General features: G+C 53.2%; 54 protein-coding genes and 1 riboswitch (1 of these 55 cut by a window edge). Of the genes, 48 read left to right on the top strand and 6 right to left on the bottom strand.

Translation table 11 applies throughout. The features are described 5' to 3' along the window. Positions 1–861: the 5' portion of an MFS transporter gene (locus JRJ22_RS27310; RefSeq protein WP_206102323.1), read on the bottom strand. 363 nt of this gene lie to the left of the window's left edge; only the first 861 of its 1224 coding nucleotides appear in the window; its start codon is at positions 859–861; its stop codon lies beyond the left edge, outside the window. A 235-nt stretch (positions 862–1096) separates the two neighbouring features. On the opposite strand from JRJ22_RS27310, the gene mobA reads away from it, so the two are divergent. The 4 genes from mobA (at position 1097) to JRJ22_RS27290 (ending at position 5402) form a co-directional block, all read left to right on the top strand. Continuing rightward, positions 1097–1747: a molybdenum cofactor guanylyltransferase gene (gene mobA / locus JRJ22_RS27305; protein WP_206102322.1), complete on the top strand. Its 651-nt coding sequence runs from the start codon at positions 1097–1099 to the stop codon at positions 1745–1747. 114 nt (positions 1748–1861) lie between these two features. After that, a complete protein-coding gene (locus JRJ22_RS27300; protein WP_206102321.1) occupies positions 1862–3730 on the top strand; it encodes an ABC transporter ATP-binding protein in 1869 nt (622 codons plus the stop codon). Next, a complete protein-coding gene (locus tag JRJ22_RS27295) occupies positions 3660–4337 on the top strand; it encodes a response regulator transcription factor (protein ID WP_206102320.1) in 678 nt (225 codons plus the stop codon). Before JRJ22_RS27300 ends, JRJ22_RS27295 begins: the two co-directional genes overlap by 71 nt. Then, a complete protein-coding gene (locus JRJ22_RS27290; RefSeq protein ID WP_232380971.1) occupies positions 4338–5402 on the top strand; it encodes a sensor histidine kinase in 1065 nt (354 codons plus the stop codon). Positions 5403–5454: 52 nt separating this feature from the next. Here the strand turns inward: JRJ22_RS27290 and JRJ22_RS27285 are convergent, their stop codons facing one another. Next, a complete protein-coding gene (locus JRJ22_RS27285) occupies positions 5455–6966 on the bottom strand; it encodes an aminotransferase-like domain-containing protein (protein ID WP_332461354.1) in 1512 nt (503 codons plus the stop codon). 254 nt (positions 6967–7220) lie between these two features. Between JRJ22_RS27285 and JRJ22_RS27280 the strand changes: the two genes are divergently transcribed. Next, positions 7221–7802: a LysE/ArgO family amino acid transporter gene (locus JRJ22_RS27280; protein ID WP_332461353.1), complete on the top strand. Its 582-nt coding sequence runs from the start codon at positions 7221–7223 to the stop codon at positions 7800–7802. Positions 7803–7896: 94 nt separating this feature from the next. Here the strand turns inward: JRJ22_RS27280 and moaA are convergent, their stop codons facing one another. Continuing rightward, positions 7897–8898: a GTP 3',8-cyclase MoaA gene (moaA, locus tag JRJ22_RS27275; protein ID WP_054942318.1), complete on the bottom strand. Its 1002-nt coding sequence runs from the start codon at positions 8896–8898 to the stop codon at positions 7897–7899. 330 nt (positions 8899–9228) lie between these two features. Between moaA and JRJ22_RS27270 the strand changes: the two genes are divergently transcribed. Further along, entirely contained in the window at positions 9229–9924 is a 696-nt protein-coding gene (locus JRJ22_RS27270; RefSeq protein WP_206102318.1) for a TorD/DmsD family molecular chaperone, read from the top strand. Between the two features lie 106 nt (positions 9925–10030). On the opposite strand, the gene JRJ22_RS27265 is transcribed toward JRJ22_RS27270, so the two are convergent. Together JRJ22_RS27265 and JRJ22_RS27260 are read right to left on the bottom strand one after the other, a co-directional pair. Next, complete coding sequence (locus tag JRJ22_RS27265; protein ID WP_206102317.1) at positions 10031–13195, bottom strand: efflux RND transporter permease subunit; 3165 nt, start codon at positions 13193–13195, stop codon at positions 10031–10033. A 112-nt stretch (positions 13196–13307) separates the two neighbouring features. After that, positions 13308–14222: a TetR/AcrR family transcriptional regulator gene (locus JRJ22_RS27260; RefSeq protein ID WP_206102316.1), complete on the bottom strand. Its 915-nt coding sequence runs from the start codon at positions 14220–14222 to the stop codon at positions 13308–13310. A gap of 227 nt (positions 14223–14449) precedes the next feature. On the opposite strand from JRJ22_RS27260, the gene cls reads away from it, so the two are divergent. Next, positions 14450–15958: a cardiolipin synthase gene (cls, locus tag JRJ22_RS27255; protein ID WP_206102315.1), complete on the top strand. Its 1509-nt coding sequence runs from the start codon at positions 14450–14452 to the stop codon at positions 15956–15958. A 50-nt stretch (positions 15959–16008) separates the two neighbouring features. On the opposite strand, the gene JRJ22_RS27250 is transcribed toward cls, so the two are convergent. Beyond that, positions 16009–17487 carry a phospholipase D family protein gene (locus JRJ22_RS27250; RefSeq protein WP_206105329.1) on the bottom strand — a complete coding sequence of 493 codons (1479 nt, stop codon included), beginning with the start codon at positions 17485–17487 and terminating at the stop codon, positions 16009–16011. A 323-nt stretch (positions 17488–17810) separates the two neighbouring features. On the opposite strand from JRJ22_RS27250, the gene JRJ22_RS27245 reads away from it, so the two are divergent. From JRJ22_RS27245 to JRJ22_RS27045, 41 genes are all read left to right on the top strand, one after another. Then, positions 17811–18728, top strand: coding sequence for a MerR family transcriptional regulator (locus JRJ22_RS27245; protein WP_206102314.1), 918 nt, complete (start codon positions 17811–17813; stop codon positions 18726–18728). 194 nt (positions 18729–18922) lie between these two features. Further along, positions 18923–20470 (top strand): phytoene desaturase family protein, encoded by a 1548-nt coding sequence (locus JRJ22_RS27240; RefSeq protein ID WP_206102313.1) that lies wholly within the window; start codon positions 18923–18925, stop codon positions 20468–20470. After that, positions 20467–21939: a phytoene desaturase family protein gene (locus tag JRJ22_RS27235; protein WP_206102312.1), complete on the top strand. Its 1473-nt coding sequence runs from the start codon at positions 20467–20469 to the stop codon at positions 21937–21939. The genes JRJ22_RS27240 and JRJ22_RS27235 overlap by 4 nt, the downstream gene beginning before the upstream one ends. Continuing rightward, positions 21932–22777 carry a phytoene/squalene synthase family protein gene (locus JRJ22_RS27230; protein WP_206102311.1) on the top strand — a complete coding sequence of 282 codons (846 nt, stop codon included), beginning with the start codon at positions 21932–21934 and terminating at the stop codon, positions 22775–22777. The genes JRJ22_RS27235 and JRJ22_RS27230 overlap by 8 nt, the downstream gene beginning before the upstream one ends. After that, complete coding sequence (locus JRJ22_RS27225) at positions 22777–23562, top strand: carotenoid biosynthesis protein (RefSeq protein WP_206102310.1); 786 nt, start codon at positions 22777–22779, stop codon at positions 23560–23562. Before JRJ22_RS27230 ends, JRJ22_RS27225 begins: the two co-directional genes overlap by 1 nt. Next, complete coding sequence (locus JRJ22_RS27220; RefSeq protein ID WP_206102309.1) at positions 23531–24268, top strand: lysophospholipid acyltransferase family protein; 738 nt, start codon at positions 23531–23533, stop codon at positions 24266–24268. Before JRJ22_RS27225 ends, JRJ22_RS27220 begins: the two co-directional genes overlap by 32 nt. Then, positions 24265–25425, top strand: a complete 1161-nt coding sequence (locus JRJ22_RS27215; protein ID WP_206102308.1) for a glycosyltransferase family 2 protein — start codon at positions 24265–24267, stop codon at positions 25423–25425. The genes JRJ22_RS27220 and JRJ22_RS27215 overlap by 4 nt, the downstream gene beginning before the upstream one ends. After that, positions 25422–26897 (top strand): phytoene desaturase family protein, encoded by a 1476-nt coding sequence (locus tag JRJ22_RS27210; protein WP_206102307.1) that lies wholly within the window; start codon positions 25422–25424, stop codon positions 26895–26897. Before JRJ22_RS27215 ends, JRJ22_RS27210 begins: the two co-directional genes overlap by 4 nt. Positions 26898–27090: 193 nt before the next feature. Further along, entirely contained in the window at positions 27091–28167 is a 1077-nt protein-coding gene (fni, locus tag JRJ22_RS27205; RefSeq protein ID WP_206105328.1) for a type 2 isopentenyl-diphosphate Delta-isomerase, read from the top strand. 40 nt (positions 28168–28207) lie between these two features. Next, positions 28208–28678: a GNAT family N-acetyltransferase gene (locus tag JRJ22_RS27200; protein ID WP_232380970.1), complete on the top strand. Its 471-nt coding sequence runs from the start codon at positions 28208–28210 to the stop codon at positions 28676–28678. Between the two features lie 300 nt (positions 28679–28978). Next, a complete protein-coding gene (ychF, locus tag JRJ22_RS27195) occupies positions 28979–30079 on the top strand; it encodes a redox-regulated ATPase YchF (protein WP_206102306.1) in 1101 nt (366 codons plus the stop codon). A 303-nt stretch (positions 30080–30382) separates the two neighbouring features. Continuing rightward, positions 30383–31450 carry a peptide chain release factor 1 gene (gene prfA / locus JRJ22_RS27190; RefSeq protein ID WP_054942672.1) on the top strand — a complete coding sequence of 356 codons (1068 nt, stop codon included), beginning with the start codon at positions 30383–30385 and terminating at the stop codon, positions 31448–31450. Between the two features lie 4 nt (positions 31451–31454). Further along, positions 31455–32378, top strand: coding sequence for a peptide chain release factor N(5)-glutamine methyltransferase (gene prmC, locus JRJ22_RS27185; protein ID WP_232380969.1), 924 nt, complete (start codon positions 31455–31457; stop codon positions 32376–32378). A 147-nt stretch (positions 32379–32525) separates the two neighbouring features. Next, positions 32526–33710, top strand: a complete 1185-nt coding sequence (locus JRJ22_RS27180) for an FtsW/RodA/SpoVE family cell cycle protein (RefSeq protein WP_206102305.1) — start codon at positions 32526–32528, stop codon at positions 33708–33710. 212 nt (positions 33711–33922) lie between these two features. After that, entirely contained in the window at positions 33923–35089 is a 1167-nt protein-coding gene (locus JRJ22_RS27175; RefSeq protein WP_206102304.1) for an FtsW/RodA/SpoVE family cell cycle protein, read from the top strand. 113 nt (positions 35090–35202) lie between these two features. Then, positions 35203–35943 carry a stage II sporulation protein R gene (spoIIR, locus tag JRJ22_RS27170; RefSeq protein ID WP_206102303.1) on the top strand — a complete coding sequence of 247 codons (741 nt, stop codon included), beginning with the start codon at positions 35203–35205 and terminating at the stop codon, positions 35941–35943. 166 nt (positions 35944–36109) lie between these two features. Then, positions 36110–36673, top strand: coding sequence for a manganese efflux pump MntP (locus JRJ22_RS27165; protein WP_408637857.1), 564 nt, complete (start codon positions 36110–36112; stop codon positions 36671–36673). A 51-nt stretch (positions 36674–36724) separates the two neighbouring features. Then, a complete protein-coding gene (locus JRJ22_RS27160) occupies positions 36725–37312 on the top strand; it encodes a low molecular weight protein arginine phosphatase (protein WP_206102301.1) in 588 nt (195 codons plus the stop codon). Between the two features lie 50 nt (positions 37313–37362). After that, positions 37363–37445, top strand: a riboswitch (ZMP/ZTP riboswitch). Between the two features lie 76 nt (positions 37446–37521). Continuing rightward, positions 37522–38175 carry a TIGR01440 family protein gene (locus tag JRJ22_RS27155; RefSeq protein ID WP_206102300.1) on the top strand — a complete coding sequence of 218 codons (654 nt, stop codon included), beginning with the start codon at positions 37522–37524 and terminating at the stop codon, positions 38173–38175. Positions 38176–38242: 67 nt separating this feature from the next. Beyond that, on the top strand, positions 38243–39493 hold the full coding sequence (locus tag JRJ22_RS27150) for a serine hydroxymethyltransferase (RefSeq protein WP_269751888.1): 1251 nt from the start codon (positions 38243–38245) through the stop codon (positions 39491–39493). Positions 39494–39935: 442 nt separating this feature from the next. Further along, complete coding sequence (gene upp / locus JRJ22_RS27145; protein ID WP_036699222.1) at positions 39936–40565, top strand: uracil phosphoribosyltransferase; 630 nt, start codon at positions 39936–39938, stop codon at positions 40563–40565. A gap of 73 nt (positions 40566–40638) precedes the next feature. Then, positions 40639–41793: a non-hydrolyzing UDP-N-acetylglucosamine 2-epimerase gene (gene wecB, locus JRJ22_RS27140; RefSeq protein ID WP_206102298.1), complete on the top strand. Its 1155-nt coding sequence runs from the start codon at positions 40639–40641 to the stop codon at positions 41791–41793. Positions 41794–41987: 194 nt separating this feature from the next. Beyond that, positions 41988–42242, top strand: coding sequence for an AtpZ/AtpI family protein (locus tag JRJ22_RS27135; protein ID WP_206102297.1), 255 nt, complete (start codon positions 41988–41990; stop codon positions 42240–42242). Next, a complete protein-coding gene (locus tag JRJ22_RS27130; RefSeq protein WP_206102296.1) occupies positions 42235–42612 on the top strand; it encodes an ATP synthase subunit I in 378 nt (125 codons plus the stop codon). The genes JRJ22_RS27135 and JRJ22_RS27130 overlap by 8 nt, the downstream gene beginning before the upstream one ends. 29 nt (positions 42613–42641) lie before the next feature. Then, positions 42642–43469 (top strand): F0F1 ATP synthase subunit A, encoded by an 828-nt coding sequence (gene atpB, locus JRJ22_RS27125; protein ID WP_206102295.1) that lies wholly within the window; start codon positions 42642–42644, stop codon positions 43467–43469. 104 nt (positions 43470–43573) lie between these two features. Next, positions 43574–43798, top strand: coding sequence for a F0F1 ATP synthase subunit C (gene atpE, locus JRJ22_RS27120; RefSeq protein WP_019914999.1), 225 nt, complete (start codon positions 43574–43576; stop codon positions 43796–43798). A 110-nt stretch (positions 43799–43908) separates the two neighbouring features. Continuing rightward, a complete protein-coding gene (atpF, locus tag JRJ22_RS27115) occupies positions 43909–44397 on the top strand; it encodes a F0F1 ATP synthase subunit B (protein WP_206102294.1) in 489 nt (162 codons plus the stop codon). Beyond that, positions 44394–44945 (top strand): F0F1 ATP synthase subunit delta, encoded by a 552-nt coding sequence (locus JRJ22_RS27110; RefSeq protein WP_206102293.1) that lies wholly within the window; start codon positions 44394–44396, stop codon positions 44943–44945. Before atpF ends, JRJ22_RS27110 begins: the two co-directional genes overlap by 4 nt. Before the next feature lie 11 nt (positions 44946–44956). Further along, entirely contained in the window at positions 44957–46468 is a 1512-nt protein-coding gene (atpA, locus tag JRJ22_RS27105; RefSeq protein WP_206102292.1) for a F0F1 ATP synthase subunit alpha, read from the top strand. Positions 46469–46621: 153 nt separating this feature from the next. Beyond that, positions 46622–47491, top strand: a complete 870-nt coding sequence (gene atpG / locus JRJ22_RS27100) for an ATP synthase F1 subunit gamma (RefSeq protein ID WP_206102291.1) — start codon at positions 46622–46624, stop codon at positions 47489–47491. Between the two features lie 62 nt (positions 47492–47553). Beyond that, entirely contained in the window at positions 47554–48951 is a 1398-nt protein-coding gene (gene atpD, locus JRJ22_RS27095) for a F0F1 ATP synthase subunit beta (protein ID WP_206102290.1), read from the top strand. A gap of 104 nt (positions 48952–49055) precedes the next feature. Beyond that, positions 49056–49472: a F0F1 ATP synthase subunit epsilon gene (locus JRJ22_RS27090; protein ID WP_206102289.1), complete on the top strand. Its 417-nt coding sequence runs from the start codon at positions 49056–49058 to the stop codon at positions 49470–49472. A gap of 294 nt (positions 49473–49766) precedes the next feature. Next, entirely contained in the window at positions 49767–50024 is a 258-nt protein-coding gene (locus tag JRJ22_RS27085; RefSeq protein ID WP_206102288.1) for a DUF1146 family protein, read from the top strand. Positions 50025–50223: 199 nt separating this feature from the next. Next, the gene (gene murA / locus JRJ22_RS27080; protein WP_206102287.1) at positions 50224–51585 is read left to right on the top strand and encodes a UDP-N-acetylglucosamine 1-carboxyvinyltransferase; all 1362 of its coding nucleotides are present in this window, start codon (positions 50224–50226) and stop codon (positions 51583–51585) included. Positions 51586–51742: 157 nt separating this feature from the next. Then, positions 51743–52894 (top strand): stage II sporulation protein D, encoded by a 1152-nt coding sequence (gene spoIID, locus JRJ22_RS27075; RefSeq protein ID WP_206102286.1) that lies wholly within the window; start codon positions 51743–51745, stop codon positions 52892–52894. Between the two features lie 60 nt (positions 52895–52954). After that, positions 52955–53695, top strand: coding sequence for a stage II sporulation protein SpoIIQ (locus JRJ22_RS27070; RefSeq protein WP_206102285.1), 741 nt, complete (start codon positions 52955–52957; stop codon positions 53693–53695). 239 nt (positions 53696–53934) lie between these two features. Further along, on the top strand, positions 53935–54222 hold the full coding sequence (gene spoIIID, locus JRJ22_RS27065) for a sporulation transcriptional regulator SpoIIID (RefSeq protein ID WP_019915029.1): 288 nt from the start codon (positions 53935–53937) through the stop codon (positions 54220–54222). Positions 54223–54350: 128 nt separating this feature from the next. Further along, the gene (gene mreB / locus JRJ22_RS27060; RefSeq protein ID WP_206102284.1) at positions 54351–55349 is read left to right on the top strand and encodes a rod shape-determining protein; all 999 of its coding nucleotides are present in this window, start codon (positions 54351–54353) and stop codon (positions 55347–55349) included. Between the two features lie 49 nt (positions 55350–55398). Then, complete coding sequence (locus JRJ22_RS27055; protein WP_206102283.1) at positions 55399–56274, top strand: flagellar hook-basal body protein; 876 nt, start codon at positions 55399–55401, stop codon at positions 56272–56274. Between the two features lie 43 nt (positions 56275–56317). Continuing rightward, positions 56318–57139 carry a flagellar hook-basal body protein gene (locus JRJ22_RS27050; protein ID WP_206102282.1) on the top strand — a complete coding sequence of 274 codons (822 nt, stop codon included), beginning with the start codon at positions 56318–56320 and terminating at the stop codon, positions 57137–57139. An 8-nt stretch (positions 57140–57147) separates the two neighbouring features. Beyond that, positions 57148–57378: a DNA-directed RNA polymerase subunit beta gene (locus JRJ22_RS27045; protein WP_206102281.1), complete on the top strand. Its 231-nt coding sequence runs from the start codon at positions 57148–57150 to the stop codon at positions 57376–57378. Positions 57379–57671: the final 293 nt, after the last annotated feature.

Genomic DNA, 57671 nt, shown 5'->3' with positions numbered 1-57671 from the left:
CCAGCGTACAAGGAACAAGGCGCTCACTGCGGCCAGTAAGCCGAGCAGCACAGAAATTTGGCGTTTCAGGAAACGGTCGCACAGTACGAGAACTCCTATTTCGAGAATGGCGGAGAGGAATACGGCGAGTCCGATCATGGTTTTGCTTCCGCCCAGCTCGGTGATGTACAGCGACACAAAGGTATTGTTCATCGTATTCGGGATGGACACCAGGATGCCGAAGAAGATAAAGCACAGAAAGAACGGATTATAAAAAATTTGCCGGAAGCCCTTGAACGGCAGCGGGGCAATCCCGATAGAGTGGTTCAGCTTCGGCAGCGTAACCAGTGCGAGCATCGCCAAACAGAGCAGTGCCGCGAACAGATAGGAGAGCACGGAAACACCTGCCCATTCGATAACCGGACCGGCCAGAATCGCGGTCAGCGCCCAGCCGAGCGATCCCCACAGCCGGAAGGAGCTGAAACGGTGATGGGTGCCTTCGATATAGCTGAGAATCATCGTGTTGCTCTGAGCGAACAGCGGGCCCTGAAAGAAGTAAAAGAAAAGAATGGAGATATAGATCATCTCATATGTATGCGCCTGAAACACAAGCTGCGATAAAACCAGCGTTCCTGTCAGCATGACGAGGACAATCCGCCGGATATTCTGATATTTGTCACTCCAAATGCCCCAGAACGGGTTGGCCACAATGGAAACCAGCGCGCCTACAGACATCAGGCTTCCGATCTCAACCTTGTTCATTCCGACATCCTGCAGGTAGAGCGGAAAGAAGCTGGTAAATAGCACAACAGTCCCGTACACAAAGAAGTTAAACCATTTCAGAGAGGTGAACGATTGCTGCTTATTAAAATTCTCCCGCAAATTTGGCACTCCTTTCCCGCCAGATGCCTTACATTTATTAGCAGCACCATAGAATAGGCCGCTTCTATCACTGTAACACTTGTTGAAAAGGGATACAAACCAAGATTTTGGACGAGGGCGGATAGACAACGATCTGTCTTCACACAGCAAAGTCTGATACGATAACCCTAAATGGGATTACTAAAGATAGGACCGTTTCAGAATATAAAAAATTCCAGCAGGAGGACAGGACAGGATGCCACAGTATACGGGAATTCTATTGACAGGGGGGGCCTCGAGGCGAATGGGCCGTGACAAAGCGCTGCTTGAGCTTGCCGGAAGACCCGTGATTGCCAGGCTGGCAGACGAGCTGTCAAGCCTGGCCGGCAGCACGGTCATTGCCTGCGGCCCACGGGAGCGGCGGGAGTACAGCTTCCTCGGGCTGCCGCAGATTGCCGACGAATATCAGGGCTGCGGCCCCCTGGCCGGACTGCATGCAGCACTTACCCATTCCCGGAATGAATGGAATCTGGTCGCCGCCTGTGATCTGCCGTTTGCTTCTGCGGAGTTCCTGCAGTATATACTCCGCTATCATGCACAGGCTTATCCGCAGGGCAGCGGAACATCGGGTCGCCATGGGGCAGATGCTGCAGTGGCTGTATCCTGCCAAGGCCGGGTACAGCCCCTGCTTGGGCTGTATCATAAGAGGGTGCTTCCGGCACTCGAAGCCGCGCTTAGCGCCGGGAATTTCAAGGTGACGGATTTTCTTGAAAAGCTGGATGTTCTCTATGTGCCGGAAACCGGCTTTTCGTCAGCCCCGCTGACTCCTTCCCCTTTGTACAACATGAACACACCGGAGGATTATGCCGCTGCCGTGCTGCTGGCACATCGTCCCGCAAACGGGTAGTATTTTCGGATATCCGTTTAACTTCAGTTTAAATTGCAAGCCTATTATAGTGGCCAGGCGGAGAAGCATGAATATGGCTCCCAAAGATTAATCCGCCAGAAAAGAGGAATTCCGATGGACAACACTAAATCCCCGCAGAAACGGCAGGGTGCGGCGATGAAGCCGTTCCTGAAGCTGCTGCATCAGACGAAACCTTCCTACGGCTTGCTCACGCTCGCTGTGCTGCTCAGTATGATCTCAACCCTGGTTGGTCTTGTTATCCCTATGTTCACTAAGAATCTGGTTGACGGCTTCTCCCTTTCTTCGATCAGCAAGCTGCAGATTGCCGGAATCGCCGGAGCCTTTATCGCCCAGACGATTGCCGGGGGTGTTTCGATCTATTTGCTGAACTATGTGGGGCAGAAGACCGTAGCTGCGCTGCGCGACAGGCTGTGGAGCAAGTTCCTCGTCCTGCCGGTGTCCTATTTCAACGATAATCGCACAGGCGAAAGCGTCAGCCGGATGACGAATGATACCGGGATTCTCAAAACACTTATCTCTGAGCATCTGGCCAGCCTGTTCACCGGCGTCATTTCGATTGTCGGCTCGATTTCCGTGCTGCTGTACCTGAATTGGAAAATGACGCTGGTGCTGTTTACGGTGCTCCCGTTATCCGCACTCATTCTTGTCCCGCTGGGCCGGCAGATGTACAAAATTTCCAAAGGAACGCAGGACGAAACGGCCTCTTTTACCGCTACGCTTAGCGGGGTACTCTCGGAAATCCGGCTGGTGAAATCCTCCGGGGCGGAACAGCGGGAATATGAGGCCGGACGGACCGGAATTATGAATTTGCTCTCTTTTGGCATCCGGGAGGGGAAAATCAGCGCGATGATCAGTCCGCTCGTCTCCTTCGTGTTCATGATGCTGCTGGTGGTGATTATCGGCTACGGGGGGATGCAGGTATCTTCGGGCGCTTTAACTGCAGGGGAACTGGTTGCTTTTATCCTGTATCTGATCCAGATTGTAATGCCGCTAACCCAGCTGACCCAGTTCTTTACCCAAATCCAGAAGGCCAAAGGCGCTTCGGAACGGATTATTGAAACGCTGGCGGCGGAAGAGGAGGTATACGAAGGGGCAGAGGAAGCTGCTCAAGTGGATGCTCCTATCGTAATAGAAGACTTGAGCTTTGGATATAAGACGGGAGAGCAGGTGCTGAATAAGGTCAGCTTCACGATGCAGCCCGGCCAGGTAACAGCGATTGTCGGCCCGAGCGGCGGCGGGAAAACCACTTTATTTTCACTGCTGGAGCGGTTCTATCAACCGGAGCATGGTGGTATTAAACTGGGCGGTAAGCCTGTATCCACGTTCTCACTGCGCTCCTGGCGGAGGCTGATCGGGTACGTCTCCCAGGAAAGCCCGCTGCTCGCCGGCACGATTGCCGATAATCTAGGCTACGGGCTGGACCGGGAGGTTAGTGAGACGGAAATGCGCCGCGCGGCGGTGATGGCTTATGCCGACAAGTTCATTGAGGAGCTGCCGGACGGATACCAGACCGATGTCGGCGAACGCGGCGTGAAGCTGTCCGGGGGTCAACGCCAGCGGATTGCCATTGCACGGGCGCTGCTGCGCGATCCGCAGATTCTGATGCTGGATGAGGCGACCTCTAGTCTGGACAGCCAGTCCGAGGCAGTGGTACAGAAGGCCCTATCGAATCTGATGAAAGGCCGGACGACGATTGTCATTGCCCACCGGCTGGCAACAGTTGTGAACGCGGATCAGATTGTTTTTATGGAAAAAGGCCGGATTACCGGCAGAGGCACTCATGAAGAACTGCTGCGCAGTCATGAGCTGTACCGTGAATTCGCGGCGCAGCAGCTGCAAATGAACACACCGGAGCCGGAGAACGGCCAGGCAGAGGAGGGATCAGCTGATCATGCCCAAAATACTGGTGGTAGACGACGATCCGCATATCCGCGAATTGGTGGAAGTCTTTCTGAGAGCTGAGGGAATGGGCGACGTATACAGTGCTTCTGATGGTGTGGAGGCTATGAGGCTGCTAGAGGACAAGAGTGCAGACCTGGCCATTATTGATGTAATGATGCCGAGGATGGACGGCTGGGAGCTGTGCCGCGAGCTGCGCAGACGCTATGATTTTCCGATTCTGATGCTGACGGCCAAAGGGGAGACCTCGCAGATCGTCAGAGGCTTTGAGCTGGGCACGGATGATTATCTGGTTAAGCCGTTTGAGCCGCTGGTGCTGATTGCCAGAGTAAGGGCGCTGCTGAAGCGGTATCAGATTTCCGCGGCACAGAGCGTCATGGTCGGGCGCTTACGGATGAACCGCAAAACCTATGAGGTGTCTTCGGAGTTAGGCGAACTCACCCTGCCGCTTAAGGAATTCGAACTGCTGTTTAAATTGGCCAGCTATCCCGGCCAGACGCTGACACGCGACCGGCTGATCGAAGAAATCTGGGGCTATGATTTTGAGGGTAATGAACGGACGCTGGATGTGCATGTGGGGCGGCTGCGCGAGCGGTTCCCCCGGGAAACCTGCGGATTCACCATCCGCACGCTCCGCGGGCTGGGCTACCGCCTGGAGGTGGATAAATAGATGAGGGAAAGCAGAGCCGGGGAGATTGTAAAAGCGGTTATGGGAATCCTCGTGATGCTCACAGGCTTCTATCTTTCCTGGAACGGCGGGTATTTCGGGGTGAAGCTGCTGGAGAAGCATTGGAACTGGTCCCTTACGCCCTATAAGTCCCAGCTGCTGACAATGGTGCTGCAGCTTCTCATTCTGTTCCTGCTGGCCGGAACCGCAGCGCTGGTCGGACGCCTGAGAGGGGACGAAAGAGCCTTTTATATCCCGATCATTACCGCGATGCGGCAAATCGCCAAGGGGAATTTCAAGGTGGAGCTGGAGAACAGCAAACGCTACGGGCAGTTCGGCAGCATCGTGGAGGGGATTAATGAGATGGCCAGCGAACTGAGCCGGATGGAGATCATGCGCCAGGATTTCATCTCCAATGTCTCGCATGAGATCCAGTCACCGCTAACCTCCATCCGGGGCTTCGCCCGCGCGCTCCAGAATGAGGGGCTGAGTGCAGAGAGCAGGCGGCATTATCTGGACATTATCGAAGCGGAGGCCAGCCGTCTGTCGGGACTCAGCGACAATCTGCTGAAGCTGTCTCTACTTGAGGCGGGCAGCTTTCCGTTCGAAGCCAAGCCCTACCGGCTGGATAAGCAGCTGCGTGAGATGATTCTCGCTTCCGAGCCGCAGTGGCTGGACAAGGATATCGAAGTGGAGGCTGAGCTTGAGGAGACGGCGGTCTATGCCGTTCAGGATCTCATGAGCCAGGTGTGGACCAATCTGCTGCATAACAGCATCAAATTCACTCCGCAGGGCGGACAGATTGCTGTCCGGCTCCAGACGCTGGAGCAAGGGGTCGAGGTGGAGATCCGGGACAGCGGAATCGGCATCACCGAGGAGGAGCTGCCGCGGATTTTTGAGCGTTTCTATAAAGTAGATAAAGCCAGGAGCGCAAGCGGAGGCGGAAGCGGGCTGGGACTGTCACTGGTGAAGAAAATTGTCGATCTCCACGAAGGCAGCATAAGCGTAACAAGCCGCCCCGGTGAGGGGACGGCTTTTGTAGTCCGGCTGCCGCAGCAGCTTAAATAGTACGTCACAAGACATCGAACGACCCATAGGGTGCATTGCCAACCTATGAGTGTCAGTTGATGTTTTGTTTGATAATGCCAGCTAAAGCAGGTAAGCCGCGGCTTAGCTCTTCAGGCGATGCATAGGCGTAAGACAGCCGGAGATGCCGGCTGTCCCCGCGGTCGTATAAATCCCCGGTATTCAGCAGCAGTCCGGCCTGAAGCGCTGCGGTAAAGAGCCGGCGAAGCGGCACCGGCTTATGCAGCGAGAGCCAGATATAGAAGCCTCCGGCCGGAATGCTCCATGTGGCCAGCTCTGTGAAATGGGCCTGCAGCAGCTGCCGCATGAATTCACGCCGCTCGCGCAGCTTACCGCGCAGCACCGTCAGATGCTCCTCGTGATAGCCCCCGTCCAGCCACCGCGCTGCGGCGAGCTGAGACAGGGAGCTGGCACCGTAGTCGGTCTGCATCTTAATGTCGGCGAGCCGGCGGATGACCGGCTCAGGGCCGACGATCCAGCCGATGCGCAGGCCCGGACTGGCTGCTTTGGAGAGTGTGCCCAGATGCAGCACTCTTCCTGCACGGTCGAGTGCCTTCAGCGGCGGTGGCGGCGGGGAATCAAGCCACAGCTCCTGATAAGCTCCGTCTTCGAGAATGGGCAGACCAAGCTCGCCTGTTATCTCCATGACCGCCTGCCGCCGCTCGCGATCCATGACAATCCCCGTAGGATTATGAAAGCTTGGAATGGTATAGAGCATTGCCGCCTTAGTACGCAAGGCTTCCGCAGCTATGCGCCCGGTAAGCAAACCACCCTGATCCATAGGCAGGCCGCTGAATTTCACGCCTGCAGACTGAAAGGCATGAATGGAATACAAGTAGGACGGCTTCTCCAGCAGGATGGTTGAGCCGCGGGGCAGCAGGCCCAGCGCGATCAGCTGCAGGCCCTGGAGCGCGCCGGAGGTAATCAGAATGGAGGCGGGGTCTGCCGCAATTCCGCTTTTGAGCAGCTGGCGGCTTACGGCGCGGCGGAGGGAGGGGCTGCCTAGCGGCTCCTCATAGGACAGCGGCGGCAGCGGCCGGGCGGCCAGCTCGGCCAGCACCCGGGTCATGGCTGCCCCGGGCAGCAGCCCGGGCGCAGGCTCACCGGTGCCGAGCCGGATCAGGCCCGGCTCATACTCCAGCCGGTTGATAGCCTGTACTGCAGGCAGATTAGGGTAGTGGGTGCCCTCCTCCAAGTAGTCATTCCAATTGCCGAAAGGCTTAGCGCCTTCAGCCTTCCCGTCAGCCTGCACAGCGGTGACCCGGGTTCCGCCGCCGCGTCTGCCTTCAATGAGCCCCCGCTCAGCCAGTACCCCCAGCGCAGTTACTAAAGTACTGCGGTTGACACCAAGCTGGCGGCAGAGCTCACGCTGCGGGGCCAGCCTCATGCCTGGAGGCCAGGCCCGGCTGCTGATTTTGGCCATGAGGAAGGCGGAAATTTGCCTGTGCAGCGGCAGGGGCGAAGCCGGATCGGGTGCCCACTCGCCCCCTGTATCCGCAAACGGAGAATATGAAGCTGGATAGTCTGACGGGTGCTCAGATTTCAACGGACAGGCTCCTTTTTTGCAAAATGAATAACGGGTTCACTACCGGACTCTTATAACCGGAGTATATCATGTATTGGAGGCTTTTCAGAGTTTGGTCGGGTGTGTCATTGGAGTTTGGATGGTTACCGGAATGTAAGCGCGGGTGTAAGATCAGTACTGCCGCGGAAGGCTGAAGCTGACCGTGCACTAGTTAAACACAGCGCAGATGGAAGGAAGCCGGAAGGATGACACATGCTATTTTACACGGAATAATCTTGGCCTTTGGACTGATTTTACCACTGGGTGTACAGAATATATTTGTCTTCAACCAGGGAGTATTGCATCCCCGGTTTCGCAGTGTTCTGCCAGTGGTTATAACCGCGGCTCTGTGTGATACGCTGCTCATCGGTGCTGCTGTCGGAGGGGTCTCACTGCTGCTTCTGACACTGGAATGGCTGGCACCTGTTGTTTATGGAGCGGGGGTTCTTTTCCTGATGTTCATGGGCTGGCAGATATGGTCGGCTGCTCCAGCTGCAGGGAACATGAAACAGCTCTCCCCTAAAGGGCAGATTGGCTATGCCTTGTCCGTATCTCTGTTGAACCCGCATGCCCTGCTGGACACAGTGGGTGTCATCGGTGCGGGCTCCCTCGGCTATGAAGGCGTGGAGCGCTGGGGGTTCGCTGCAGCAACCGCCGGAGTGTCATGGGTATGGTTCCTGGGCTTAGCGGCAGCGGGAAGGATGCTTGGACGGGCGGATACTTCAGGCAGACTGATCCGGCTGATGAATCAGGGGTCGGCCTTGCTAATTTGGGCCATTGCGATCTATATGAGTCTTCAGTTATGGAGAACATTGTAGGCGTGGATGCCACTGGAGCAATGAAATAACCATTCACAAATAGATCCCCTCCTGATGCAGGAGGGGGTCTATTTGTTCTGCGTATATACCAGCGCTATCCGCCGATCTGCGACATGCGCCGCGCGGTCGGGGTATGGCTTTGCGCCTTTTTCTCCAGCGCCAGCGCCATCTCGTGATTATGGGGCTTGTTGCCGAGCGCCTGGCGGAATAATGCCTGCACAGCGGCAGGATCCTGAACGAGTGGACGGACATTGTATTCATCCGCCCAGTACAAGCAGGCCTTGATATGGCCGTCAGCCGTCAGCCGCAGCCGGTTGCAGTTGTCGCAGAAATGCTCGCTGACCGGATGGATCAGCCCGAAGGTACCGCGTGCCCCGACGACACGCCGGTTCTGCGAAGGGCCGTTCCCGGAAGGCATATCTGCTTCCTCGGTCTCCCAGCCTGCAGCGGTGCATGCCTCAACGACCGTCTCCAGCGGCAGATAAGTCTGCCGCCAGGAGTCGCTTGCGCTGCCGATCGGCATGTACTCGATGAAGCGCACGTTCAGCGGGCTGTTCAGGGTGAGGGAGATGAAATCTTTGATTTCATCATCATTAATACCCTTCATCAGCACGACATTCAGCTTGATCGGAGAGAGTCCGGCAGCCTCGGCGGCCTCGATGCCCTTCAGCACCTTGGCGACATCGCCGCCGCGTGTAATCATCGAGAAGCGGTCCTGCTTCAGGGAGTCCAGGCTGATGTTCACCCGTGACAGACCTGCCTGCTTCAGGAGTAGGGCTTTGGCGGGAAGCATCAGGCCGTTGGTGGTCAGCGATATATCATCAATGCCCGGGATGGCGGCAATCATGGCTACAAGCTGCTCAAGATCCTTGCGGACCAGCGGTTCTCCGCCGGTGAGCCGCACCTTGCTCAGCCCGAGCGGCGCCAGCGCTTTCACCACAGCGGTAATTTCCTCATAACTCATAATCTCGTCCTGCGGCTGGAATTGCATTCCCTCCGCCGGCATACAATAAATGCAGCGCAGGTTGCAGCGGTCGGTAACCGAAATGCGGATATAGTCATGTAAACGTCCAAAAGGGTCCGTCAGCGGTTCCATAGGCCTCTCCCTTCAGTTGTTGCATTTTTATTTAAATTTTAAAGATTACTATGGCTTCCGTCAATCTAATAACCCATCTAAATAATAGGGGACAGAAACAGAAAGGCACAGTCTAATTTTGACAGAAGTACGACAATTTAAGTTTTTGGTCATAGAATGCTCACTGAAAGCGCTTAACATTTTCGATATAATAAAGGTGCCCAAGAAAAAGGGCTTGGCGATGATGTTGACCTTATGCGGAAAGAATACAGCTATGATACCGGAAGCGCGGCAGTTATTAAGCTCCTTAAAGGCTTGCGCCTCGGTCAAACCAATAGGGAGGTTTTACAAATGACGATACCAACTGTTCCAGCGCTTGTCGTTCCGGAGGTTTTTAGCCGCTGGCTGGAGAGCCGGGGATTAATATATCAGATCTTAGTTGATTTTTACGGTCGTAAACCATCGCTTTCACTCGTTGCTCGGTGGAGCACCAACCGGCAAATGGCCATGGCTGCTGAAATGACGGAGGGTGGACGGGAATTGAAACGCTACCTGTGCAGCCAGGACCCGTCAGAGCTGCTGATGATCTGCGAGAAGGAGACCCTTGAGTACACCAGACTGATGAATGAGCGTCCGGTAAGCCTTTTTGTTGCACGCGAAGCAGCGGAGCTCGGCCGTGAGCAGGAGTTCTGTAATGTACTCTCCGATGTCTATGCCTCGGCGGGGATTGTCTTCAAGAAATGCAGCGGGGAAGCGGATGACCATATTGCGATTGAGCTTGAATTCATGGCCGTGATGCATGAGCGGATGCTGTTTAACAGCTTCTCCATCCGCAGCGCCATGGAGCTGCTGGACATTCAGGAACGGTTCCTTGAAGAGCATTTGCTGAAATGGACACCGCAGTTCTGCAGCCGTTTTAACGCGGCGACGGACAGCCCGCTCTACCTGGGCCTCAGCCATATGCTTGAAGAATTCCTGCCGCAGGATCTGCAGATGCTGCGGGCCTGGAGAGCTTCACTGGAGAGCAGCGCGGCAACGATGGCCTAAGCCCGAGGAGATAAATAAGCTGGCAAGCACAGTTCTGCTAGAATTCAAAAGGCGCCTTTCCATTTATGGAAAGGCGCCTTTTTTGAAAATATAAAAATTCTAAATGCTATTCCTCAACCCGCTTGCTGCGGAATTTCATCAGGAATTCATAGACCACCGGCACCACAACAAGTGTCAGCAGGGTGGAGCTGACCAGACCGCCGATAACGGTCACGCCCAGACCCTTGGAGATAATCCCGGCGCTGTTCTCCAGCCCGGTTACCAGCGGAAGCAGAGCCCCGATGGTCGCGAGTGCGGTCATCAGAATCGGACGAAGGCGGGTACCGCCGGCCTCAAGCAGCGCTTGGCGGGTAGACAGGCCTTCTTTTTCCTTGTGAATAACCCGGTCGATCAGAACGATCGCGTTGGTGACGACGATACCGATCAGCATCAGTGCGCCCATCAGTGCAGAGACGTTCAGCGTTTCTCCGGCCAGGAGCAGAGCAACAAGGGCTCCGATTACGGTGAACGGCAGGGAGAACAGGATCGCGAACGGTGCGAGACCGCCGCCGAATGTCACGACAAGCACGAAGTATACAATGGCAATTGCGGCTGCCATGGCGATTCCGAGCTGGCCGAAGGTTTCATTGATCTGCTCAGTCACACCGCCGAAGGAAACCGTTACTCCATCCGGCAGATCCAGTGCTTCAACCTTCTCCTTCACGCTGTTCGAAGCGCTGTTTACATCGCTGGCGATAATATCCGCTGTTACATCAACGCTCATCTTGCCGTCTATGCGGGTAATGGTATCGGGCGATGTGCCTTTTTCAATGGTGGCCACCTGGCTGACCGGCACCGTAAATCCGAGGGGAGAGGTCAGTGTGGCAGCTTCCATTTCCTGAATACTGCTGTATTTAGTAGTATCGGCTTCAATGTAAACATTGTAGTTCTTGCCGTCAACAGCCACCTCTGTCAGTACCGGACGGGTATTGACCGGACTCAGCTTCATGGCAATTTGTCCTGCGGTCAGACCAAGCGAGCTAAGCTTCGCCTGATCGGCAACAACGGTGTATTGCTCATACGATTCGGAGAGGCTGGTCTCTCCATCCTTGAAGTTTTTGGTGTCGGCATTCACGATGCCCGCAATCTCATCGGCTACCGGCTTCAGCTGATCCAATGTATCGCCAAAAATGTTCACAGTCAGCGTATTGCCGCCAAGCCCGCCGCCCGCCATGCCGGACATATCGCCCCACACGCCATCCGGCACTTCCTTCGTCAGATTTTCAATCAGCTTTTCCTTGACGGTTTCGAAATCAGGCGTATCGCTGTCATAGGTGATATAGAAAAGGCCGGAGTTGTTCGAGCCCATTCCCATGAACCCGCTGCCCCCGATGGAATACTGCATGTTCACTACATGCTCTTGGGCCAGAATGAATTTTTCTGCCTTCAGGCCTTGCTGCTGCACATCCTCAGCCGTCTGTCCGGCTTTTGGCGAGAAGGTCATAATTACACTCTTATCTTCCTGGGATGGCATAAAGCTCACGCCGATCGGTTTGATCAGGAACAGGCTGCCCACCAGTAAAAGAACAGCAACCCCAAACGTAATCAGTTTGTGGGAAAGACACCAGTTCAGGATCTTCTGGTAGCCTACAGCCATTTTGCCCGGCTTCTCCACATGATTCTTCTTGCCCTTCTTCAGGCCATTACGGAATAGCGAGTGTGCCAGTGCAGGCACCAGGGTAATGGCTACGACCAGTGATGCGATGAGCGAGAAGACCATGGTCAGTGCGAACGGCAGGAACAGCTCGCCTACCATACCGCTGACGAAGGCGAGCGGCAGGAACACGGCGATTGTAACAATGGTGGAGGACATAATCGGTACGAACATTTCACGCGTAGCTGCGCTGATCAGTTCTCTGCCGCGCAGCTTCTCTCCCGACAGTGTCATACGCCGGTAAATGTTCTCGATAACCACGATGGAGTCATCGACGACGCGGCCGATGGCGACGGTCATGGCCCCGAGGGTCATCATGTTAAGGGTAATATCCATCTGGCGCAGGCACAAAACGGCGATGAGCAGCGACAACGGGATGGAGATGATGGAAATAATGGTTGAACGGATGTTACGCAGGAACAGCAGGATGATGAGCACTGCGAACAAGGCACCGAAGGCGGCCTTGGACAGCATGGTGTTCACGGAATCCTCAATCGGCTTGCCTTGATCGAGCAGAACCGTCAGTTCCAGATCCTTATATTGCTGCTTCAATTCTTCGGTTTTGTCCTTAACGCCATTTACAACTTCAACAGTATTGGCGTCATTGGCCTTTACAATCTGAATTCCGATCGACTCTTTGCCGTTTGTACGGGAGATCGATTCTGATTTGCCTGTAACTTCAATGGCTGCAAGTTCTCCCAGCTTCACAGTCGGCAGTCCTGCAGCAGCTGCGGCGCCGGCCGGACCGGCACCAGCTGCACCGGCACCGGCTGCATCTGCAGCACCTGCTGCTCCGGCTGCACCCGTTCCGGGAGCTGTACCGCCGGCTGATGGCACCAGTGGAATTGCCAGGTTCTTAAGATCATCTACGGTGGTGATATTGCCATCCACTACAACGGCCTTCTGGGATTTTTCCATTTCGAACAAGCCGAGCGGCACCCGGAGGGAGGAGGCCTGCACAATACCCTTGATCGTATCTTCAGTCAGGCCGTATTGTTTCAGCTTGGCCTGATCAAACTTAAGGGAGACTTCCTTCACATATTGCCCGGCGATGGATACGGAAGCTACGCCTTCAATATCTTCAAGGGCAGGACGGATGTCGTTCTCGGCAATGCGTGTCATCTCCTCCAAATCAGCCGAGCCGTTATCCGTCAAACTTAGCGAGATGACCGGAAGTGAGCTGAGACTGAACCGGGAGATGGTCGGCTTCTGGGCCTCGTCCGGCAGTGTTACGTCATTAAGAGCCTCGCGTACCGCTGCTGTAGCATTGTCCAGATTCGTGCCGTAATCAAACTCGATTTGAATGCTGGAAGCATTCTCGAGTGAGGAGGAGGTGATCATTTTGACGCCGTCTACATTGCGCAGCTTTTGTTCCAGCGGTTTGCTGACGTCATTTACGACACCTTCAGGCGCTGCACCAGGATAAATTGTAGTCACGCTAAGGTAAGGGATGCTGATATTTGGCAGTGTCTCCTGCTTCATGGTAAGTCCGCTGTAAAGACCCGCGAACACGATAATGATCGTCAGAAGCCAAATCGCGAATTTGTTTCTTAGAGAAAAATTAATCAAGCTTTTCATAAGTATGATTCTGCTCCTCTCGGACTTTCCTGATGGAAAACCCTAAATTAATGTTGTGCTGCCTGCCTATCCGTTACTTCTCTCTCTGCTTCCACTTCCATTTGCGCGAGGATTAGTGAAACCCGCATGAATTCGGCATATAAGGCGATATCAATTTTTGCAGGGCGGCCAGCTCCCCGTGTAGGACAGGATGTTCCTGAAGGTTGGCCAGCATCCCGCGGATGATAACTTTGCGGGGATTCGGCATGAGAAATTCACTCTCCAGAACAGCCAGTGATTCCAGGCCGTCTTCTACACTCTGCTGCTCTGCTGCCGGAATACTCGTGAGCAGCGCCTTCATCTCTTTGATTAGCTGCAGCGGATTTCTGCGCTGGCTGTCCTCCTGCACGTTCATCCAATTCTCCAGAATGGCGGAGGGAATCAGCGGCTCCTTATGGCCGGTGAGCAGGCCGGCTGCGACGATGTCGAGCAGGTCTACCAGATGATCGGCCAGCCGGGCAATGGCAACCGTAGACTCCTGATTGAAGATAAGCCGGATGAAGGCGTGAATCATTCCGTCTGCGAACAGGAATAAGTCTCCGGTGTACGGGAGAATCTCCCGGCCATAGAGAATCTCCAGCTTGTTCTGGAACCAGAGCAGCAGGGGAGCATTGGACTTGCGGATCCATTCCGGGACCTCCGTTCCGCCCTTTCCGGCGATTTCCTGGAATTGACGCTGCAAAAATTCACGCAGCTCGTATACATGGGTGAGCAGGATTTCAACCTGGTTGCGCAGCTTTTCCTTTGGGGTACTGCGGCTCTGCTGCTCCTCACGCTGCAACGGATCACGGATCATGCGGAAGCAATATATATAAATGCTGCGCTCCAGCTCTTCCTTGGACTTGAACACCAGGTATAGACTGCCCTTCGATATTCCGCAAAGCTCGGCAATCTCCTGCATGGACGTGGAGGACGAACCTTTCACAGCGAATAGCTGCATTGCTGTCTTGATAATCTGCTCTTTTTTATTTGCATTTTTATCAGCCACGAAACAGTTAGACTCCTTTCTGACTTGTTGGTTCTATTATTGACTGCAAGGTCAAAGTGATTATAGTATATATTTCGGAACAATACAAATCCCGTTGCAGCAGAGGTTACAGTATTGTTGTAATTTCATTTTTGCAGTGGTTTACAGTAGGAAGAAACGTATTCTTCAGGTAATATATAAATGTGACATTTTAGTGATCGAAGGTAGAAAGAGAAGGTAGGTTACCCATGAGAAGAGGACTGCAGGCTATAGTCATTATTGCTGCATTACTGGCATTTTATTATTTTGGTTTCGGCATTTTCGGAAGTACAGCCGGGACAATCATCAGTATTTTCTCCACGCTGACCGTCATCTCCATCGGTCTTGGCATTTTCATGGAAAACCGCAATCCCTCCACAACCATGGCCTGGATTCTGCTGCTTGCGCTGATTCCGGTACTCGGGCTTGTCTTTTATTTCCTCTTTGGACAAAACGTGTTCAAGCGGCGCAAATATGATAAGAAGGCCCAGCGCGATCTGATGGCTTACGAGCGGATTGAGAACGATGCACTGCGTACGCATCAGGACTGGTCTATTTTTGAACCTTCCCGCCAAAAGCTGCTGGGTCTGTCGCAAAGGCTGGCCCGGACACCGATATCCTTCAGTTCGGAAACGCGGATTCTGACCAACGGCGAAGAGACATTCGGCACCTTGCTGCTGGAGCTGCGGCAGGCACAGCATCATATTCATATGGAATATTATATTTTTCGGGCTGACCACATCGGAACACGCATTCAGCAGATTCTGATTGAAAAGGCACGGGCAGGCGTCACGGTCAGATTTATGTATGACGCCGTTGGCAGCATTCAGCTTTCCAAAGCCTTCCTCAAGGAATTGACCGATGCAGGGGTACAGGTGGCGGCTTACGGCAATTCTACTTCCTTTTTCTCCAGCCGGGTGAATTACCGTAATCACCGCAAGATTGTAGTCATAGACGGGGATGTCGGCTTTATGGGCGGACTTAACGTTGGGGACGAATATCTCAGCCGCAGCAAGACGTACGGGTTCTGGCGCGATACGCATATGCTGCTCCGCGGTGAGGCCGTGCGGACGATGCAGATTATTTTCCTGCAGGACTGGATGCATACGACCGGGGAGAAAATACTGGAGCAGGATTATCTCTCCCCGCAGCTGCGTTTTACAAACGGGGACGGGGCAGTACAGATTATTGCCAGCGGACCGGACAATGAGCGCCGGGCACTCAAGAACATCTTTTTCTCCATGATTACTTCTGCGGAAAAATCGGTATGGATTGCCAGCCCCTACTTTATCCCGGATGAGGATATCCTGACCGCACTGCGGGTTGCCGCGATGTCCGGCCTGGATGTGCGTCTTCTGTTTCCGGCCAAACCGGATAAATGGCTGCCGTTTCTGGCTTCGCATTCCTATTTTCCGGCGCTGCTGGAATCAGGCGTGAAGATTTACGAATACGAGAAGGGCTTTATCCACTCGAAGCTGCTGATTACAGACGGGGAGATCGCCACCATCGGCACGGCGAATATGGATATGCGCAGCTTCCATCTTAATTTTGAAGTAAACGCTCTGCTGCTGCAGACGGAGAGCGTGTCACGTATTGTAGCTGATTTTGAGCGCGATCTGCTGTCGACACGCCTGATTGTGCATGAGACCTTCATGAACAAAAGGCTGCTCGAGCGGCTGCTGGAATCAGCGGCACGGCTGATGTCACCGCTGCTGTAAGACGAGAAAACCGCCGGAAGCTATGGAGCTTCCGGCGGTTCTTTGCTGTTTTAAAATGTGGTGAATCCCAGGCTTACCTGTATCCGGAAGATGACATATTTCAGCCAAGTCACATCGCTCTGATATTCCTCCAGCGGCAGACTGTATTCTGCGCCTTCGTTAGTCCACAGCCGGTTGAAATAGCCGGATATCTCCGTGTATAGCGGCTGATCGTGCGGGACAGCCACCCAGAGATCATTCTCCAGATTGTAATCGTCAAGGTTGCGGGCTGTGAAATTGGTTGAACCACCAAGGACAACTGATTTGCCTGAGGCCTTGTCGATAAACATCAGCTTGGTATGATACTGCTCTTTGCCGGTATTGTACCAGCGGATACCGATTTTTCCGTCTGAACGCCGGTTCAGGTCCATGGCGACTGGACGGTTCGGGATCCCAATCTTGTCCCGGCCGAAGGCATTCTGATTCGGGTCCAGCAGGAGGCGTACCTCCGCGCCGCGCTCTGATGCCTCCAGCAGGGCGTTGATTATGGCATCATCGGCAAGATAGAACATACCCATCCAGATCATATCGCCCTGCTCCGCCCCGCGGATCCCTTCAAGTGCATACTTATATACTTTGCCCTCCGTTAAATAACGCACCTCCAGCGGACCGCCGGCAGCTTCAGCCGTCTGCGTGAATTCAGGCGTCTTGCCCAGCAGCGGGCCGGCATCCGAGAGGTCGGCCGCAGCCTGCTCAGACCGCAGGATGTCGGCAATAACCGGGCCTTGTACCTCCAGCGCTATATTGGAATGATAGGCACTGGCATCATGCACGTTGCCGGAGGAGATGAGTGCGGTATTCTCACTGACCACAACTTTGCGGTGATTGGCTTTTACATTGAGCAGCTTTAAATAAGAACGGGCTGTAATATCCGGCCCTTCGCTGGCCATTAGATTCGGAATCCAGCCGTTTCCGGACTGGCCGAACCACTGGATGAAGGTGCGCCATACGGCGGAGTAGGCAGGCGTCGAATCGCGGAGTGCATCTACATCGGTTATCACTACCTTGATGCCTGCCGATTTCAGCTCATCCAGCAGATGATTGGAGGCGGAGCCGTAATTGGTGTTAACCTCATCGGTTATGAAGACGATATCCATGGCAGGATAAGCGGCTTTGTGAGCGATAAGCTTATCAGCAAGCTTCCGGCTGACTGCGGGGTACTGCTGGTCTTTATGAGTGTAGTCATTGAACAGGAACAGATCGATCACCAGAAATTGCCGGGACTCATCGACAATTTGCAGTATCCTCGGTAATATTTCCTCCTCCCACTCCTCGTCCCCGCTACCCGCCTGATAGGTCAGATCGTGTAAGAAGCTGACGTTGTCAGCATGATATACAGGGCTCTCATAGGAGATACCTGGCGGCAGCGGTTTATGGGTCTGATAGATCATGACGGCGACCAGCCACAGTATGAGCAGGACAGCGGCAGCCAGCCATAGACGCCGCCGCGGGAATTTCCGTTTTTGGGAGTCAAGGGATGAACCGGTCATGGAGTTGCTGGATTGATACAGCCGTTCCTGCGGGCTGGGTTGTTTGCTTGAATTCATAGGGCGATCCTCCTGGGTATGCTCCGGCTTTGTAACAACCTATTACCGCTCTGGAGGGAGAAGTGAAGCAGACAGATGGCAAATATCTGATTCTATAGTGTTGCTGAATGAGTATAAGGTTATTCCTGTCTCTCTTATGTTGGGATAGCCTATAACCTTTAATGACATAATACTTATGCATATGTATAATGGGTGTAGATAATTTGTATAAGGTTTAAAGATTCAAAACCATGCAGCGGGTATAGGGAAAGAGAGTGGGATGCTACGTGTACTCTATCAAACAGGTCGTCGAAATGCTGGATATTCCGTCTGTCACGCTGAGGGCCTGGGAAAACAGATATCAGGCAGTTACTCCTGAACGGACCGAATCCGGCTACAGGCTGTATAGCCAGGAGAACATCGAAGATCTTCGCTGGCTGAAGGAGCAGACCGAGAAGCAGGGCATCAGCATTTCGCATGCAGTCCGGCTGCTGAGAGCCCGCAAAGAAAAGCCTATAGAGGATCTGCATGCAGGAGCGGGCGGAACGCCCCAGGAAGCTTTTGAGAAGATGAAGCAGCAGATTTACACGGCTCTGCTCGAATTCCAGGGAGAACGGGCGAATGCGCTAATCGACTTTGGCTTCTCGATGTACGGGTATGAGGCGATGTTTCATCAGGTGCTCGTACCCGTACTGGTCAAGGTGGGTGATGCCTGGGAAGAGGGTACGGCAACAGTAGCCCAGGAGCATTATATGACCCACATGGTCTCAAACCGCTTTTATCAATTCTTCCATGTGTTTCCCGTCCATGCCCATTTACCGAAGGTGCTGGCTTTTTGCCCGGAGGGGGAGCATCATCAGGTAGGACTGCTGCTGTTCTCGCTTTTCCTGCGGAAGAACGGAGCCGAGGTCATTTATCTGGGGGCGAATACGCCGGAAGAAGGGGTCATGGCGATGCTGGAAAATCAGAACCGGATCGGGGCGATTTGCCTGTCGCTTACTTGCAAGGACCTGCTTCCCTACTGCGAGGGTCTCATTAAACGTTTGAGCGTAGCCTGCCCGGGGGTGCGGTTTATTCTGGGAGGCAACGGTTTTGAGGGGGCTGAGTTCTCCTCTACGGAAGCCGTTGCTATTATAAATGAGCCTGCAGAGCGCTGGCAGGACCGGTTTGATTATCTGTTTACAGGAATAAAGAGCAGGCCCTGAACCGGGCAGAAGAGAGAATCCTAAGGTATCACTTTCAGGTGATGTCGGAGGGTTCTTTTTTTACGTTATTTACACAGACCCATAAAGTATGTATGATATCTGTATAAGAAATGTATAGTTTTTGTATAAGGTTTGTAAGGGATGTCCTTATTGTATAGAAATCGTATAGATGCAGAGAAGAGGGAGTGGAGCAGATGATTGGAAAAAGCGCCGCAAAGGTTGCTGTAGTCGGTGCAGGCCCCGGAGGTCTTGCCGCAGCTATGCTTCTGGCTGCCGAGGGCTACGAGGTAGAGGTTTATGAGAAGCAGGAGGTCGTTGGCGGAAGGTCGGGAGAACTTCGGCTGGGGGAATACCGCTTTGACCGCGGGGCCACCTTTCTGATGATGCCGCATCTGCTGGAGGAGCTGTTCGCTTCAGCAGGGCGCTCCCTGCATTGCTATGTATCTCTGCAAGAGCTGGATCCGCTCTACTCCCTGCATTTCGGAGATACCGTATTCCGCCCCTCGACGAACCAGGACCAGACTGCGGAGGAGATTGAGCGGCTGTTCCCGGGGAATGGGGCAGGCTACCGCCGGTTTATGGCTGATGAAGATGATAAGTTCGGCAGAGTGATGCCGCTGCTGCAGCGTCCCTTTCAATCCCACCGAGATTATGTAAAAAAAGATGTGCTGCACGCGCTCCCTAAGCTTCATGCCACGGATACGGTGTATAACCGTTTATCCCGGTATTTTGATGATGAGCGGCTGCGCTATGCCTTTACCTTCCAGGCCAAATACCTCGGCATGTCGCCATGGGAATGCCCCGGAACCTTTACCATATTGTCTTATCTGGAGCACCGCTACGGCCTTTATCATCCGATTGGCGGAATTAACCGGGTGCTTCAGGCTATGGGGGAGGTCACTAAGGAGCATGGGGGCCGTATCCATACTTCCTGCGGAGTAGAGCGCATCTTGGTCAAGAACGGCCATGCAGCGGGGCTGCTGCTGGAGAATGGAGAGAGAGTGGACGCAGATTATATCGTCATCGGAGCAGACTTCGGTTCGGCAATGACCCGGCTGTTTGAGCCGGGTGTACTCAAGAGATACACACCTGCCAAGCTGGAGCGCAAGCGTTACTCCTGCTCGACGGCGATGCTGTATCTGGGGGTAGACGGTGCTGTGGATCTTGGACATCATTCCGTTCATTTCGCAGAGGATTACCGGAGAAATGTAGATGAAATAACACGGCTTGGCACGTTGTCGGAGGATCCTTCGATTTATGTGCATAACCCTTCGGTTATAGATCCTACCTTGGCTCCTGCAGGAAAATCCTCGCTATACGTGCTGATGCCGGTCCCCAATCTTCAGGCCGGGATTGACTGGAACCAGGAGAGCGCCATCGTTGAGGAAGAGATGATGGAACGACTGGAACGTATTCCTCAGCTTAGGGGATTGTCCTCCAGAGTGGAGGAGAGCCAGTTCTTCTCGCCGCTCGACTGGCAGAACAAACTGGGTGTATATAACGGGGCCACCTTTAATCTGGCCCATAACCTCGGGCAGATGATGTATCTGCGCCCGCATAATACCTTCCAGGAGGTCCGCGGCATTTGGCTGGTCGGCGGCGGTACCCATCCGGGCAGCGGGCTGCCAACGATCTTCGAGTCGGCTAAGATCAGTGCTCGCCTGCTGCAGGAGCATGACCGCGCAGCCCGCAGTAAAGCCGTAGTCCAGACAGGCGTTGCCGGCACGGGAGCTGCACTGTGAGCCGGGTGGCCATTGTCGGCGGCGGCATCGGCGGGCTGACGGCCGCATTACTGCTTAGCCGTCAGGGGCAGGAGGTTGTACTGTATGAGCGTGCCCCGCAGGTGGGCGGGCGGGTTGCCTTCGAAGAGAAGGGGCCTTACCGGATCGACCAGGGGCCTACGATCGTACTGCTTCCCGAGATGCTGCTGGGCATTCTGGAGGAAGGCGGGCTGCCGGCTGGGAGCCTGGAACTGCTGCACTGTGATCCGCTCTGCCGGATTCACTTTAAGAGCGGGCGTGTCCTGACTAAGTATGCCGATGTTCAGGAGCAGGCTGCAGAGATTGACCGTAATTATCCGGGAGAAGGCGCGGGGTTTATCCGCTTCATGAAGGATATGTCGAGGCTGTATCCGCGGGGCAAGGCTTCTTTTCTGGAACGGGGCTTCCAGCGTAAACGCGATTTCTTCAGTCCGGGCAACCTGTCGCTGATGGCACGGCTGCGCGCCTATAAGAGCCTGCGGTCGGCAGTAGGACAATATTTCAAGAGTGAAGAGCTGAAGGATGCCTTTTCGCTGCAAAGCTTATACATCGGCGGCGCCCCTTTCCGCACACCTGGGATCTACACGATGCTGCCTTACGCCGAGCATGCCTTCGGCATCTGGATGCTGAAGGGCGGATACGGCCGTCTGCCGCAGATTATAGAACGTGAGCTGGTAAGGCGGAGCGTAGAGATTCATACAGATACCGAGGTTGAGGCGTTGACTGTAAGCGGCGGACGCTGCCGCGGCGTTGTTATTCAGGGTGAAGCGATTCCTTACGATGCTGTGCTGTATAACGGAGATTTCCCGCATCTGGAAGAGCTGCTGGGGGGTGCTTCAGAAGGACACGGGAGATCGGGGAACAGCAAATTCAAGCCTTCCTCGGGCTGTCTGCTGATCTATGCGGGAGCGGCCAAAAGATGGCCTGATTCACAGGTGCACCAGTTTTTCCTGCCGGAGAGCCTGAATGACAATCTGCGTGAATTGTTTGATCACGGGAAGATTTCCCATAGCCCTTCTTATTATGTATTTAATCCGGCGGTACTCGATGAACACGCGGCTCCTCCCGGCGAGAGCGTATTATATTTTCTTATCCCTGTTCCGGCAGCCCCGGACCTGGATTGGGCGAACCTGGCCGGACCGCTGGCCGACAGGGTGCTGGCGGATGCGGAAGCCCGCGGATTTCCGGGGCTTCGCGGGAGTATCACGTGGCATAAGCTCCGTACCCCCGCTGACGCACTGGAGGAAGGGCTGTTCGGCGGAGGCAGCTTCGGGATCGCGCCTGTGCTGGGGCAATCGGGCGTCTTCCGGCCACAGCCGAAGCCCTATCCGATACAAGGATTATACGCGGCCGGCGCTTCCGTACATCCCGGAGGCGGAGTGCCGATTGTAATGCAGGGGGCAAGGCTGGCTGTACATGAGATGATGAAGGAGATGAGTATCCATGAATGAAACGATTTTGCTGCAATGCGGGGAACTGATGAGAAGAGGATCTTCTTCCTTCCATAAAGCGTTTGACGGTCTGCCCAGCCCGCGCCGCGAAGCGGTGCATGTTATTTATGCGTTTTGCCGGATCATTGATGACAGTGTGGATGAGCCGGAGAATTCACCGTATACCATTCATGAGCTCCGCAGCATGTTCTTGAAGCTGGAGCAGGCCGAGGGGCATTTCATCTGGCCGGCCTTGCGCTGGCTGTTCAGCAGCTTTCCCCAATTGAGCCAAGAGCCGTTTTTGCTGCAAATGGAAGGTCAGCTGAGGGATCTCACCTTTACGCATTATGAGACGATGGAGCAGCTGGAATCTTATTGTTATCTTGTAGCGGGGACCGTTGGAGAGATGCTGCTTCCTGTACTGCGGGATGACGATAATGAAGAAGCACGGGCTGCGGGGATATCACTTGGAATGGGCATGCAGCTTGTGAACATTATACGTGATGTAGGCGAGGATTTAAGGCGCGGACGCAGGTATCTCCCCCTTGAAGTGCTGCAGAGAAACGGTTACAGCGAGGAAGAGCTGGCTCAGGGCGAAGTTAATGAACGGTTTATTGCTGTACTTCAGGAATTGAAAAGAGATGCATTGACTTATTTTAAGCGGGGTCTGGATAATGTCTGGACGTATCCTCCCCAGAGCGGAATGGCTGTAGAGCTGGCTGCCGCTTTTTATGCCGCAATACTCGATGCAGTGGCTGCTGAAAATTATGATGTGTTCCACAAGCGGGCATACGTCAGCGACGAGGCGAAGGTGCTAATGTTCCGGCGCACGGCTGCGCGGTATGCCATGGTGTACTGATGATCAGGACCCTATTTTGGATATGGTATGCCATTGGCGCATTGCTGCTGATCCTGTTCAGTATTCCCAAGAGCCTGGAGTTTTCCAGTGGTCTGTTTCTGATTCTATATGCGGTTTATGCCGTGGATTTGATGGCCGGGGGTTATATGCGCCCCTTTATGTCCGACCGGTCAGTCATTTTTTCAGCTGATAAAAGCTACCGCCGGCTCTGGCTCCCGGCTGTTCTGATCTGGACCGGCGGAATGGCTGTGGAATGGTTTGGGGTTCACTCCGGGCGTCTGTTTGGCAATTATGAATATTCCTCTGCCCTTGGACCGCTTGTCTACGGCGTGCCGGTCACGCTGGGTTTTGCCTGGATAGCTGTAGTGTGCAATGCTGTGCTGTTAAGTTATGACTTTGGCCAAACCGGGCTCCGATTACGGGGCATAAGGGCAGTTCAGACCGGCTTCTGGAGCGTGCTGCTGGATCTGGTACTTGATCCCGTCGCTCACGCCAGGAATTTCTGGCACTGGGAGGATGGCGGCGGATTATATAGTGTTCCATGGAGCAATTTTGCCGGCTGGTTTGTGGTTGGAGGACTGTTGTCACTGTTCCTGCCCAATGTACAGCTGTCCTTTCGGGCAGCCCGCAGAGGGACCCGCTTATATCAGGCGATTCTGATAATGTTCGGGCTTATAGGACTGCGTGAAGGATTGGTGCTCTGCACGGGTATAGCCGTACTTGGGGCCGTTCTGGCGGAAGGGGGCCTGCGTTATGCTGGAAGCCGCCAAATCCGGAAGCTTTAACCGATGGTTTTACCGTTACAATTCACTGTATTTGCTCCGCCGGCATTTTCATTTCATTGGACTCTCGGGGGAGCTGCAGCCGCCAGCTGCCGCCGGCCGGCCTGTGCTCTACCTGATGAATCACAGCTCGTGGTGGGACGGACTCCTGGCTTACCATGCTGCCGGACGGCTGAGCGGAACCCGGCATTATTTCATGATGGAAGAGGAGCAGCTGCGTAAATACGCCTTCTTCCGCAAGCTCGGAGCGTACTCCATTAACCGCAGCAGCACCGGGGATGTCAGTGCCTCTCTCCGGTATACGGCAAGGCTGCTGCGTGAAGGCGGCAGCGTCTGGATCTACCCCGAAGGGGAGATTCTGCCGCTCGGACACCGCCCGCTGGTTCTGAAGGAAGGGGCTGCGCTGGTGCTGCGCCTGTGTCCGCAGACAGCCGTTGTGCCGGTTACGTTATACCACGGCCTGTTCCGCCATACCAGACCGGAGGCAACTCTTCTGGCCGGGGCACCGCTTCTGCTTCCCTGGGGGGATATGGACCGGCGCAGTATTTCCCGGGAACTTGAGGCAGCGCTTGGAGCACAGCTTGAGGTCCACAGCAGCCAGATTCTTAACCATAAGGGATACATGCCGGAGAGCTTCAGGCCGCTGATGAGAACCGGAAGATCTACGAATGAGTGGCTGGATGCCCTGAAAGGAAGGACTGGACGATGATAAGCCTCCTGCAAGGGATCACCTTTATCCTGCTGTTACAGCTGCTGTTTGCAGTATGGAATGCTGCGCAGCTTCCGAAGCTGGGAAGCCGGCTGAAGGGCAACACTCCTACAAAAATGCTGCCTATGGCTGATATGCCGGTCCGAACGGTATCTGTACTGGTCCCCGCCCGTGATGAGGCAGAGGGGATTGCGGCCTGCCTCTCCTCCGTGCTGGATTGTGATCCCCCGGATGGCTGGCGGGCGGAAATCCTTGTGCTGGACGACCGCTCCAGTGACGGTACGGGAGCGATTGCCGCTGCAGCCGGACAGGGCCGCGTCCGTGTGCTGCCGGGCCGTGAGCTGCCGGCAGGCTGGCTCGGCAAGTCCCATGCCTGCGCGCAGCTGGCGGAAGCTGCCTGCGGAGAATGGCTGCTGTTCCTGGATGCCGATGTCCGGCTGCGTCCGGGAGCCCTGCAAGCAGACCTTGCTGCAGCAGAACAGCAGGGGAGCGGTCTGATTACCGGCTTCCCCTTGCAGATTACCGGCTCCTGGCTGGAGCGGCTGGTTGTTCCGCTAATGGGCTTCACGGTAATCTGCCATCTGCCGGTTATGCTCGTCCGGGGATCGCAGGATCCCCGCTTTGTTGCCGCCCATGGCGGCTTTATGCTGATCCACAGGGACAGCTATGCCCGCTGCGGGGGGCATGCAGCCATCCGGGGCGAGCTTGTGGATGATATGGCTCTGGCCCGGGCGGTTAAGCATGCGGGTGAACCGGTGCTGCTGGCTGACATTACGGAACATGCTGAAATGCGGATGTACCATAATGCAGCGGAGGTGTGGAGTGGTTACCGTAAGAACATCTATGCCGGCCTGGGCCGCAGACCCTCGCTGCTGCTGGGCATATTGCTGCTCTATATGCTGCTATATGTAATGCCTTATGCGGCAGCCGGTTACTTTGGCCTGACTGGACAGGGGCAGGGTCTTTTATGGTCTATTTGCGCCTGTGCGGTGGGCATAGCTGTCAAAAGAACCAGCGATTCCGCAGGCAGACAGCCCCTCTGGTTCTGTTTCTTGATTCCGGCGAGCATCTTAAGTCTGAGCGCAATCGCAGTAAGCTCCTGGCGCGGCAGCTATTCCGGCCGGGGCTATGAATGGAAAGGGAGGAAATACCGATGAAACCGGAGGCAGTCATTATTGGTGCCGGATTCGGCAGCTTATCCTGTGCGGTGACACTGGCTGCAAAAGGCTGGAAAGTGACCGTGCTGGAACGCCAGCCCCAACCCGGAGGCAAGCTGCAGCGTATAACGCAGCAAGGTTATACCTTCGACAGGGGACCGAGTACGATAACGATGCCGCATGTTTTTCGTTCCTTGTATGAGCTGGCCGGCGAAACGATGGAAGACTACGTCCAGCTCTATGAGCTGGAGCCGCGGACACGTAATGTTTTCGCCGACGGCACCGTGGTGGATTTCTCGAAGAATGCCGGGTTTATGCAGGAACAGATTGCAGCTTACAGCCCCGCCGATGCTGCCCGTTATCCGGAGTTTATGAGCGAAGCTGCCGCGTTGTACCGTCTCAGTGAACAGCAGTTTCTGGGCAGACTGCTGCTCTCCTGGAAGGACAAATTATCTCCCGCCCTTATGCGCGGTCTCGTTCGTGTACGTCCCTTTCTTTCACTGCATTCCCTGCTGGGCCGGTACTTTAGCCATCCTCACACCCTGGCCATGCTGGGCCGTTATGCTACCTATGTCGGCTCATCGCCCTTTCAATCACCGGCGATTTTTGCCATGCTGGCACATCTGGAGAGCCAGGAAGGAGTCTACGGAGTTCACGGCGGAACGTATAAGCTGGTGGAGGGGCTGGTTTCCCTGGCTGAGAAGCTGGGCGTTCAGGTGGTAACCGGGACAGAGGTTACAGAAATCTCCGTGAAGAACGGCGAGGTGGAAGGTGTAGAGACAGTCAGCGGTTTCTATCCTGCTAAGACCGTAATTGCCGGCGGGGATGTGCTCAGCATCAACCGGATGCTGCTGCCCCGGCACAGCCGCCCGGGAATGAGTGACCATAAAATAGCTTCCTATGAGCCATCGCTGTCTGGCCTAGTCACTCTGGCAGGTGTGCAGCGTAAGTATGAGGCTTTGCTGCATCATACGGTATTTTTTCCCGAACAATATGAGCCGGAATTCAAGGATATCTTTAGCCGCAGGCGCCCTCCGGCCCAGCCCGCAGTCTACGTATGCTACTCGGGTTATTCAGAGCCGGATATGGCCCCGGAAGGCGCTAGTAATCTGTTCATTCTGGCTAATGCCCCCTATTTAAGCGGTGCCTGTGACTGGAAGGATGAAACTGCAGTTTACGGAAATAAGGTACTGGCGATGCTGGATGCACATGGAATTTCCGGCATAGGTCAGGCAGAAGTGCTGCAGCATTACACGCCGCAGGATATCGCAGATGATACCTTAGCTCACCGCGGAGCGATTTACGGTATCTCCTCCAATTCCGTGCGGCAGACATTTTTCCGGCCGGGAAACCGTTCGAAGGATGTCAAAGGACTGTGGTATGTTGGTGGAACAACACATCCCGGCGGAGGTACGCCGGTTGTATCACTTTCAGGCAGGCTCGTTGGCGAAACCATTGCAAGGAGTCTATAATTCAGGTCTGGTGCAAGGCTGGTAAAATGACGTGCGGTGATATGCTATAATGAAGCAATGCTTGTGAAGATGAGGCCAAAGGGAAGGCTGCCGGGGGCCTTCGCGTGTATATAGAGAGTGTGGAACAGGAGGAACGAGCATGAATCAGATGCCGCCGGGCAAACAGGAATTTAGCGGCTTGAGTCACAGCGCAATGCCGCAGGCTGCAGACAAAGACAATACGCAGTCTGCGCCGCTGCTGCCTGCCTCCGGCACGGGGGAGCGCAAGCTTGAGCATGTGCGCCTCTGCCTGAATGAGGAAGTGGGCGGCAGCGGCATTACCACCGGATTCGAGCAGTACCGGTTCCGTCATAATGCACTGCCGGAGCTGAACTATGAGGACATTTCACTGCGAACCGTTTTCCTGGGGCGTGAGCTGCAGACGCCGCTGCTGATCAGCTCGATGACTGGCGGCAGCAAGGCGACCGGAGCGATTAATGCCCGGCTGGCCAACGCAGCGGGCCGCCGCGGCTGGGCGCTTGGTGTCGGCTCGGTCCGGGCTGCGGTAGAGCGTGCGGAGCTGGCGGAGACCTTCCATGTACGAGACAAAGCTGCGGGAATTCCGGTCATCGCGAATATCGGCGCCGTGCAGCTATCCTACGGCTTCGGCGCGGAGGAATGCCGGAGAGCCGTGGACATCGCGGGTGCGGACTGGCTGGTGCTGCACCTGAACGGGCTGCAGGAGATTTTTCAGCCCGAAGGCAATACCGGTTTTGCCTCCTTGCTGGCACAGATCGAGAAGGTATGCCGGGCGCTGGAAATCCCGGTCGGTGTGAAGGAAGTCGGCTGGGGGATTGACGGCGACACGGCGCTCCGGCTGTATAATGCCGGTGCGGCCTTTATCGATGTTGCCGGTGCAGGCGGCACCTCCTGGAGCCAGGTCGAGAAGTTCCGCAACACCGATCCGGTGCGGCGGGCGGCGGCGGAGGCCTTCGCCGACTGGGGCATCCCAACTGCTGAATGCATCCGGGAGGTACGGGCCGTGTCCCCGCACGGTGCGCTGATTGGCAGCGGCGGGCTGAAGCACGGCGTGGATGCCGCCAAGGCACTGGCGCTCGGTGCGGATCTCGCCGGCTTCGGCCGGAACCTGCTGGGACCGGCTGTAGATTCCGAGGAGGCGCTGGACCGGGCGCTCGCCCAGGTAGAGCTGGAGCTGCGGACGGCAATGTTCGGCATCGGCGTACCGGATTTGGCGGCTTTGCGCGGCAGCCAGCGGCTGATCCGGCGGTAGAAGCAAGACGACATTTTAAGGAAGTAAGAGGGCAAAGCGAATGATTAAACTGGTCCAAATGGACGAACCGACATTTCAGTTTTTTTTACAACAATCTACCCGTGACTATGCGGAGGATAAAATAAGAATCGGTGCATGGGAAAAAGAGACGGCAATGAAGCAGTCACAGGAAGAAATGACCCGTTACCTGCCTCACGGCCTCTACACAGAAGGTGCCTATCTATATTCCATTGTAGAGACAGAGAGCGATGCCCAGGCCGGATACATCTGGTTCAACGTGATTGAAGGACGCCAGGGCAAAGAAGCCTTCATCTATGACTTCTATATCTTTGAGCCCTATCAACGGAATGGATACGGATCTATGGCGCTGACCGCCCTGGATGAAGAAGCCCGCAAAATGAATGTGACGCGGATTGGCCTGCATGTCTTTGGGGACAATGACCGGGCCTTTAAGCTGTATCAAAAAATGGGCTTCCAGATCACCGACATCACCATGTCCAAAAAACTGTAGAATGACCGCCGCACTAATGGCATATAAGACTCCTTCGGGGGTCTTTTTGGCTAATACAAGGCAGAGCCGGAATTACGGCTAACGCTGCGAAGAATAAAGGCTGGCCTAAAGACGAAGCGGTTCAAAAGGCGCTGGAGCTGGCTGACTCGAATTAGCCCGCGGCCTGCGGCCGCCTTTTAATTGGCACACCATCGGGACATCCGCTGTTGCTGGAGGTTTTGTTCTAATATATAATGGTTTAGATCAAGTCGGTAATTATGCGGTGGATCAATACAACCGAAAATAGGAGTTGTCATATAAATGGCTTTGAAAGCTGGTATCGTTGGACTGCCAAACGTGGGTAAATCCACATTATTTAATGCAATTACCCAAGCGGGAGCGGAATCCGCAAACTATCCCTTCTGCACCATTGACCCGAACGTCGGTGTCGTGGAAGTGCCGGACGAACGTCTCGATAAGCTGACCGAGCTGGTGCAGCCGAACAAGACGGTTCCAACCGCCTTTGAATTTGTTGATATTGCCGGACTCGTGCGCGGCGCGAGCAAAGGCGAAGGCCTGGGCAACAAGTTCCTGGCTCATATCCGTGAGGTTGATGCGATTGTTCACGTCGTACGCTGCTTTGTGGACGAGAACGTAACGCATGTAGACGGTAAAGTAAATCCGATCAGCGACATCCAGACGATCAATCTGGAGCTCATTCTGGCTGACCTGGAGAGCGTGGAGAAGCGCATTGAGCGTTCCCGCAAAAATATCAAGGGCGGCGACAAGAAATACGCCCAGGAAGTTGAAGTTCTGGAGCGCGTCAAGGAAGCTCTCTATCAAGACCAGCCTGCGCGCAGCATAGAGCTGTCTGATGACGAGCGCCTGATCGTGCGTGACCTGCACCTGCTGACCCTGAAGCCGGTACTGTATGCGGCTAACGTGGGCGAGGATGAAGTGGCAACTGCCGAAGAGAATCCGTATGTTAAGCAGGTACGCGAGTTCGCAGCTGCCGAGAATGCGGAAGTGGTGCCGATCAGCGCTAAGGTTGAGGCGGAGATCGCTGAACTTGAAGGCGAAGATAAAGAGATGTTCCTGGAAGAGCTGGGACTGCAGGAATCCGGTCTGAACCGCCTGATCAAAGCGGCTTACAAGCTTCTTGGCCTGTACACTTACTTCACTGCAGGTGTGCAGGAAGTGCGTGCCTGGACAATCCGCAAGGGAACCAAGGCGCCGGGCGCTGCCGGTGTGATCCACTCCGACTTCGAACGCGGCTTTATCCGTGCGGAAGTTGTGGCTTATGCGGACCTTTTGGCTGCCGGTTCCATGAACGGTGCTAAGGAACGCGGACAGCTCCGTCTGGAAGGCAAGGAGTATCTGGTTCAGGACGGCGATGTTATGCATTTCCGGTTCAACGTATAGACCAAGCTTTAACGCTTGAAGATAGAGAGGCCATTTCGTGGCGGATTTCCGCTCCGGAATGGCTTCTTTTTTACAGGCTGAATGGAATATCATCGCTAAAGGTACTGCATACTAGAGTACAGGGCTGTACGTTCAGGGGGTTAAGAACCTTTTTATCAAAAGATTTGCTGTCTATGGACTATGCCCTGTAGCCAATAAGCAGAATCGGTGATATAATATAAAGTCGTATATCTATTGTTATTGTAATCCATAATTTTAAGTATTTTATCGAATATATTGAACCAGGAGAGGTGAATTCCCTTGTTGTTGGACCGATTGCAATCATTGGCGGACCGCTATGAGAAACTCAGTGAACTGCTTTGTGACCCGGATGTTGCAAACGACAGTAAGAAACTGAGGGACTATTCCAAAGAACAATCTGATCTGCAGCCTGCCTTTGAGGCCTATGCTGAATATAAAAATGTAATGGAAGAGCTTGAGGCAGCCAAGATGATGCAGGCCGAGAAGCTTGATGATGAAATGAAGGAAATGGTCAAAATGGAAATTGACGACCTTTCCTCACGCCAGGTGGAGCTGGAGGAGAAAATCCGCATCCTGCTGCTGCCGAAAGACCCGAATGACGACAAGAACGTAATCGTCGAAATCCGCGGCGCGGCCGGCGGAGATGAAGCGGCTTTGTTTGCCTCTGACCTGTACCGGATGTACACCCGTTATGCCGATGCCCAAGGCTGGCGCGTCGAGCTGATGGATGTGAATACGAATGACCTGGGCGGATTCAAGGAAGTTATCTTCCTTATTAACGGCCGCGGTGCGTACAGCAAGATGAAATACGAGAGCGGCGCACACCGTGTTCAGCGTATTCCGGCCACCGAATCCGGCGGACGGATTCATACCTCTACTTCAACCGTGGCGGTTATGCCCGAAGCGGAAGAATTCGAGATCGAAATTCACGATAAAGACATCCGTGTAGATACCTTCTGTTCCAGCGGAGCGGGCGGTCAGTCAGTTAATACAACCAAATCTGCAGTCCGTGTAACGCATGTACCTACAGGGATTGTAGCCACTTGTCAGGACGGCAAATCGCAGAACTCCAACAAAGAGAAGGCGCTGCAGGTACTGCGTGCCCGTATCTCCGACCTCAAGCGTCAGGAAGAGGAAGCGAAATATGCCGGCGAACGCAAGAGCAAAGTCGGCACAGGCGACCGCAGTGAGCGGATCCGCACCTATAACTTCCCGCAGAGCCGGGTAACGGATCACCGTATCGGCCTTACCCTGCACCGTCTGGAGCAGGTAATGAACGGGGAGATCACCGATATTATTTCGGCGCTTTCGATTGCGGAACAAGCGGAATTGATGGAAAAAGGAGAATAATGCTTTGAAACACGACTTCTATGTCATGTCGGAATTGCAAAGCATCCGGGAAGCCTTTGCGGAGGCTTCTTCTTTTTTGGACAAAAGCGGGTGCAATGAGCCGCAGCGTAGCAGCCAGCTCCTGCTGGAGCATGTGCTGGGCTTGTCCGGTGCCGCCTATTATATGGCGCTGGCGGATCCTTTTCCCGCTGCGCTAAAGGCGGCCTGGGAGGCCGGAGTGAACCGCCGGGCGGCCGGCGAGCCGGTGCAGTATATCATCGGCGAGCAGGAGTTTTACGGCCGGGCGTTCGAAGTGACGCCGGACGTGCTGATTCCGCGGCCGGAGACGGAGCTGCTCGTCGAGGCCATTCTGAAGTACGGCGCAGAGCTGTGGCCGGACGGGCTTGTTCCCGCCGCCGCAGGTGACACGCGCGGCGCAAGACCGCTGACCGCCGTCGATATCGGCGCCGGCAGCGGTGCGATCTCCGTCACGCTGGCGGCGGAAGCGCCGGCGTGGCGGGTCTGCGCCGGCGACATCTCGCCCGGCGCGCTGGCCGTGGCCGGCCGCAACGCGCAGCGGCACGGCGCGGCGGTGGACCTGCGGCTCGGCGACCTGCTCGAGCCGTTCGCGGGGATGGAGACGGATATTCTCGTCTCCAACCCGCCGTATATTCCCGGCGGCGACATCGCCGGGCTGCAGCGCGAGGTGCGCGACCATGAGCCGCGCACGGCGCTGGACGGCGGCGATGACGGGCTGGACCCGTACCGCCGCATGATGGAGCAGCTGCCGCTGCTGCCGGCAGCCCCGCGCCTGGTCGGCTTTGAGCTCGGCCAGGGCCAGGCCGGGCAGGTGGCCGCGCTGCTGCGCGCGGCGGGCCACTGGAACGAGATCGTCACAATCGACGATCTCGCGGGAATTCCCCGCCATGTGCTGGGCATCGCCCGTTAGCAGGTCCCGGTACGGTCCTCCGCAGTGTTAGACGAACAGACTGCGGTGAAATTGTATTTTTGCTGCCCCTTCCTTTACAATAGAAATGACGGGACTTCTACCCTAAGCGTGAACTGGAAGCTCCAGTACTGAGTAAGGAGACAGAATATGCTTCAGAAGATTAAAAAGATTGACGGTGCTATCGTAATTGTCCTGTTACTGTTGATGGTCATCAGCATTTTCTCCATATACAGTGTGACCCATGGACGAGAAGGCCTGAACGGCATGCACATTAAGATGATTAAGTTCTATATCCTCGGCATGGTTGCCTTTCTCGGACTGACCTTCATCGATTACCGGCTGATCGTCAAATATGCGCTATATATCTATATTACCGGGATCGGGATACTGGTCCTGGTCAGCTTTATCGGTAAAACCCAGAACGGCGCCCAGGGCTGGTTGAAGTTCGGCGGATTCAGCCTTCAGCCGGCGGAACTGTTTAAGCTGATTCTCATCCTGTTTCTGGCGGCTGTGCTGGTCCGCAAGAACAAGAACAGGCTGCTCTTCTGGAAGGATGTCGTGCCGCTGGGTTTGCTTACCCTACTGCCTTTTCTGATCGTAATCAGTCAAAATGACCTTGGTAATGCGCTCTCCTATATCGTAATTCTGGTAGGTCTGCTGTGGATCGGGAATATTAAGTTTTCGCATGCGCTGATTGGTCTGGTGATTATAGCCAGTACGGCGACTGCCGGAATTATGAGCTATATTCACTATCATGATCAGATCAAGACCTTTCTTACAGATATCGGGCGCTCCCACTGGGTGGAACGGTTCGACCCTTGGCTGGTTCCGGAGGAAGCCACCGCTAAGGCCAGCTACCATACCAAAAACGCCAAGCTGGCGATTGCCTCAGGTGGCATGAGCGGAGAAGGCTATATGGAAGGCAGCTCCGTGCAAACGGACCGGGTGCCTTATACGTATTCCGACTCGATCTTTGTGCAGATTGCTGAGGAATTCGGGTTTGTCGGCTCTGCGCTGCTGCTGCTGCTGTATTTTATCCTGATTCATCGGATGATTCTAATCGCCCTGGAAAGCAAAGACCGCGGCGGCCCGTTCCTGATTGTCGGTATCGTGGCGATGATTCTGTATCAGATTTTTGAGAACATTGGTGCGTTTATCGGACTTATGCCGCTCACCGGGATTACGCTGCCGTTCGTCAGCTTTGGGGGGACCTCGCTCCTGATCAACATGGCCAGCATCGGCCTGGTGATGAGTGTGCGGCTCCACGGACGGGAAGTTGAAGAGAATCTGCCGACTCCTGCGGCTTATCCCGCAGCTGCGAAACAAGGCTAAGATAGGAACGTTAATCAACCGCTGGCTCCATCTGGAATGGGGACCGGCGGTTTTTCTTTTGCAGCTTAAGGGAATATATGGGCGATAACAAAAAAATTGTATTGAACCCTCAAGTTGCTTTAGAATGGAAAATAACGGAATTGTCCAGTTTTGTGCGATTGCGATGGATAAGCCGGCAAGGCAAAATTCGAATACAGTCAGGAGTTCTTCCTATGCTGCAGCGAGTCAAAAAGATAGACGGTGTCATTGTTGTCGTGTTGCTTATGCTTATGGCTGTCAGTATCTTATCGATATACAGTGTGACGCACGGGCGGGATGAAGACGGGATGCACCTGCAGATGATCCGATGGTACGGGCTGGGGTTTGTGGCTTTTTTTGGATTGTCTTTGTTTGATTACCGCCTGCTTGTTAAACTTGCGCTTTACATTTATTTAGGAGGCGTAGGGATCCTGGTGCTTGTGAGTCTTTTCGGGACGGTGAAGTACGGGGCCAAGGGCTGGCTTAGTGTGGGATCCTTCAGCTTTCAGCCTGCCGAACTGTTTAAGCTGGTGCTTATTCTGGCGCTAGCCTCTCTGCTGGTCCGTAAAAATAAAAGCCAGCTTCTCTTTTGGCGCGACATTGTGCCGCTGAGTCTGGTGGCCCTGCTGCCATTCGCGGTGGTCATCAGCCAGAATGACCTGGGCAATGCGCTTAGCTATATGGTTATTCTGGTGGGCCTGCTGTGGATCGGCCGGATTAAATGGACACATGCGCTGATTGGCCTGATGATTGCCGGGGTTGCACTCTTGGGCTTCATTTACAGCTATATCCATTATCACGAGCAAGTGACTGATTTTATGAGTACAACCATCGGCCGCGAGCATTTCATCAAACGCTTTGACCCTTGGCTCGTGCCGGAGCTGGCAAGCAGTGATGACAGCTATCAGACACGAAATGCCAAAATAGCGATTGCCTCAGGCGGAATGAGCGGGGAAGGGTATCTGCAGGGCGGATCCGTCCAGTCGAATAAAATTCCCGTGATCTACTCGGATGCGATCTTTGCACAGATTGCCGAAGAGTTCGGGTTCATCGGGGCTTCGCTGCTCCTACTGCTGTTTTTTATTCTGATTCACCGGATGATTCTGATCGCCCTGGAGTGCAAAGACCGGGCAGGCCCGTTTCTGATTATCGGCATTGTGGCCATGCTGCTGTATCAGATCCTTGAGAACATCGGTGCGTACATCGGACTTATGCCGCTGACTGGCATTACACTCCCGTTTATCAGCTACGGAGGCACCTCGGTTGTCATTAATATGGCCAGCATGGGCATTGCCATGAGCGTGCTGCTATACGGACAGGATGTAGAGGATGAGCTGCCGGCACCTGCCTTGCATTTCTGAGCGGCCCTAAGCCACTGGCATTAGTAAACTTTTAATAGATTGCTAGGTTTGCAGTCTCTCTTCTCCGGACATACTGAAGACATAAGATGGTTCAGGGAGAGGGGCTGCTGGAAATGAGATTTATATCGCCGGAGAGACAGGATTCCTTACGAGTAACTTTTAAGTATACTGCTATTTTATTTTCTTTTTTGATGGTGCTTATGATGGTTTGGGAAGGACAAAAGAGTGATGCGGCTGTAGCGGAGGTTACGATTCCGCAGGAATCCATCCGCCTGCGTATTCTGGCGAATTCGGACGGAGCCGCAGACCAGCTGGTCAAACGCCAGATCCGCGACAAAATTGTTGAACAGATGAACCAGTGGGTCTCCGCTCTTGAAGACCCGCAGAGCCTGGAGCAGGCACGGGCCTTGATCAGGCGTCATCTGCCGGAGCTGAATGATCTCGTTGCCGGAGAACTTCAGAAGAGAGGCATCGGGTATGATTATAAAGTTGAACTGGGCGTTGTTCCATTCCCGACCAAGATGTACGGGGGAACCGTATATCCGGCAGGAGATTATGAGGCGGTGCGCGTTACCCTCGGGGCAGGGCAAGGACAGAATTGGTGGTGTGTGCTTTTCCCGCCGCTCTGCTTCATCGATGCAGGATCCGGTGATGCTGCTGCCAAGGGGACGGATACTGCTTCTGCCGCCGCAGCGGAGGGAACAAGCGGGAAGATAGCTGCTTCAGATAAAGGGAAAACCGTTTCTACCGCAGGCCAAGCTGCGGGCGGAGAAGCAGAGGCTCCTAAGGTGCGATTCTTCCTGTGGGAGATGCTGCAGAATCTGTGGAACTGGATTAGCGGGTTGTGGGCTTGAGTCACAGTTATTATAGTTGTGGTGCAGTAGGGATTGGCGGTTCCACCTGGTGGAGCCGTTTTTACGTTGTGCCCTCAGACACCGTATCCTCTCATGTTCAGTCATGATTGTCCCCTTGTCCGCATATCGTTGTTGTACAAGACTTTCGGACTTTGGGGGTATGGGCATGGCGGGGGTTTATGCTGGGTGGGGCCAGATTGTAACAATTGCCATTATGGCAATCGCACTGGGGATGGACGCATTTTCCCTCGGCGTAGGGATCGGGATGAAGGGCATCCGTCTTTTGCATGTGCTGCAGCTCAGCCTGCTGATTGCTTTTTTTCATGTACTGATGCCGCTGCTTGGCTTGTTTACCGGCAGTTATGTAGGCCACTTGCTTGGACAAGTCACAACTTACGCCGCAGGCGGGCTGCTTCTGCTGCTGGGCGGACATATGGTGTTTAACTCTTTTCGGAAAGAGGATAGCAGCCGGACAATAGATCACGGGACGTTCTGGGGAATGCTGCTCATTTCGCTTAGTGTGAGTGTAGATTCCTTTTCTGTGGGTGTGTCCCTTGGAATGTTTGTGAATAGCATAGTTCTAACTGTATTGGCCTTTGGATTATGCGGGGGCATTATGTCCATTACCGGTCTGCTTCTGGGAAGGCGGGTCAGCCGCGGACTGGGCGATTACGGGGAAGCGCTGGGCGGGGCAATTCTTCTGGCGTTTGGCTTGCTGTTCATCTTCTGATACAATAACGGCAAAAGAAATTTAATTCATCCATTCATGGAGGTGGAAAGCATGCTGCATATTTTATTCGTCTGCACCGGAAATACGTGCCGCAGTCCTATGGCCGAGGGGCTTTTGCGGAAGCTCGCGAAGGAGCGGGGAATCGAGCTGGAAGTGCGGTCTGCAGGCGTCTCCGCCATTTCCGGCACTTCCGTATCCAGACATGCCGCAGCCATTCTGCGGGACGAAGGAATCAATGATCATATGAGTTCTACCCAGCTTAGCGCAGAGATCGTGAATTGGGCTGATCTGGTGCTGACGCTGACTGGCGGTCATAAACGGCATCTGCTTCAGTATTTCCCGAGTGCAGTATCTAAGACGCATACGCTCAAAGAATATGTCTATAATGAAGAAGCTGTGAATGGTGATATCAGCGAGCTGGACAGCCTATATGCAGAAGCAGAGCTGAATCTGGCGCTGGGCAAGGAGCCGAAGTCGGCCGATTTGCAGCGGATCATCGAAATCCGGCAGCGAATTCCAAGCTTCGATATTTCGGATCCGTTCGGCGGCTCGCGGGAAGATTATGAGCTTACGGCGGCTGAGATCCGTACTGCATTATATAGTCTGCTCGACAAGCTGGAGTCCTTACGCCGTTTGTAAAGATGGTTGATTTTTCACGGGCTATCCTTTAAGATGTAATAAATATTACCCGGTTCCGGTGTAACTGGCGACAAGTGTGGATGAAACCACGATGGAGCACTGGAATAAACGGCCGGTCGCCTGGGCAAAAGAGCACATCCGCAGTTTGCTGCGGACTGCTCTTTTTTGTTTAAAATGTGAGTGTGTATGCGCTGAGGGAGGCGGAAGTGATGGAAGAAGTCATGAAGCAGGACTCTTGGGAAGAACGTGCAGCCGGCGGAATACCGGAACAAACGGAGGCTCCGGCGGGTGCGGAGCTTTCCTTGGCAGCGGCAACCGCTGCTGTAGTGGCTGAGCTTGCTGAAGCCGGTAAACTCGGACCCGGCAAAATTTTGGTAGTCGGTGCCAGTACCAGTGAGGTTGCGGGTGTCCGCATCGGCACCGGAGGTGCTCTGGAAGTGGCGCAGCAGCTGCTGCAGGGGATACGCCAGATTGCGGAGGAACGGGGATTTCATACGGTGTACCAGTGCTGCGAGCATTTGAACCGTTCGCTCGTTATGGAACGTTCCCTGCTGGAGTCCCTTGGACTGAGAGAGGTATCGGCTGTACCCGTCCCGGGTGCCGGCGGCTCGATGGCCGCTGCCGCCTACAGCTTCATGGCTGATCCGGTTCTGGCTGAGACCATCGAGGCCCATGCCGGGATCGATATCGGCGAGACGCTGATCGGCATGCATCTGCGTCGGGTTGCCGTACCCTTCCGGCCGAGCCTGCGCTACATTGGCTCCGCCAGAGTGAATGCAGCCTTTAGCAGGCCGCCTCTGATCGGCGGAGAACGCGCTGTATACCGGACGCAAGAGACAAGCGGTTCCAGGCAGTGTGATTGAAGAAAATGGCGGAATTCGGATTGTTAAGTATTATTAAAACTAAGAGATACTCAGGGAGGAAATAAGAATAATGGAACAATTGCGCAAGAGTGACCCGGCAGTACTGGAAGCAATGGGACTGGAGCTGAGCCGTCAGCGTGCCAACATTGAGCTTATTGCTTCGGAGAATATCGTCAGCGAAGCTGTAATGGAAGCCATGGGTTCTGTTCTTACGAATAAATATGCTGAAGGCTATCCGGGCAAACGCTACTATGGCGGCTGTGAAGATGTTGACATCGTAGAGAACCTTGCCCGTGACCGTGCCAAGCAGCTGTTCGGCGCCGATCATGCCAATGTTCAGCCGCATTCCGGTGCCCAGGCGAATATGGCCGTTTATCTGGCCGCACTCAATCCCGGTGACACTGTTCTTGGTATGAACCTTGCTCATGGCGGTCATTTAACGCACGGAAGTCCGGTAAATGCCTCCGGTCTGCTGTATAACTTTGTAGCTTATGGCGTGCAAGAAGATACCTTCCTGATTGATTATGATGAAGTGCGCAAAGCGGCCTTTAAACATCGTCCTAAACTGATTGTTGCCGGTGCAAGTGCATACCCGCGGACCATTGATTTTGAAGCGCTGGGTTCGATTGCCAATGATGTTGGTGCTCTGTTTATGGTGGATATGGCCCATATCGCCGGTCTGGTTGCTGCCGGTCTTCATCCGAGTCCGGTGCCTCATGCACATTTCGTGACCACGACGACTCACAAAACCTTGCGCGGACCGCGCGGAGGAATGATTCTGTGCAGACAGCCTTGGGCTGCTGCTATTGACAAAGCGGTATTCCCGGGCTCGCAAGGCGGACCGCTCATGCATGTCATTGCCTCCAAGGCAGTGTCATTTGGCGAAGCGCTGCAGCCTTCCTTTAAGACATATGCCCAAAATGTTGTGAAGAATGCCAAGGTGCTGGCTGAAACATTGATCGGTGAAGGAGTCAACATTGTTTCCGGCGGTACGGATAACCACTTGATGCTGCTTGATACCCGTAATCTGAATATCACAGGGAAAGATGCGGAAAAGGTACTCGATTCCATTGGCATCACTGTGAACAAAAACGCAATCCCATTCGATCCTACAAGCCCGTTTGTAACGAGCGGCATCCGGATTGGAACCCCAGCGGTTACTTCCCGCGGTATGGACGAGCAGGCAATGGTGGCTATTGGCCGGATTATTGCAAATGTCCTGAAGAATCCTAAGGATGAAGCCAAATTGGCTGAAGCTGCCCGTGAGGTTGCAAAGCTGACAGAGCAATATCCGATCTATCCGGGCTTGCAGTACTAAAATTCCGCCTGCGTGATTTAATGAAGTTGAATCTGCCTTCGCAAAGACTGTTTCTGGCAGTCTTTGCGAAGGTTTTTTTGCTTTTCTATGCAGTAAAAGTTGCATAATGTTCACAATTTATGTTCAAGAAATGTCGAGAAATATTTTGAAATATCCATGAAAGTTCATGGAATTTTCATCAGAAACGGTGAAAAAAGTGTGAAAAGTATTAAAAGTTCAAATCAGTACAAACTAAAGGCAGTTTATAACCAGAGGGATGGATGTGTTTCCTGGAATTTACTATGAGGGCATATTCGATTAAAGTTGCTTTTTCCCGGGCGTTACTTTCCCTTCGGAGGTGAAATACGCACCGGGTGATGATATAATAGACAAGATTTAGCCATGGAAGAAGCAAAAGCGCTTTCTACAGCTAACAAGACTCATAATTACCGGAGGGACAAGAATGGGAAAATTGGTGATTTGCGATCATCCTTTGATTCAGCACAAACTGACATTTATCCGCGATGTGCGGACCAACACGAAAGAGTTCAGAGAACATGTGGATGAAGTGGCTACACTCATGGCCTATGAGATTACACGTGATATTCCGCTGGAGACAATTACTGTACAGACGCCAGTAGCTGAAACACAGAGCAAAGTAATTTCGGGAAGAATGCTGGGGCTGATTCCGATTCTCCGCGCCGGCCTTGGAATGCTTGAAGGGGTTCTAAAATTGCTTCCGGCAGCCAAAGTGGGACATGTCGGCCTGTTCCGTGATCCGGATACGCTGCAGCCGGTAGAATATTACATTAAGCTTCCTACGGATGTGCAGGAGCGTGAGCTGATCGTTATCGATCCGATGCTGGCGACCGGGGGTTCAGCCATTGCGGCAATCACCTCGCTGAAGAACCGCGGATGCACCCAGATTAAGATGATGAACCTGATAGCTGCTCCAGAAGGTGTTGCTGCTGTACAAGCTGCCCACCCTGATGTGGACATTTATGTGGCTGCACTTGATGATCATCTGAACGATCACGGATATATCGTTCCGGGACTTGGGGATGCGGGAGACCGTTTATACGGAACTAAGTAATTAGTGGCATAGTATTATAGAACAAATACGATAGATTTGATTGCTTATCTAGTAGAAGAGAGGTTAGGGGTTTATGTCCAAAATTAAAGTGATGACGATTTTCGGAGTGCGCCCTGAGGCGATCAAAATGGCGCCGCTGGTGCTCGAGCTGAACAGACACCCTGAGCATATTGAATCCGTTGTATGCGTAACCGCGCAACACCGTGAATTGCTGGACCAGGTGCTGGAAGTTTTCAAGATCGTTCCCGACTATGATCTGGACGTGATGAAGGACCGCCAGACGCTGAATGAAATCTCGATACGCGTGCTGGAGGGGCTGGAACCTGTACTTCGTGAAGCTAAGCCTGATCTGGTGCTGGTGCACGGGGATACGCTGACGACTTTCCTGGCCAGCTATGCCTCCTTCCTGCAGCAAATTCAGGTAGGACATGTAGAAGCAGGACTTCGGACCTGGAACAAACTTTCCCCATATCCTGAGGAAATGAACCGCCAGCTGACAGGAGTTTTGGCAGATTTGCATTTTGCTCCAACCGATTGGTCAGCCGGCAATTTGAGACACGAGAACAAAAAAGAGTCAAGTATCTATATCACAGGCAACACCGTAACCGATGTGTTTCAATATACCGTACAGCCGGATTACCGGCATCCTGTATTGGATTTTGCAGCAGGAAAAAGACTCATTTTAATGACGGCGCACCGCAGAGAGTCTCAAGGCGAACCGCACCGTCATATTTTCCGTGCTGTCAAAAGAATCGCTGATGAATTTGAAGATGTAGCCATTGTTTATCCCGTGCATCCTAGTCCTGCAGTTAAGGAACCGGCTCATGAGATTCTGGGCGGGCATCCGAGAATTAAGCTGATTGATCCGCTGGATGTTGTTGACCTGCACAATTTTTATCCGCATACCCATCTGATATTGACCGATTCCGGCGGCCTGCAGGAGGAAGCTCCCTCCTTTGGAGTTCCTGTGCTTGTGCTGCGTGATACAACCGAGCGCCCGGAAGGGATCGAGGCCGGAACATTGGAGTTAGTGGGGACGGACGAGGAGAAGGTGTATCAACGGACACATGCTCTGCTGACTGACCAGGATTTGTATCAGTCGATGAGTCGGGCCGCCAACCCGTATGGAGACGGCAAAGCCTCCGAGAGAATTGTCAATGCGATTTTACACCATTTCGGAGCCGTTGAAGAACGTCCGGAGGAATTTCACAGAATGTTCACAAAGTGAACGTTGAGGCTGTGAAATGATATTTTGAAATGACCAAAATCAACATACAGTAAAACTGTACGGTTTATATGGTTTTGGAATGTTTTGCTGTGATTATTTTCATACTTTCATCCGAAAAACCCCCGATTTTCGCTGGATTGACAAACTCTTGTAACATTCAGTAAAATGAATGGGACTTCTAAGGATGTGTTCAAATGAAGGGTCCTGAACCCCCCTCAGATCCGCAGAAACAAACGGGAAAAGCACTCAAAGCCATGAGTCTCGTCAGTGCCGTCGGCATTGATTTGGCCGCCTTTACTTTAGGGGGCTATTTCTTGGGGAAATGGCTTGACAGCAAGTGGAACAGCTCCGGAATTGGAGTGGCGCTGGGTGTCGTTTTGGGTGTTCTGTGTGGAATAACAGGTATCGTCTTCATTATTAAAGCTGTCATGGAGGAAAGTGATGGATGATTTGTCCCGGTACCGCAAGGTATTGGCGTTGGCAACACTTTGCTTCGTGGTTGTTTGCGTTCTGGCTGCGGCTTTATCCCCGGATGTCCGGAGTATAGCTTTGGGTTTGGCGCTTGGCGGAGCGATTGGCTGCATCAATCTGACCTACCTCGGCTATAAAGTCCGGCAAGTGGCGGATACCATGGCTGGCGAAGGCAAGAGGCGTGTAAGCCTGGGGTTTCTGACCCGTGCTGCACTGAGTCTCTTAGGTGTAATGGTTGCCTTTAAAGCGCCGCAGGTTTTCAATATGATTGCGGTGGCTGGTGGTTTGCTCTTGGCTCCAATTCTTCTTATTATAATAGGGATTGGGTTTTCGCGTAGAGAAAGATAAAGGCTGCAACGGAGAAAGGGGTGAGAAACATGCATAAATCACCAGTTATTATGCTAGGCGGCTTACATATCGACCTTTCTATCGTGCTCATGCTATTAGTGACTTGTACCATTTGTTTAGTACTCGGACTTCTAGCTACGCGCAACTTGTCGGTCGAGAATCCCGGTAAGCTGCAGAATTTCCTGGAGTGGGCGGTTGAATTCGTTCAAGGACTGATTTCCAGCACGATGGATTTGAAGAAGGGCAGACCTTTTCTTTCTTTGGGTCTTGCGCTGATTATGTTCCTGTTTGTAGGTAACTTGCTCGGACTTCCGCTCGGTGTGGTTACGGATTATCATGATGCGGAACACGCCAAGATTTTTGGCAAGCAAATCGAGCCGGTCGTGAAGGAGCTTGATAAGCTTCACGCAGCTGCAGATCCTGCTTCCCATGAAGAAATCGAAGTGGGGGTTGCCTGGTGGAAATCACCGACAGCCGATCCAGCCGTTGCTATGGGGCTTGCGGTAATGATCTTCCTGCTGTCGCACATTCTGGGGATTACCCGCAACACCAAAAATTACTTCAAACACTATTTCGAGCCTTACCCGTTCTTCTTCCCAATCAATCTGATTGAGCAGGTGTCGAAGCTTTTGACACACGGTATGCGTCTATTCGGTAATATCTTTGCCGGAGAAGTACTGATATCGGTTATCCTCAAATTGGCTGCGCTTGGTGTAGGAGGCTGGATTGCTTCAGTGCTCGGCTTGATTGTGTGGCAAGGCTTCAGTTTGTTCATCGGTACTATTCAGGCGTTCATCTTCGTTATGCTGACCATGGTGTATTTCTCGCAAATGCTGGAAACCCACGACGAGCACTAACTTAGACAGCCGCAAAGAGTTAAGATTTATGCCAAGGGTGAAGCATACTTCAGGTTTGGCTCATTAATACACACTAAAACATATCTTTGAGGAGGATTTACACAATGGGAGTTATGGCTTATTTGGCAGCTGCAATTGCAGTAGGTTTGGGAGCGCTTGGTGCCGGTATTGGTAACGGTTTGATTGTCAGCAAAACAGTAGAAGGTATCGCCCGTCAACCGGAAGCGAAATCCACTCTTCAGACTACAATGTTCATCGGGGTCGCACTGGTAGAAGCCCTGCCGATCATCGGTGTAGTACTTGCTTTCATGTTCTACATTGGAGCTTAAGATTTACAAATGTTTGGCGGGGAAGGCAACAGCCCTCCGCGCCTTCTTTTTAGACTATAAGAATGTATAAGTTTTCACCTTGAACGTGCAACGGAAAGGAGTGTCTAACATTGTCTTTTGTATGGGAATCTTCCGTGTTGGCTATCATTGCCTTCGGGATTTTATACTTTTTGCTGAACAAGTACGCTTTCGGGCCGTTGTTTTCCGTAATGGAAAAACGGCGTGAACTTGTGCTGCAGCAAATGGATGAAGCGTCCAAAACCAGAGAACAGGCTGTTTCTTATGTAGAAGAACAGAAGCAGGCTCTGCAGCAGGCGCGCCAGGAGGCACATAACATCATTCAACAATCGCAGGCTACGAGTAGCAATCAGGTTGACCGTATTCTGGAGCAGGCCAAGGCAGAAGCTAACCGTCTTAAGGACGAGGCTGTCCGCGATATTGAAAGTGAGAAAAACAAGGCAGTGGAAGCACTGCGCAGCGAGCTGGGAACAGCATCGGTTCGAATCGCTTCCAAGCTGCTTGAAAAAGAAGTTAAGGCTGACGGCGAACAGGAACAGCTTGTTGATCAATACCTCAAAGAGGTAGGAGGCCGATCATGAGCCGCGATACGGTAGTTGCCAAACGATATGCCAAAGCTCTGTACAGTGCAGCGGTGGAAAAAGGCATTACACTTGAAGTGGAAGAACAGCTTAAAATGGTAGTTGAGGTGCTTCATCTCGACCTGGAAGTGAGACGGTTTATTCTTGCACCGCGGATCTCACAATCCGATAAGCTGAATGTACTGCGTACAGCGCTTCAGGGTAAAGTCTCTCCGACGGTGATGAACACGGTAGAGCTGCTGGTAGAGCGGGGCAGAACCGATATTTTTGCTGATCTGCTGGAAACGTACATCAAAATAGAAGGAGACGCCCTCGGCATTGGAGATGCAACCGTGTACTCCACATATGCCCTGAGTCAAGAAGAGCAGGACAGTGTTGCCGCAGAATTCAGCCAGCTGACGAACCGCAAAATCCGGGTTACGAATCTGATTGATAAAAGCCTGCTGGGCGGATTGAAGGTCGTGATCGGCGATACGCTGTATGACGGCAGTCTTTCCGGTAAGCTTGCACGTCTCGAGAAATCTTTTAACGATAAGCATAGAAGATAGGGGTGAGGATATTGGGCATCAGACCTGAAGAGATCAGCACTTTGATCAAAAGTCAAATTGAGCAATATAAAACCGATATCGAAGTGGCCGAAATTGGCACCGTCATTCAAGTCGGAGACGGTATCGCCCGTGTCTACGGTCTGGAAAACGCGATGGCAGGCGAATTGCTGGAGTTCTCCAACGGAGTAGTAGGCATGGCGCTCAACCTGGAAGAAAGCAACGTCGGTGTTGTTATCCTGGGTGAGTACAAGGAAATTCGTGAAGGTGATCAAGTAAAACGTACAGGACAAATCATGCGGGTTCCGGTTGGCGATGCTATGCTGGGCCGTGTAGTGAATGCACTCGGACAGCCGCTCGACGGCAAAGGTCCAATTGCAACCACTGAATTCCGTCCTGTGGAACATAACGCTCCAGGCGTTATCGACCGCAAATCGGTACATGAGCCGATGCAGACCGGCCTCAAAGCGATTGATGCGATGGTGCCGATCGGCCGCGGACAACGTGAGCTTATCATCGGTGACCGTCAGACCGGTAAAACGGCTATCGCAATCGATGCCATCATCAACCAAAAAGGCAATGGCATGAAATGTATCTATGTTGCCATCGGCCAGAAACAATCGACAGTAGCACAGGTTGTTGAAACTCTCCGCCGCCACGGCGCACTGGAGTATACAATCGTTGTAACCGCTTCGGCATCCGAGCCGTCTCCGCTGCTGTATATCGCTCCATACGCAGGCTGCGCAATGGGCGAATACTTCATGTACAAAGGCGAGCATGTCCTCGTCATTTATGATGACCTTTCGAAGCAAGCATCCGCTTACCGCGAATTGTCCCTGCTGCTCCGCCGTCCACCGGGCCGCGAAGCGTTCCCTGGTGACGTATTCTATCTGCACTCCCGTCTTTTGGAGCGTGCGGCTAAGCTTAGCGATGAGCTTGGTGGAGGTTCATTAACCGCGCTGCCATTTATCGAAACACAGGCATCTGACGTATCGGCTTACATTCCTACGAACGTAATCTCGATTACCGACGGCCAGATCTTCCTGGAATCCGACCTGTTCTATTCCGGTCAGCGTCCGGCGATCAACGTCGGTATCTCCGTATCCCGTGTAGGCGGTTCCGCGCAGATCAAAGCAATGAAGAAGGTTGCCGGCTCACTCCGTCTGGATTTGGCCCAATACCGCGAACTTCAGGCGTTCTCCCAGTTTGGTTCCGATCTGGATAAATCTACGCAAGCCCGTCTGAACCGCGGTGCGCGTATGATGGAAATTCTTAAGCAGGGTGTTAACCAGCCGCTGTCTGTAGAACACCAGGTAATCAGCTTGTATACAGCTGTCAAAGGCCATCTGGATGATATCCCTGTCAAAGACGTAAGACGTTTTGAGAAGGAATTCCTGGCTTTTGTGGACACCAGCGCTGCCGGAATCGTTAAATCCATCACGGATACTAAAGATTTGACTGCAGATAACGAAGCTGCGCTCAAAGAAGCTATTGATAAATTCAAAAAAGGCTTTGCGACGAGCTAATCGTTATACACATACAAAGTTAGTCTGAACCGGAGCTTTGGCACTGCCAAAGCTTTGGGATATGCTTACGAAGATAGCTTTGACTTCGTCAAAGCTCAGTATATGCTTACGAGGTCAGCTTTGACTTCGTCAAAGCTCTAAGGTGGTGAAATCATGGCAAGAAGCATGCGTGATATTAAACGTCAAATCAAGAGCGTTCAAAACACCAGACAGATCACGAAGGCAATGGAGATGGTAGCCGCCTCGAAACTCCGTAAAGCGCAGGAGAAAGCAGAAGCTGCCCGTCCTTACTCGCAGAAGCTGAAAGAGGTCGTATCGAACATTGCTGCCGGTACACAGGGTGTGACCCATCCGATGCTGGTGAGCCGTCCGGTGAAGAAGACCGCTTATCTTATTGTTACCTCTGACAGAGGTCTCGCCGGCGGATACAATGCCAATATTCTGCGGAAGCTCACGTTGCTGCTGGCAGAACGGCATGCATCCAAAGACGAGTATGCTTTGTTCGTGATCGGCCGGAAAGGCCGTGACTTTTTACGCCGCCGTGAATACCCGATTGTAGAGGAAATCACCGAGCTGTCCGATACGCCGAAATTCTCCGACATCAAGTCGATTGCTTACTCAGCGGTTCAGCAGTTCGAAACAGGCGTGTATGATGAGCTGTATATTTGCTACAACCGCTTCGTTAATGCCATCAGCCAGGTACCGACGGTTGACCGTCTGCTGCCAATGGATGCAGTAAGCGGAACGGATCACCATGAAGCAAGCGCAAGCTACGAATACGAGCCTTCTCCGGAAGGCGTACTCGGAGTGCTGCTTCCAAAATATGCGGAAACGCTGATTTACAGTGCAGTTCTTGACGGCAAGGCCAGTGAGCTGGGAGCGAAGATGACAGCGATGGGCAGTGCAACTAAGAACGCGTCAAAAATGATCGGTGAACTCAGACTTACGTATAACCGTGCCCGTCAGGCGGCAATTACACAGGAAATTACCGAGATTGTGGCCGGAGCGAACGCGCAGTCTTAAGACTTAAGAAACGGGTTCCGTTTCTTCTCAATGCAACAGCTTTCGAGGAGGGAAATATTAAGATGAACAAAGGACGCGTTGTAAGCATTATGGGTCCGGTTGTCGATATTGAATTTGAACGCGGCCAGTTGCCCGAGATTTTCAACGCTATCAAGATTGTAACCAGCTTGGAAAACGGCCGCACTATTGATTTGACCCTTGAGGTTTCCAATCACCTGGGTGACAATCTGGTTCGTTGTATCGCAATGTCGTCTACAGACGGCCTGGTACGCGGGCTTGAGGTTATTGACCAGGGCGGACCGATTTCGGTTCCGGTTGGCGCAGCTACACTTGGCCGCGTATTTAACGTGCTGGGCAATCCTATTGATAACGGCGCTGAGGTAGTTGCAGAACGCAACCCGATTCACCGTCTTGCTCCGACATTTGATGAACTGTCGACGCAGGCAGAAATTCTGGAAACAGGAATCAAGGTTATCGACTTGCTGGCCCCTTATGCCAAGGGTGGTAAAATCGGCCTCTTCGGCGGTGCCGGCGTAGGTAAAACCGTAACCATCCAGGAACTGATCAACAACATCGCACAGGAACACGGCGGTATCTCCGTATTTGCCGGTGTTGGTGAACGTACCCGTGAAGGTAATGACCTGTATCATGAAATGACGGACTCCGGCGTTATCAAGAAAACGGCAATGGTGTTCGGACAAATGAATGAGCCGCCGGGCGCACGTCTTCGTGTAGCTCTGACCGGTCTGACCATGGCGGAGTATTTCCGTGATGTGGAAGGCCGCGATACGCTGCTCTTTATCGATAATATATTCCGCTTTACCCAAGCGGGTTCCGAAGTATCGGCGCTCCTTGGCCGTATGCCGTCTGCGGTAGGTTACCAGCCTACACTGGCTACGGAAATGGGTCAATTGCAGGAACGCATCACTTCTACCAAGAAGGGCTCGGTTACCTCGATCCAAGCGATCTACGTACCGGCGGATGACTATACTGACCCGGCTCCGGCTACAGCTTTTGCCCACTTGGATGCAACAACCAACCTTGAGCGTAAGATTTCCGAGAAGGGGATTTTCCCAGCGGTAGATCCACTGGCTTCCAGCTCGCGTATCCTGGCTCCGGAAATTGTCGGCGATGAGCACTACAACGTGGCACAAGGCGTTAAGCAGCTGCTGCAGCGCTATACTGAGCTTCAGGACATCATTGCCATCCTCGGTATGGATGAGCTGAGCGAAGAAGATAAGGTTATCGTAGCCCGTGCCCGTAAAGTTGAACGCTTCCTGTCCCAGCCTTTCCATGTGGCAGAACAATTCACCGGCTTTAAAGGTAAATATGTACCGATCAAGGAAACGGTTCGCAGCTTCAAGGAAATCCTGGAAGGTAAGCATGATGATCTTCCGGAAGCAGCCTTCCTCTTTGTAGGCACGATTGAAGAAGCGGTCGAAAAAGCGAAATCAATGTAATTCTGTTTAGATCATGCTTCTCGATAGCGAGCTTTACTTCGTAAAGCTTAAGCTTATGCTTTCGATGCGAGCTTAACGAAGTTAAGCTTTTAGGAGGAATGAAAGTGAATACCTTTCTGTTGGAAATTGTCACGCCGGAGCATCTCGTTTACTCCAAGCAGGTTAATAGCCTGACTGTAAAGGGAGCCGATGGCGACCTGGGTATTTTGCCGGGACACATTCCCCTTGTGACTCCACTTCAGGTTGCTCCGATGTTCGTTAAGGCGGATGGTGTTACGACCATAATCGCTGTTCATGGCGGGTTCGTGGAAGTGCATAAAGACAAGGTGACCGTGCTGGCCGAAAGTGCCGAGCTTCCTAAGGATATCGATGTTGAACGTGCCGAAGCGGCTAAAGAACGGGCTCAGCGCCGTCTTCAGTCCCGCAGTAAACAGGATGATATTGATCACCGCCGTGCGGAGCTGGCGCTTCAACGCGCCGTTACACGGATCAAAGTGTCCACTGGAAAAGGACAACAGTAATCAAATAAGCGGTCAAGCCTCTGGCTTGGCTGCTTTTTTTTAAGATAAGAATTTATAGGGTTCACACTCTAAGTTATTCTTCTCTATCTCGCACAAACGGATACCGTCCTTAAAAAGGCCATAAAGCCGTTTTTCTTGGTTGGAGCAAAACTATGATTATGTGACTATCTAGTAACAACCCAAGCTATCTGAGCATGTAATGTTTAAAAATTTGCAAAAGTACTGGATTCTTTTCATCTACGCAAGTATGATATAAGAGTCGATTTCCAAGTAACATATACACGGAGGGGTTAGATGGATCAAATGTTGTATGATGATTTGTCCAGCGCGATCAGTACCAGCGGTTTGGTCTCGATGATCGTTTCTTTGCTCTGTGTAGTATTATCTTGGTGGGCACTTCAGAACCTTAAGCTCGATTTGGTCATAAGATATCCCAAGAGCCCACAAGGCAGACTGCTGCACTTACTGCTGGCAATCGTCCTCGGCCACTTCGTGGCGGGCTTCCTGCTGGATTACTTGAGCTGGAGCGGACAGATTCGTAACATGTTTTAAGGACTAGGGGTTTGGTTATATCTGTCTTAGGCCAACCGAGTGAAAATGATGTCGAATAATAAGGTTTTATTATGTCAACACTGATGTTTAAGGAACGTGCCCGCACATCGGGCACACTGGCGGAATATTCAATATTTTAACAGCTGCATCTTACATTCAAAATTAATTTAAGAAATAATGGACGCGGAGGGAAACCGAAATGAGCAAATTTATCGTCCGCGGTGGCAACAGATTGACCGGGAGCGTGAAAGTAAGCGGCGCAAAAAATTCCGTACTACCGATCATAGCCGCCTCTCTATTGGCAGAAGAAGGAGTAAGCGTCATTGTGGACGCTCCTCCGCTAGACGATGTAATGACCATCAGCAAAGTGCTGGAATCTCTGGGTGCGGGTGTTACATACCAGAATGATATCATCGAGGTTGATGCTAGAAGCATTACTTCCTGTGAAGCACCTTATGAATGGGTGCGGAAAATGCGGGCATCCTTCTTAGTAATGGGCCCACTCCTGTCCCGTATGGGGCATACGCGTATTTCCCTGCCTGGAGGCTGTGCCATCGGCACAAGACCGATTGACCAGCATCTCAAAGGGTTTGAAGCTCTGGGAGCCGAAATCAGTCTGGGTCAGGGCTACATTGAAGCGAAATCAAACGGACGGCTGCGCGGGGCTAAAGTGTATTTGGATGTAGCCAGCGTAGGAGCGACCGAAAATATAATGATGGCCGCAGCACTCGCTGAAGGGGTTACGGTCATTGAGAATGCCGCTAAGGAACCGGAAATTGTCGATTTGGCCAACTACCTGAACGGCATGGGCGGTATTGTCCGCGGGGCAGGAACAGGCGTTATCCGGATTGAAGGGGTTGAGCGCCTGCATGGCGTGAAACATCATGTGATTCCTGACCGGATCGAAGCTGGTACCTATATGGCGGCTGCAGCGATTACAGGCGGTGATGTGTATGTGGAAGGCGCAATTGCCGATCACCTCGGTCCTGTTATTGCTAAGATGGAGGAAATGGGCGTTACTATTATCCCGGATGAGAACGGTATACGGGTCATCGGCGACAAGCCGTTGAAGGCTGTGGATTTGAAGACTTTGCCGTACCCTGGTTTCCCTACTGATATGCAGTCGCAGATGATGGCGCTGCTGCTCCGCTCCGAAGGCACTGCAGTTGTAACGGAGACGGTATTTGAGAACCGGTTCATGCATGTGGATGAATTCCACAACATGAACGCTGAGATCAAGATCGAAGGACGTTCGGCCATTGTGACTGGAAATGCGCAGCTGGTGGGTGCTAAGGTATGCGCTACAGACCTGCGTGCAGGCGCTGCACTTATTTTGGCAGGGCTTGTTGCCGAAGGGACTACAGAAGTCAGCGGAACCCATCACATTGACCGCGGTTATGTGAATCTGGCCGAGAAACTGTCGGGACTTGGTGCGGACATATGGCGGATTTCCATGGAAGAGTCGCCTGCTCCGGTTGTAAAGGAAGAGGTCCTCAAACCTGAAACGGCAAGAAGTGAAGAGCTGAAGCCGCGCTTCCAGATTCAGCCGACCTGGGTATAATTATTGTAAATAACGACGAAGACTGCTCCGCATATGCGGGGCAGTCTTTTTTAGGTTCTGTTTTTTTGAACTCTCTCACTCTCAGAATAGCGTTCTAGCAGCACCCGGAAATTCATATCTATAAGAATCACCGGTGACTTACGGAAGGAGCATAGAGATGAGAGATTTTCGCTATCTGAAACGCCAAATGCAGAAGCGCCGCTTGGTGCGCCGGCCGGGCAGCGCACCGCGGCTTCGGCGGCTGGCCCCCGCCGCCTGGCTGGCAGCCCCGCTGCTTGCGGGGCTGCTGCTGCCGCTGGCTCTTGTCCCGCTGCGCGGGGGACATGAGCCGGTGCCGCCGGCCGTGCCGCAGGCCACGGCCTCCCCGGCTGCGCCGGGAACGGCTGCGGAAGCCCCGCAGCCGGAGGTCTCCGTCTATTTGTCGCAGAGCGGACAAATCGAGACCCTGCCGCTGGAGGACTACGTCAGCGGCGTGCTGGCGGCCGAGATGCCTGCTGACTTTGAGCTCGAAGCGCTCAAAGCGCAGGCCGTGGCCGCACGCACGTTCATTGTCCGCCGCCTGATGGCCGGCGACCACAGCGGGGTGCCCGTTCCGGAGGCGGATGTGAGTGATACGGTAAGCCATCAGGCTTACGTATCCTTGGCCACGCTGGAACGGGATTGGGAGCACGGCGGCAAAAGCGCCGCACTGGCCAAGCTCCGCCGCGCGGCTTTAGAGACGCGCGGAGTGATCATGACCTATAAGGGGCAGCCGATCACGGCTTCCTTCTTCGCCTCCAGCGGGGGCTATACCGAAAATTCGGAAGACTACTGGAATTTTGCCGTTCCTTATTTACGCAGCGTAGCCAGCCCATGGGAGCTGGCGATTACACCGAATCTTGCGGTAACGGTTAGCTTCAGCACCCCTGAGCTGCTCAGCAAGCTGGGCCTGGAGTCCAAAGCCCTTCCAGCCTCCGCGGGTTTGTCCGCAACCGGGAAGGTGAATCCGGTAGCCTCTTCTTCCTCTGCTCTGCCGGCTGTGGTCCTGTCGCTCACTGACGGACACCGGGTCAAGGCGATTTCCATCGGAGGGACCGTGTTCAGCGGACGCGAGGTGCGCGAGAAGCTGGGGCTGCGCTCCAGCCAGTTCACCTGGAAGCGGCAAGGCAGTAAAGTACTCATCACTACCTACGGAAACGGGCATGGAGTAGGAATGAGCCAGTGGGGGGCGAACGGGATGGCTAAGGAAGGCAGCACGGCCACCCAGATTCTCAAACACTACTACAGCGGCATCTCTTTTACCCAAGTCTCAACTCTTCTGAAAAAATAACTTAAAAGATACGTATAAAAGCGGATCGCCCGGTAACACTGGTTACTGAGGTGATAAACTATGAATGAACAAGACAAAAACAAACAAACCCATGATGAATCTCTCAAAAACAAGCAGGGAGATTCAGGCGCTAAGCCTTCTTCATGGAACAGAGTATTATCGAGACGCTGGGTATTCCCGGCAGTCTACACGGCGGCAGCGGCTCTTATACTAACCTTGGTGTGGTTCTATCAGGATGCCGGCCAGAAGCCGCTGAATTCTGACACCGCCGCCGTAGTTTCACAGGACACCGCTGGTTCCGGCAATGAAGCCGGTACAGCTGGAGATCCTGCAGCAGTCGAAGTTGTCGCATCGGCAGAAAACCTGGCTTGGCCGGTGGCCAGCCCAAGTGATGTGGAAGTGGTCAAACCGTTCTACGATGAAAATGGAACCGAAGAAAATCACGTTGCAGCCATGGTACAGTATGACAACACCTTTGTAACCAATAACGGCATCGACATCGCCCGTGAAGATAACAAAACGTTTGATGTCAAAGCTGCACTTAGCGGTGAGGTGACACGGGTGGAAGATGTTGCGGTATTCGGCAAGGTTGTTGAAGTTACCCATCCCGGTAATCTGAAGACCGTGTATCAGAGCCTCGGTGATATCAAAGTGAAGCAAGGCGATGAAGTGAAGCAGGGCGATACGCTGGCAACAGCGGGACGCAGTGAAATTGAGAAGGATCTTGGCAACCATGTGCACTTTGAAGTGTACGAGGATGGTAAACCTGTAAATCCGTCTGATCTGCTGACACAACGCTAAAATGCATTTTTACTCAGGGGGCGCTCGCCCCCTGTTTTTTTTGTGCGCTCCACGGTGGCGTAACTCTAAGCTTATTACTAAAAACACCTCTTTAGTCCCATTCCGCGAATTCCGGGCTCTTTATGGTTGTCCATGAAATAAAATGAGCCTTCCCGGGCTTGTCACGTCCTGAAAGCGCGAATATATAGGCCCGCCCCTCATATAATGTACCAAACTATCCACAGTTGGGAGGCGGGAGCGTGCACGATTACATCAAGGAACGGACGATCAAAATCGGACGCTGCATCGTGGAAACCAGGCATACGGTCCGGACCATAGCCAAGGAATTTGGCGTATCAAAGAGCACGGTGCATAAAGATTTAACCGAACGTTTGCCGGAAATTAACCCGGATTTAGCGGATCAGGTGAAGCACATTCTCGAATATCACAAATCGATTCGTCATCTGCGGGGGGGAGAAGCGACAAAAATTAAGTATAAAAAAACGACCGGTAAAAAACGCGAGGTTGCTGTAGCCTCAAAGCCATGAACTTTTTGGATTTTTAAGCTATTATTCAGTTTTAGCGCATTGTATACTTCCCCTAAAGTATGGTATTTTTAAATTTGGTACTAACTAACTATTCTCATTTAAAATAACACTTTGGGGGCTCTTTCATTATGCTTAGCAAGGATATCGGAATCGATCTCGGCACTGCCAATGTGCTCATTCATGTCAAAGGGAGGGGAGTCGTTCTGGATGAACCCTCCGTGGTCACACTTGAAAGTGATACGAAGCGGGTCCTTGCGGTTGGGGAACAGGCACGTCGCATGGTTGGACGTACACCTGGCAATATTACTACCATTCGTCCTCTCAGGGACGGTGTCATTGCTGATTTTGCCATAACAGAAATGATGCTGAAGTATTTCATCGACCGCGTTGGCGGACGTACCTGGTACTCTAAGCCCCGCATATTGATCTGCGCCCCCACGAACATAACATCAGTTGAACAAAAATCAATCCGGGAAGCAGCCGAACGCAGCGGGGCCAGGGATGTTTATCTGGAGGAAGAACCTAAAGCCGCTGCCATCGGAGCGGGTATGGATATTTATCAACCAAGCGGAAATATGGTCGTCGATATCGGCGGCGGAACGACGGATGTAGCTGTCCTGTCCATGGGCGACGTCGTTACCGCCTCCTCGATTAAAGTCGCAGGGGACAAGTTCGACGAGGCCATTTTAAAATATATTAAGCAGAAGTACAAACTGTTAATCGGTGAACGTACCGCTGAGGATATCAAGGTTTCCATCGGCTCGGTCCGCCCCGGCGGCATGAAGGCCGAGATGGATATCAGGGGACGGGACATGGTAAGCGGACTTCCCCAGACGCTCACGATTTCGTCCGGCGAGGTGAAGGAAGCGCTGTGGGACCCGGTTTCGATGATTGTGGCTGCGGCCAAATCGGTATTGGAGCGTACACCGCCGGAGCTGTCTGCAGATATAATTGACCGTGGAGTCGTCCTGACGGGCGGCGGCGCACTGCTTAACGGGCTGGACGAGCTGCTCTCTGAACAGCTGCATGTTCCGGTCTGGGTGGCGGAAGATCCGATGCATTGCGTGGTCAAGGGAACCGGGATTATGCTAGATCATTTGGACAAGGTCGTTAAGAAAAAGTTCTAAGCTGCCGATATAAGGGATAACAGCAGATTCAGGAAGGGGAATTGCCCTCATGATTAGAGGATTATATACGGCCGCTGCCGGTATGGTTACGCAGCAGCGTAGACATGACACGGCGACGCAGAACATTGCCAATATGAATACAACGGGGTACAAGCAGGTCGACAGCGTCAGCCACGCTTTTCCTGAGGTATTGATCTCCGCGATGAGCGGAGGCACTACGAAGCAGGTCGGCCGCCTCAATACGGGGGTGTTTGCCGAGCAATCGATTTCGCAATATTTGCAGGGCGATCTGATTGAAAGCGGCAAGCCCTATGATTTTGCGTTATCCACCGACTTGCTGGTGCAAGATCCTGCGACCGGCGAGAATATTGTTTTTGACGGCTCGGGTAAATATGTAAATGCCGACGGTGAGGTTATTTACCGGCCTCAGGCGTTCTTTACTGTTCAAGATAATGAAGGCAACAATTTATATACAAGAAACGGCAGCTTCACTGTAAATGCAGCGGGAGAAGTATTAAGCTCTGGAGGGTTCAAGGTACTGGACGCCGCCGGCAATCCGCTGGTATTGACAGAGCCGCAGGATAATCTTAAAGTGGACGGGCAGGGTAATCTGCTGGATCCGGCTACAGGTCTTCCTTCCGGAACGAAGCTCGGCATCAGTGTTATCACCAAACCGCAGGAGCTGGTGCGTGACGGGAATGGTGTGTTCCATGCGGATGATGCAGATGCTGCTGAAATCCGGTATGCGGATGCCGGAGATAATCTGCAGGTGCGCCAGGGTTATCTGGAAGGCTCCAACGTCGATGCTACCCAGGTAACCGTTGATTTGAACGCTGCCTACCGGGCTTATGAGGCCAATCAGAAGGTCATCCAATTCTATGACAGCAGCCTGCAGAAGACAGTGAATGAAGTGGGCAGAGTATAGGCCGCAGCAGCAATGCTTATTAAGCTTTTGGGAGGTTTGATCTGTGAACAATTCAACAATCGGTGCAGCCGTCTCGATGTCCAGTCTTCAGGCACGGCTGGATATCATTGCAGATAATATTGCCAATATGAACACGAATGGTTACAAGAGCAAGGAAGGCTCATTTGAGGATGTGCTGACCCGTGTTCAGCAGCAGTCCAAGGAGTACGACCAGCCTGGCCGCAGTACGCCGCTCGGCTTTAATATCGGATTTGGTGTCCGTGTGGCTACGGTAACAAGCAATTGGGAAGAAGGCACAATGCAGGAGACCGGTAATCCGACAGACCTGGCGCTGCAGGGGAATGGATTATTCGGGGTTCAGGTCAACGGGGGCACTGCCTATACACGCCAAGGTGATTTTCACTTTACGCCTGATCCGGCTGACACTAAACGTATGATGCTGGTGGACAATGCGGGGAATCCGGTCCTGAATACAGAAGGCAATCCGCTGACAGTGCCTGCCAATGTAAGTGCTGCGATAGATGAGAAGGGCCGGGTACTCACCAAGAGCGGCGAGAACGATCCTGTACAGCTAGCGGGCACAATCATGATTGTGGAGCCGCTTAGCAAGACTGCGCTGCAGGCTGTGGATGGTAATTTCTATGTCCTTCCTGAAGGGGTTACTGCGAACCAGGCCTTTCTTCAAAGAACACCTGGTGAAGCTTCAGCAGTAGGCGTGCGTTCCGGTTATCTGGAGCAGTCCAATGTGGATCTCAGCAAGGAAATGACAGAAATGATGCAGATTCAGCGTACCTATCAGCTTGCCGCCCGGGCGCTTTCTTCCAGTGACCAGATGATTGGCCTGGCCAACAATATGCGCGGGTAGGTGAAGGAATGAGTGTTCAGAGTAAACATAAGCCCGAAGAGGAAACCCAGCAGCCGGTGAAACGGCGCGGTGTATCCAAATGGACGATCATTCAGTGGTTTCTGATTCCTCTGCTGCTGATAGCTGCACTTGCAGGAGGGTTAGTTGCCGGATATGTCATCCTGGGCAAAAGAGAATTCAGTGATGTGCTCCAGTGGAGCACATGGAAGCATGTGTATGATCTGGTGTTCGCACCTTAATTTAGAGCTTTTTTAGAACTCCCTTGTTGTACAGGGGAGTTTTCTTTTTTATACTGGAAAATGTATAATGATTGGGGACTAAGGGGGCGCCCGGATATAGGCTTACTGATAAGTCCAAAAAGGGCCCTCTCCGCCATGCTGCCGCGTGCGGCGGAGAAAGCCCCTTATCTCAACCTCCACTGCTGCAGGTCGTGAAGGATAATTATAGTTTTTTCCGAAGCAGTCCATATTTATGCAGCCTTTAGCAAAGAATATGCTGAGTTCAGCAGCAGGGATTGTTTGAACACGCGGTT

Source organism: Paenibacillus tianjinensis (assembly GCF_017086365.1).
Classification (GTDB): Bacteria; Bacillota; Bacilli; order Paenibacillales; family Paenibacillaceae; genus Paenibacillus_AQ; species Paenibacillus_AQ tianjinensis.
Note: the sequence above shows the minus strand (reverse complement) of the source record. Positions and strands in the feature narration are given on the sequence as shown.

Excerpts from the sequence above, each read along its gene's own strand:
- JRJ22_RS27085 (WP_206102288.1), top strand. The coding sequence starts at position 49,767 with ATGGATCAAATGTTGTATGATGATTTGTCCAGCGCGATCAGTACCAGC.
- murA (WP_206102287.1), top strand. The coding sequence starts at position 50,224 with ATGAGCAAATTTATCGTCCGCGGTGGCAACAGATTGACCGGGAGCGTG.
- JRJ22_RS27215 (WP_206102308.1), top strand. The coding sequence starts at position 24,265 with ATGATAAGCCTCCTGCAAGGGATCACCTTTATCCTGCTGTTACAGCTG.
- atpB (WP_206102295.1), top strand. The coding sequence starts at position 42,642 with ATGCATAAATCACCAGTTATTATGCTAGGCGGCTTACATATCGACCTT.
- JRJ22_RS27135 (WP_206102297.1), top strand. The coding sequence starts at position 41,988 with ATGAAGGGTCCTGAACCCCCCTCAGATCCGCAGAAACAAACGGGAAAA.
- JRJ22_RS27220 (WP_206102309.1), top strand. The coding sequence starts at position 23,531 with ATGCTGGAAGCCGCCAAATCCGGAAGCTTTAACCGATGGTTTTACCGT.
- JRJ22_RS27155 (WP_206102300.1), top strand. The coding sequence starts at position 37,522 with ATGGAAGAAGTCATGAAGCAGGACTCTTGGGAAGAACGTGCAGCCGGC.
- JRJ22_RS27045 (WP_206102281.1), top strand. The coding sequence starts at position 57,148 with ATGAGTGTTCAGAGTAAACATAAGCCCGAAGAGGAAACCCAGCAGCCG.
- mreB (WP_206102284.1), top strand. The coding sequence starts at position 54,351 with ATGCTTAGCAAGGATATCGGAATCGATCTCGGCACTGCCAATGTGCTC.
- wecB (WP_206102298.1), top strand. The coding sequence starts at position 40,639 with ATGTCCAAAATTAAAGTGATGACGATTTTCGGAGTGCGCCCTGAGGCG.
- JRJ22_RS27295 (WP_206102320.1), top strand. The coding sequence starts at position 3,660 with ATGCCCAAAATACTGGTGGTAGACGACGATCCGCATATCCGCGAATTG.
- JRJ22_RS27160 (WP_206102301.1), top strand. The coding sequence starts at position 36,725 with ATGCTGCATATTTTATTCGTCTGCACCGGAAATACGTGCCGCAGTCCT.
- atpG (WP_206102291.1), top strand. The coding sequence starts at position 46,622 with ATGGCAAGAAGCATGCGTGATATTAAACGTCAAATCAAGAGCGTTCAA.
- upp (WP_036699222.1), top strand. The coding sequence starts at position 39,936 with ATGGGAAAATTGGTGATTTGCGATCATCCTTTGATTCAGCACAAACTG.
- JRJ22_RS27180 (WP_206102305.1), top strand. The coding sequence starts at position 32,526 with ATGCTTCAGAAGATTAAAAAGATTGACGGTGCTATCGTAATTGTCCTG.
- JRJ22_RS27110 (WP_206102293.1), top strand. The coding sequence starts at position 44,394 with ATGAGCCGCGATACGGTAGTTGCCAAACGATATGCCAAAGCTCTGTAC.
- JRJ22_RS27165 (WP_408637857.1), top strand. The coding sequence starts at position 36,110 with ATGGCGGGGGTTTATGCTGGGTGGGGCCAGATTGTAACAATTGCCATT.
- JRJ22_RS27230 (WP_206102311.1), top strand. The coding sequence starts at position 21,932 with ATGAATGAAACGATTTTGCTGCAATGCGGGGAACTGATGAGAAGAGGA.
- JRJ22_RS27270 (WP_206102318.1), top strand. The coding sequence starts at position 9,229 with ATGACGATACCAACTGTTCCAGCGCTTGTCGTTCCGGAGGTTTTTAGC.
- fni (WP_206105328.1), top strand. The coding sequence starts at position 27,091 with ATGCCGCAGGCTGCAGACAAAGACAATACGCAGTCTGCGCCGCTGCTG.
- JRJ22_RS27055 (WP_206102283.1), top strand. The coding sequence starts at position 55,399 with ATGATTAGAGGATTATATACGGCCGCTGCCGGTATGGTTACGCAGCAG.
- JRJ22_RS27290 (WP_232380971.1), top strand. The coding sequence starts at position 4,338 with ATGAGGGAAAGCAGAGCCGGGGAGATTGTAAAAGCGGTTATGGGAATC.
- moaA (WP_054942318.1), bottom strand. The coding sequence starts at position 8,898 with ATGGAACCGCTGACGGACCCTTTTGGACGTTTACATGACTATATCCGC.
- ychF (WP_206102306.1), top strand. The coding sequence starts at position 28,979 with ATGGCTTTGAAAGCTGGTATCGTTGGACTGCCAAACGTGGGTAAATCC.
- JRJ22_RS27225 (WP_206102310.1), top strand. The coding sequence starts at position 22,777 with ATGATCAGGACCCTATTTTGGATATGGTATGCCATTGGCGCATTGCTG.
- JRJ22_RS27130 (WP_206102296.1), top strand. The coding sequence starts at position 42,235 with ATGGATGATTTGTCCCGGTACCGCAAGGTATTGGCGTTGGCAACACTT.
- JRJ22_RS27300 (WP_206102321.1), top strand. The coding sequence starts at position 1,862 with ATGGACAACACTAAATCCCCGCAGAAACGGCAGGGTGCGGCGATGAAG.
- atpD (WP_206102290.1), top strand. The coding sequence starts at position 47,554 with ATGAACAAAGGACGCGTTGTAAGCATTATGGGTCCGGTTGTCGATATT.
- JRJ22_RS27250 (WP_206105329.1), bottom strand. The coding sequence starts at position 17,487 with ATGACCGGTTCATCCCTTGACTCCCAAAAACGGAAATTCCCGCGGCGG.
- mobA (WP_206102322.1), top strand. The coding sequence starts at position 1,097 with ATGCCACAGTATACGGGAATTCTATTGACAGGGGGGGCCTCGAGGCGA.
- JRJ22_RS27210 (WP_206102307.1), top strand. The coding sequence starts at position 25,422 with ATGAAACCGGAGGCAGTCATTATTGGTGCCGGATTCGGCAGCTTATCC.
- JRJ22_RS27175 (WP_206102304.1), top strand. The coding sequence starts at position 33,923 with ATGCTGCAGCGAGTCAAAAAGATAGACGGTGTCATTGTTGTCGTGTTG.
- JRJ22_RS27240 (WP_206102313.1), top strand. The coding sequence starts at position 18,923 with ATGATTGGAAAAAGCGCCGCAAAGGTTGCTGTAGTCGGTGCAGGCCCC.
- cls (WP_206102315.1), top strand. The coding sequence starts at position 14,450 with ATGAGAAGAGGACTGCAGGCTATAGTCATTATTGCTGCATTACTGGCA.
- atpE (WP_019914999.1), top strand. The coding sequence starts at position 43,574 with ATGGGAGTTATGGCTTATTTGGCAGCTGCAATTGCAGTAGGTTTGGGA.
- JRJ22_RS27200 (WP_232380970.1), top strand. The coding sequence starts at position 28,208 with ATGATTAAACTGGTCCAAATGGACGAACCGACATTTCAGTTTTTTTTA.
- JRJ22_RS27070 (WP_206102285.1), top strand. The coding sequence starts at position 52,955 with ATGAATGAACAAGACAAAAACAAACAAACCCATGATGAATCTCTCAAA.
- spoIIR (WP_206102303.1), top strand. The coding sequence starts at position 35,203 with ATGAGATTTATATCGCCGGAGAGACAGGATTCCTTACGAGTAACTTTT.
- JRJ22_RS27265 (WP_206102317.1), bottom strand. The coding sequence starts at position 13,195 with ATGAAAAGCTTGATTAATTTTTCTCTAAGAAACAAATTCGCGATTTGG.
- spoIID (WP_206102286.1), top strand. The coding sequence starts at position 51,743 with ATGAGAGATTTTCGCTATCTGAAACGCCAAATGCAGAAGCGCCGCTTG.